This window comes from Schaalia sp. ZJ405 (genome assembly GCF_011038885.2).
In the GTDB taxonomy this organism is placed as follows: Bacteria; Actinomycetota; Actinomycetes; order Actinomycetales; family Actinomycetaceae; genus Pauljensenia.
Genome location: NZ_CP064952.1, coordinates 2,182,295 through 2,239,965 on the forward strand (window position 1 = coordinate 2,182,295; position 57,671 = coordinate 2,239,965).

The 57,671-nt window shown below is 56.8% G+C and carries 43 protein-coding genes and 2 tRNA genes (2 of these 45 running past the window's edge); 20 read left to right on the forward strand and 25 right to left on the reverse strand.

The features are described 5' to 3' along the window. The 4 genes from ptsP to G7Y41_RS09355 form a co-directional block, all read left to right on the forward strand. Window positions 1-648, forward strand: partial view of a phosphoenolpyruvate--protein phosphotransferase gene (gene ptsP, locus G7Y41_RS09340; protein ID WP_165316378.1) — the 3' portion only. It extends 1,038 nt beyond the left edge of the window; the window shows 648 of its 1,686 coding nt (coding positions 1,039-1,686); its start codon lies beyond the left edge, outside the window; the stop codon is at window positions 646-648. A 192-nt stretch (window positions 649-840) separates the two neighbouring features. Next, the gene (locus tag G7Y41_RS09345) at window positions 841-1,854 is read left to right on the forward strand and encodes an ABC transporter substrate-binding protein (protein WP_165216751.1); all 1,014 of its coding nucleotides are present in this window, start codon (window positions 841-843) and stop codon (window positions 1,852-1,854) included. A gap of 192 nt (window positions 1,855-2,046) precedes the next feature. After that, window positions 2,047-2,994: an ABC transporter permease gene (locus G7Y41_RS09350; protein ID WP_165216753.1), complete on the forward strand. Its 948-nt coding sequence runs from the start codon at window positions 2,047-2,049 to the stop codon at window positions 2,992-2,994. Next, window positions 2,994-3,794: an ABC transporter ATP-binding protein gene (locus tag G7Y41_RS09355; RefSeq protein ID WP_165316377.1), complete on the forward strand. Its 801-nt coding sequence runs from the start codon at window positions 2,994-2,996 to the stop codon at window positions 3,792-3,794. The genes G7Y41_RS09350 and G7Y41_RS09355 overlap by 1 nt, the downstream gene beginning before the upstream one ends. 162 nt (window positions 3,795-3,956) lie before the next feature. On the opposite strand, the gene recR is transcribed toward G7Y41_RS09355, so the two are convergent. Beyond that, window positions 3,957-4,550: a recombination mediator RecR gene (gene recR / locus G7Y41_RS09360; protein ID WP_165316376.1), complete on the reverse strand. Its 594-nt coding sequence runs from the start codon at window positions 4,548-4,550 to the stop codon at window positions 3,957-3,959. Between the two features lie 3 nt (window positions 4,551-4,553). Further along, window positions 4,554-7,667: a DNA polymerase III subunit gamma and tau gene (locus tag G7Y41_RS09365; protein ID WP_165316375.1), complete on the reverse strand. Its 3,114-nt coding sequence runs from the start codon at window positions 7,665-7,667 to the stop codon at window positions 4,554-4,556. Between the two features lie 155 nt (window positions 7,668-7,822). On the opposite strand from G7Y41_RS09365, the gene G7Y41_RS09370 reads away from it, so the two are divergent. The 4 genes from G7Y41_RS09370 (at window position 7,823) to G7Y41_RS09385 (ending at window position 18,534) form a co-directional block, all read left to right on the forward strand. Next, window positions 7,823-11,473 carry a helicase-related protein gene (locus G7Y41_RS09370; RefSeq protein WP_165316374.1) on the forward strand — a complete coding sequence of 1,217 codons (3,651 nt, stop codon included), beginning with the start codon at window positions 7,823-7,825 and terminating at the stop codon, window positions 11,471-11,473. Between the two features lie 80 nt (window positions 11,474-11,553). After that, entirely contained in the window at window positions 11,554-11,853 is a 300-nt protein-coding gene (locus G7Y41_RS09375) for a hypothetical protein (protein WP_165316373.1), read from the forward strand. A 341-nt stretch (window positions 11,854-12,194) separates the two neighbouring features. Next, the gene (locus G7Y41_RS09380) at window positions 12,195-14,960 is read left to right on the forward strand and encodes a DUF1156 domain-containing protein (RefSeq protein WP_165316372.1); all 2,766 of its coding nucleotides are present in this window, start codon (window positions 12,195-12,197) and stop codon (window positions 14,958-14,960) included. 142 nt (window positions 14,961-15,102) lie between these two features. Beyond that, window positions 15,103-18,534, forward strand: coding sequence for a DUF499 family protein (locus tag G7Y41_RS09385; RefSeq protein WP_165316371.1), 3,432 nt, complete (start codon window positions 15,103-15,105; stop codon window positions 18,532-18,534). 86 nt (window positions 18,535-18,620) lie between these two features. On the opposite strand, the gene G7Y41_RS09390 is transcribed toward G7Y41_RS09385, so the two are convergent. Then, window positions 18,621-19,415, reverse strand: a complete 795-nt coding sequence (locus G7Y41_RS09390) for an NYN domain-containing protein (protein WP_165316370.1) — start codon at window positions 19,413-19,415, stop codon at window positions 18,621-18,623. A 169-nt stretch (window positions 19,416-19,584) separates the two neighbouring features. Between G7Y41_RS09390 and G7Y41_RS09395 the strand changes: the two genes are divergently transcribed. From G7Y41_RS09395 to G7Y41_RS10125, 4 genes are all read left to right on the forward strand, one after another. Further along, window positions 19,585-20,184, forward strand: a complete 600-nt coding sequence (locus tag G7Y41_RS09395; RefSeq protein WP_165316369.1) for an Ig-like domain-containing protein — start codon at window positions 19,585-19,587, stop codon at window positions 20,182-20,184. A 302-nt stretch (window positions 20,185-20,486) separates the two neighbouring features. Next, window positions 20,487-20,684 (forward strand): hypothetical protein, encoded by a 198-nt coding sequence (locus tag G7Y41_RS10115; RefSeq protein ID WP_231367288.1) that lies wholly within the window; start codon window positions 20,487-20,489, stop codon window positions 20,682-20,684. Continuing rightward, window positions 20,644-21,471 (forward strand): IS1634 family transposase, encoded by an 828-nt coding sequence (locus tag G7Y41_RS10120; protein WP_231367289.1) that lies wholly within the window; start codon window positions 20,644-20,646, stop codon window positions 21,469-21,471. Before G7Y41_RS10115 ends, G7Y41_RS10120 begins: the two co-directional genes overlap by 41 nt. Next, the gene (locus tag G7Y41_RS10125; RefSeq protein WP_231367290.1) at window positions 21,426-21,938 is read left to right on the forward strand and encodes an IS1634 family transposase; all 513 of its coding nucleotides are present in this window, start codon (window positions 21,426-21,428) and stop codon (window positions 21,936-21,938) included. The genes G7Y41_RS10120 and G7Y41_RS10125 overlap by 46 nt, the downstream gene beginning before the upstream one ends. Window positions 21,939-22,404: 466 nt before the next feature. Here the strand turns inward: G7Y41_RS10125 and G7Y41_RS09405 are convergent, their stop codons facing one another. The 5 genes from G7Y41_RS09405 to G7Y41_RS09425 all read right to left on the reverse strand — a co-directional run bounded on the left by G7Y41_RS09405 (window position 22,405) and on the right by G7Y41_RS09425 (window position 26,420). Next, on the reverse strand, window positions 22,405-23,055 hold the full coding sequence (locus G7Y41_RS09405) for a DUF3800 domain-containing protein (protein WP_165316245.1): 651 nt from the start codon (window positions 23,053-23,055) through the stop codon (window positions 22,405-22,407). A 519-nt stretch (window positions 23,056-23,574) separates the two neighbouring features. Further along, the gene (locus G7Y41_RS09410) at window positions 23,575-23,982 is read right to left on the reverse strand and encodes a hypothetical protein (protein ID WP_165316246.1); all 408 of its coding nucleotides are present in this window, start codon (window positions 23,980-23,982) and stop codon (window positions 23,575-23,577) included. 545 nt (window positions 23,983-24,527) lie between these two features. Next, window positions 24,528-24,615: transfer RNA gene (locus tag G7Y41_RS09415), tRNA-Ser, on the reverse strand. A gap of 57 nt (window positions 24,616-24,672) precedes the next feature. After that, window positions 24,673-24,762 (reverse strand) — tRNA-Ser (locus tag G7Y41_RS09420). Window positions 24,763-25,079: 317 nt separating this feature from the next. Continuing rightward, window positions 25,080-26,420, reverse strand: coding sequence for an AGE family epimerase/isomerase (locus G7Y41_RS09425; RefSeq protein WP_165316247.1), 1,341 nt, complete (start codon window positions 26,418-26,420; stop codon window positions 25,080-25,082). Between the two features lie 367 nt (window positions 26,421-26,787). Between G7Y41_RS09425 and pgm the strand changes: the two genes are divergently transcribed. From pgm to G7Y41_RS09450, 5 genes are all read left to right on the forward strand, one after another. Next, entirely contained in the window at window positions 26,788-28,458 is a 1,671-nt protein-coding gene (pgm, locus tag G7Y41_RS09430) for a phosphoglucomutase (alpha-D-glucose-1,6-bisphosphate-dependent) (protein WP_165316248.1), read from the forward strand. A 207-nt stretch (window positions 28,459-28,665) separates the two neighbouring features. Then, entirely contained in the window at window positions 28,666-30,012 is a 1,347-nt protein-coding gene (locus G7Y41_RS09435; protein WP_231367291.1) for a DUF8744 domain-containing protein, read from the forward strand. A 2-nt stretch (window positions 30,013-30,014) separates the two neighbouring features. Continuing rightward, complete coding sequence (locus tag G7Y41_RS09440) at window positions 30,015-31,520, forward strand: hypothetical protein (protein WP_231367292.1); 1,506 nt, start codon at window positions 30,015-30,017, stop codon at window positions 31,518-31,520. Next, window positions 31,517-32,950 carry a multicopper oxidase domain-containing protein gene (locus G7Y41_RS09445; RefSeq protein ID WP_165316249.1) on the forward strand — a complete coding sequence of 478 codons (1,434 nt, stop codon included), beginning with the start codon at window positions 31,517-31,519 and terminating at the stop codon, window positions 32,948-32,950. Before G7Y41_RS09440 ends, G7Y41_RS09445 begins: the two co-directional genes overlap by 4 nt. Window positions 32,951-33,118: 168 nt before the next feature. Beyond that, window positions 33,119-34,333: an MFS transporter gene (locus tag G7Y41_RS09450; protein ID WP_165216771.1), complete on the forward strand. Its 1,215-nt coding sequence runs from the start codon at window positions 33,119-33,121 to the stop codon at window positions 34,331-34,333. Window positions 34,334-34,338: 5 nt separating this feature from the next. Here the strand turns inward: G7Y41_RS09450 and G7Y41_RS09455 are convergent, their stop codons facing one another. From G7Y41_RS09455 to G7Y41_RS09505, 11 genes are all read right to left on the reverse strand, one after another. Continuing rightward, window positions 34,339-35,343 (reverse strand): LacI family DNA-binding transcriptional regulator, encoded by a 1,005-nt coding sequence (locus G7Y41_RS09455; RefSeq protein WP_196819507.1) that lies wholly within the window; start codon window positions 35,341-35,343, stop codon window positions 34,339-34,341. Between the two features lie 262 nt (window positions 35,344-35,605). Further along, the gene (locus G7Y41_RS09460) at window positions 35,606-36,544 is read right to left on the reverse strand and encodes a sugar phosphate isomerase/epimerase family protein (RefSeq protein ID WP_165316251.1); all 939 of its coding nucleotides are present in this window, start codon (window positions 36,542-36,544) and stop codon (window positions 35,606-35,608) included. Between the two features lie 27 nt (window positions 36,545-36,571). Further along, a complete protein-coding gene (locus G7Y41_RS09465; protein ID WP_165316252.1) occupies window positions 36,572-37,540 on the reverse strand; it encodes a substrate-binding domain-containing protein in 969 nt (322 codons plus the stop codon). Window positions 37,541-37,629: 89 nt separating this feature from the next. After that, window positions 37,630-38,646 carry an ABC transporter permease gene (locus tag G7Y41_RS09470; RefSeq protein ID WP_165217772.1) on the reverse strand — a complete coding sequence of 339 codons (1,017 nt, stop codon included), beginning with the start codon at window positions 38,644-38,646 and terminating at the stop codon, window positions 37,630-37,632. Window positions 38,647-38,683: 37 nt separating this feature from the next. Further along, window positions 38,684-40,294 carry a sugar ABC transporter ATP-binding protein gene (locus tag G7Y41_RS09475; protein ID WP_165316253.1) on the reverse strand — a complete coding sequence of 537 codons (1,611 nt, stop codon included), beginning with the start codon at window positions 40,292-40,294 and terminating at the stop codon, window positions 38,684-38,686. Next, the gene (locus tag G7Y41_RS09480; RefSeq protein ID WP_196819508.1) at window positions 40,275-41,516 is read right to left on the reverse strand and encodes a cupin domain-containing protein; all 1,242 of its coding nucleotides are present in this window, start codon (window positions 41,514-41,516) and stop codon (window positions 40,275-40,277) included. Before G7Y41_RS09480 ends, G7Y41_RS09475 begins: the two co-directional genes overlap by 20 nt. Window positions 41,517-41,550: 34 nt before the next feature. Next, window positions 41,551-41,955 (reverse strand): RbsD/FucU family protein, encoded by a 405-nt coding sequence (locus G7Y41_RS09485; protein ID WP_165316254.1) that lies wholly within the window; start codon window positions 41,953-41,955, stop codon window positions 41,551-41,553. 455 nt (window positions 41,956-42,410) lie between these two features. Continuing rightward, window positions 42,411-43,442, reverse strand: coding sequence for a LacI family DNA-binding transcriptional regulator (locus G7Y41_RS09490; RefSeq protein WP_165316255.1), 1,032 nt, complete (start codon window positions 43,440-43,442; stop codon window positions 42,411-42,413). Between the two features lie 36 nt (window positions 43,443-43,478). Then, window positions 43,479-44,336, reverse strand: a complete 858-nt coding sequence (locus tag G7Y41_RS09495; RefSeq protein ID WP_196819509.1) for a carbohydrate ABC transporter permease — start codon at window positions 44,334-44,336, stop codon at window positions 43,479-43,481. Next, window positions 44,333-45,289 carry a carbohydrate ABC transporter permease gene (locus tag G7Y41_RS09500; RefSeq protein ID WP_196819510.1) on the reverse strand — a complete coding sequence of 319 codons (957 nt, stop codon included), beginning with the start codon at window positions 45,287-45,289 and terminating at the stop codon, window positions 44,333-44,335. The genes G7Y41_RS09495 and G7Y41_RS09500 overlap by 4 nt, the downstream gene beginning before the upstream one ends. A 53-nt stretch (window positions 45,290-45,342) precedes the next feature. Beyond that, entirely contained in the window at window positions 45,343-46,668 is a 1,326-nt protein-coding gene (locus tag G7Y41_RS09505) for an ABC transporter substrate-binding protein (RefSeq protein ID WP_165316256.1), read from the reverse strand. A gap of 322 nt (window positions 46,669-46,990) precedes the next feature. Here G7Y41_RS09505 and G7Y41_RS09510 point away from each other — a divergent pair, with 322 nt between their 5' ends. The 3 genes from G7Y41_RS09510 (at window position 46,991) to G7Y41_RS09520 (ending at window position 51,782) form a co-directional block, all read left to right on the forward strand. Continuing rightward, window positions 46,991-49,717: a family 78 glycoside hydrolase catalytic domain gene (locus G7Y41_RS09510; protein WP_165316257.1), complete on the forward strand. Its 2,727-nt coding sequence runs from the start codon at window positions 46,991-46,993 to the stop codon at window positions 49,715-49,717. 44 nt (window positions 49,718-49,761) lie between these two features. Beyond that, the gene (locus G7Y41_RS09515; protein ID WP_165316258.1) at window positions 49,762-50,571 is read left to right on the forward strand and encodes an alpha-L-rhamnosidase C-terminal domain-containing protein; all 810 of its coding nucleotides are present in this window, start codon (window positions 49,762-49,764) and stop codon (window positions 50,569-50,571) included. Between the two features lie 89 nt (window positions 50,572-50,660). After that, complete coding sequence (locus G7Y41_RS09520; RefSeq protein WP_165216792.1) at window positions 50,661-51,782, forward strand: class II aldolase/adducin family protein; 1,122 nt, start codon at window positions 50,661-50,663, stop codon at window positions 51,780-51,782. Between the two features lie 78 nt (window positions 51,783-51,860). On the opposite strand, the gene G7Y41_RS09525 is transcribed toward G7Y41_RS09520, so the two are convergent. The 6 genes from G7Y41_RS09525 to G7Y41_RS09550 all read right to left on the reverse strand — a co-directional run. Then, window positions 51,861-53,447: a rhamnulokinase gene (locus G7Y41_RS09525; protein WP_165316259.1), complete on the reverse strand. Its 1,587-nt coding sequence runs from the start codon at window positions 53,445-53,447 to the stop codon at window positions 51,861-51,863. 176 nt (window positions 53,448-53,623) lie between these two features. Then, window positions 53,624-54,802: an L-rhamnose isomerase gene (gene rhaI / locus G7Y41_RS09530; RefSeq protein WP_165316260.1), complete on the reverse strand. Its 1,179-nt coding sequence runs from the start codon at window positions 54,800-54,802 to the stop codon at window positions 53,624-53,626. Window positions 54,803-54,867: 65 nt separating this feature from the next. Then, window positions 54,868-55,233, reverse strand: coding sequence for an L-rhamnose mutarotase (locus tag G7Y41_RS09535; protein ID WP_165217777.1), 366 nt, complete (start codon window positions 55,231-55,233; stop codon window positions 54,868-54,870). A gap of 234 nt (window positions 55,234-55,467) precedes the next feature. Beyond that, window positions 55,468-56,553, reverse strand: coding sequence for a rhamnose ABC transporter substrate-binding protein (gene rhaS, locus G7Y41_RS09540; protein WP_165216799.1), 1,086 nt, complete (start codon window positions 56,551-56,553; stop codon window positions 55,468-55,470). Window positions 56,554-56,566: 13 nt separating this feature from the next. Continuing rightward, window positions 56,567-57,625, reverse strand: coding sequence for an ABC transporter permease (locus G7Y41_RS09545; protein WP_165316261.1), 1,059 nt, complete (start codon window positions 57,623-57,625; stop codon window positions 56,567-56,569). Next, window positions 57,622-57,671, reverse strand: partial view of an ABC transporter permease gene (locus tag G7Y41_RS09550; protein WP_165216803.1) — the final stretch only. It continues 994 nt past the right edge of the window; 50 of the gene's 1,044 nt are visible here — the last part of the coding sequence; its start codon lies beyond the right edge, outside the window; the stop codon is at window positions 57,622-57,624. The genes G7Y41_RS09545 and G7Y41_RS09550 overlap by 4 nt, the downstream gene beginning before the upstream one ends.

Consider the following 57,671-nt stretch of genomic DNA (forward strand, 5'->3'; position numbering starts at 1 on the left):
CCCGCTTTGGGTGTTCGGGGAATCCGCACGACCGGGCCCCACCCGAATGTTCTCCAGAATCAGCTTGACGCCATCAGTATTGCTGCGATGGCTCATCCTCAGACCGAGGTATGGATCATGGCGCCGATGGTGTCGACGATCCCCGAGGCTCGGTGGTTTGTCAGCCTGGTGCGTCAGCGCTGCGAAGAGTTCGGTGTCAATCTCAAAGCCGGAATCATGATCGAAGTTCCCGCAGCAGCTATCCTCATCGATCAGTTCGTGGACATCGTTGACTTTGTGTCGCTGGGAACGAATGACCTCACGCAGTACACGATGGCCTCGGATCGGCTTTCTCCAGATCTTGCCGAGTACGCCGATCCCTGGCAGCCGGCACCTTTGGCCCTCATTCGTCGAGTTGCCGAGGCCGGGGTTCGCCTGGGTAAGCCCGTTGGGGTATGTGGCGAGGCCGCCGCCGATCCGATGCTGGCGTGTGTGCTTGTCGGAATGGGTGTGACCTCGCTGTCGATGGCGTCAGGGGCGATTGCCGGTGTGGGCGCACAGATTGCTGAGGTGTCTGCGGATCAGTGTCGTGCCGCTGCGGATGCGGTTGTTGGGGCGGTAGATCCGGGCGAAGCGCGTCATCGTGCGCGTCTTGCCCTGGGACTGTGAGTGGGACTGTGAGGGTTTGACGGCTACGGCAGCGCTGTTCTCGAGGACGACGCCCCCACTCATCTGATCCGTCTCATAATGTGAGCGAAAAACGTCCATTTGATGTTCACGAAGTGGTCACCGTCTGTCCGCACACGATCGACCGGGCTAGCGTCACGGGAAGAAACAGACATCCATAGGTGGAGGACTCCCGTGAAACGCTTACCATTCATTGCGGCGATTGCTGCTGGCGTCGCATCGTCACTCATCCTTGCCGGCTGCTCAGGTTCAGGCTCGGCTTCCTCGCAAGCCGGAGAATCCGGGGCTTCCGCACACTCCAAGTCCGCCGAATACACCATCGGTATCAGCCAGATCACCACGCATACCGCGCTTGACGCTGCCCGCGAAGGATTCAAGAAAGCCTTTGAGGAGGCCGGAATCTCCGTGAAGTTCACGGAAGAAAACGCCCAGGGCGACCAGGCAACCGCAACGTCGATCGCCTCGAAGTTTGCCGAGGACGACCTCGACCTCGTCCTCGCCATCGCCACTCCCACCGCGCAGGCCATGTCCCAGGCGATCTCCGATACCCCGATCCTCTTCACCGCCGTGACCGACCCCGTGTCCGCGCAACTCGTTGACTCACTCGACGCTCCCGGAGCCAATATCACGGGAACAACCGACATGAACCCCGTTGCCGACCAGATCGAACTGGTGAAGAAGTTTGCCCCCGATGCCGCATCTGTCGGCATCATCTACTCCTCAGGCGAAGTCAACTCCGAAGTCCAAGTAGATCTCGCGAAGAAAGCTGCGAAGGAAAACGGCCTGACCGTCGTTGAAACAACGGTAACGAACTCCGCTGAAGTCCAGCAGGCCGCCGAGGACCTGGCGAAGAAGGTCGACGCGATCTACGTCCCCACCGACAACACCGTCGTTTCCGCCCTCGCCTCCGTTGTCCAAGCAACAGAAACCGCGAAGATCCCATTGATTTCAGGCGAAGCTGAGTCCGTGAAAGACGGAGCACTTGCCACCTACGGAATCGACTACTTCACCCTGGGTCGACAGACAGGGGAAATGGCGATCAGGATCCTCACCAAGGGCGCCGATCCGGCCTCCACTCCCGTCGAGGCACAGGAAAAGACTGAATTGACGATCAACGAAACAACCGCGCAAGCCATCGGTCTGACAATCCCAGAGGATCTGAAGGCAGCGGCAACTCTCGTCCACTAAGGCAACTACCGCTTCGCTTCCTCTTAGGCCCAACCCCGGAATAACGCGAAGCGAACAGACTGAGGTGCGGCGTCGTCCTCGTCAATAGGAGCGACGAGGGCGACGCCGCCAGAACATACGCCCAACTCACCCCACCTGACACCGAAGTACCCGACACCACGACATACTCACCTCACCGATAAAGGACTCACCGTGCTCACTGCTCTTGATCTTGGATTGATCTACGGCCTGATGGCGCTAGGGGTCTATCTGACGTTCCGAGTGCTCGACATCGCCGACTTAACGGTCGATTCGTCGTTCACCACGGGCGCCGCAATCGCAGCCGTCATGATCACGGCTGGGCAGAACCCGTTCCTGGCAACATTCTGCGGATTCCTCGGCGGATGCATCGCAGGGACAATCACCGGGGTGCTTCACGTCAACGCGGGAATCCACCCGCTTCTGGCTGGGATTCTCACGCAGATCGGCCTCTACTCCATCAACTTAAGAATCCTCGGCAAAGCAAACGTCCCTCTGCTGCGCGGAGTAGACACCACACTGTCGGGGCTTCGCGCCAATGGACTCCTGGGCTCGTGGGTGTCGATCCTCATTTTTTCCGTGCTCCTCGCGGTCGTCACAACATGCTTCAACTGGTTCCTCTCCACGCAGATCGGACTGGGAATGCGCGCCACCGGCGACAACGAAGGCATGGCTCGCGCCCAAGGCGTAGGAACCGGGACGATGAAAGTTTTCGGGCTCGCACTGTCCAACGGCCTCGTCGCACTGTCGGGAGCGCTCGTGGCCCAATATCAGGGATTCGCAGACATCTCGATGGGAATCGGACTCATCGTCGCGGGCCTGGCATCCGTCATCATCGGAACAGCCCTCATCGGGTCTCGCGGAGTTTGGGTGACCTCGCTCTTCGTTGTCCTCGGTTCCATCATTTACCGAGTGATCATTCAGCTGGCTCTCGGCATCGAATTCCTTGAAGCCAACGACATGAAACTCATCAGCGCGATCATTGTGTTCCTCGCGCTCATGCTCCCTCGCTTCGGATTCCTCGCAAAGATCCGCGAGCGCCGCCGGGCACGCACTCTGCCTCCCGAGCCCGACATCACCCACACTCCCGAGGAACGCGACAACGACAAGGTGGTGCTGTGATGCTCGACATCGAAGCGGTAACTAAGACCTTCTTCCAAGGCACCGTCAACGAACGCGTCGCATTGGCGAACGTGTCGCTTCACCTAGACCCCGGTGACTTCGTGACAATCATCGGGTCCAATGGTGCCGGCAAGTCCACTCTGCTTAACGTTGTGTCTGGTCGTTACGAGGCAAACCTCGGGCGCATCACCATCGACGGAGTTGACACGACGCACATGCCTGACTACACAACGGCACGCTACGTGTCCCGAGTGTTCCAAGATCCGATGGCTGGAACTGCTCCGCACCTGACAATCGAAGAAAATCTTGCTCTGGCATGGTCACGAGGACGACGCCGCTCCCTTGGGTTCGCGCTCACTCACAAGCGGCGTGAACATTTTCGCAAGGTCCTCGCCCCGCTTGAACAGGGGTTGGAGAATCGACTGACAGCGAAGGTCGGACTGCTTTCAGGTGGTCAGCGTCAGGCATTATCCCTGACGATGGCAACGTTCTCCGACCCGAAGGTTCTTCTGCTGGATGAACACACCGCTGCGCTTGACCCCGCACGTGCTGCACTTATTACCCGGCTCACTGAGCAGGCCGTGGAACGCCAACATCTGACGACCCTCATGGTCACGCACAACATGGAACAGGCACTGAGCATGGGCAATCGCCTGATCATGATGCACGAAGGCCGCATCATGTTTGAGCTGGCCGGCGAGGATAAGAAGAACGCGACCGTTGACTCACTGCTCGCCGAGTTCGACCACCTGCGCGGTAAATCCACAGCGGGGCTGTCCGACCGAGTGTTACTGGGGTAAAGCCGAGGTATTTGCAGGGGTCTTGCGGGGTTCGGGAGTCTTGCTGGGTTCTGGACTCTGTCGGCGCCTGCGTTTGGGGGAGCCCAGTATCAGGTTGAGCCGGACAAGAACCCGGACTCTTGCCCACGCCTAGGTCTGGGCGCATTCGAGGGCCGCGCCGAACTACAGCGACCTACGCCCCTCAAGCGCACGTCCAAGCGTCACCGAGTCCGCATACTCCAGGTCTCCACCCATCGGTAGCCCCATCGCAAGCCGAGACGTTGCAACCCCGATCGTCTGAAGCGTTCGCGCAAGGTAGGCGGCTGTTGCTTCTCCTTCAACATTCGGGTTCGTTGCGAGAATCACCTCGGTGACGTCTCCATCGTGGAGGCGACCAAGGAGCTGCCCAATGCGGAGCTGTTCGGGACCGATCCCATGAATGGGATCGATAACACCTCCGAGCACGTGATAGCGTCCCCGGAACACGCGTGCTGCCTCAATCGCCTGAATGTCCTTGGGTTCCTGGACAACACAGATCACCGATGGATCACGCCGCACATCCCGGCAAATTGAGCACTGATCTTCCTCGGTGAGGTTCCCACAGATTTCACAGTGGTGAACACGGGATCGCACGGCTCCGATAGCCTCGACCAAGCGGGAGACATCCTCAGGATCTGAATCAAGCACAAATAGTGCCATGCGTTGCGCTGATTTCGGGCCGATCCCAGGCAACCGACCGAACTCATCAATGAGGTTTTGGAGTGCACCCTCGTACATGCCTTAATTCTTTCCCTCGTCGTACACTTCCTCGACCACTTTGCCTCCGAGGATATCGAGCACCGCCGACAATCCGAAATTCGTTGACGTTTCCAGGTCTTCGTCGTCAAATGATGCGGTGTCGTCGTCAATGACCTGTGTTTCTTGTGTTTCTTGCGGTGCGTGCTGCGTCCTCTCGCGCATCTGCGCCTGAACTTCCGCGATGACGGCACGCCGGTCGGGAGTGGGTTGTTCCTCAGGGGCGCCCTGTTGTTCCGGCGCGGATTGGTGCTCTGACGTCAGCTGGTGTTCCGGAGCAGGCGGTTGTTCGGATTCTGCGCGCCCGTGAGGAGACGTGTGCTGGTTCGACACCGCGGGAGAGTCTGCTTCGTCGAAAACAACCCGCCCCTCGCCGCCGGGGATCGCAACCGCTTCCTCCCAGCTGCTCATCGCCTGTCTGGCCACGTCAGGTTCCGGTGCATATCTCATTGACGAGGACGAGGCCGGCTTCTTTTCACCCCGCGTATCCCTGGGCGTTTCGCCGGGTTCGGGGTAGTGGAAGGGTTCCGATGGGTCCTGCGAAGACTCAGCGGCTTGAGGCTCAGCGGGTAGAGATTCAACCGTGGTCGATGCAGCGGACACATCCTGAACTGGCGAAGAATACGACGCGTCGTCCTCGTCCCCCGAAGACTCCTTCGATGTGGCAGAGGGGATCGAAGTGGCAGACGCGCTCACGGAATCGGTTGCCACATGATCCGCTGCCACCTGATCTGTGTTGGCAGGCAGTTCATCTCGGGCCGAAACCTGGGCTGTATCGTGGGCCGTCAATTCCTCGGATACATCAGCATTCGCCCGCTGGAACTGTTCGTGCGGCTCGGATTCCTCAGAGTGTGCCTCCGCTGAGGCTTTCTCAAAAGGGGGCGGCTCCGAGACCCATCCCTGGTCGTCGGTGCGCGGGCCGGTGTGGAACTCGTGGCGAGGACCCGTCTTAGTCTGATCACGGGATGCGTCCGCTGTGGGAGCCGAAACCGCGGGGCCACCCGCAGCCTGTCCAACCTGGGCCGTCACCGACACGTTCAGGCCAAGGACATCCTGAATTGCGCGTTCAACGTCTTGGAAGCGACCTCGGCTCATGAACTGAGCAACAAAACCCTGACTGGGGAAGAGGATCACAACGGTTGATCCGTCAACTGCTCCGAGCTGTCCGTTACCGCTGACCTGCGTCCATGTCACACGGTTCATTGAACTCAGGCGTTCAACGACTTCGCCCCAACGATTGCGCAGCATGTCGGCGTCGCGGCCCGTGCCAGGCGTATGCCCGGCCTCGGTCTGAGAGTCTGGGGGTATTGGCCGACCTTGGCCAGTATTGGCTTCCCGCTGACTGTCCGGATGAGTGGACTGAGTGCCCGGCTGCTCCGGCTGCGGGCGCGCCGGAGTATTCTCTGCTGCCACCGACTGCGGACTCGACGCGGACGAATTCTGGATCCGCCCAGATGCGGGCTGGCTGGGTTGAGCATCGTCATGCCCATCCTGGGACCCGGGGGTTCGCGGTTGCACATCAGCCCACGCATTCGCCTCAGCAGGGGCGGACTGAACGGGCTGACGCGGCTGTTCACGTCGATTATCGGAGGGTGCCTCACCCTGGTGTGACGCGGAATTCTCACGATTGCGCAAAGCTGAATCAGCAGGTTCGGGCCCACGTGTCGGCGTGGACGCGGGTGTAAAATTCTGCGGCTGAGCGGGTGCAGGTGCCGGCGTTGACATTCCTTCCGCTACGGGCGCGCTTGACACCGTCTGAGCAGGTGCGACCTCGGATACTGCCGATTGCGGACTCGACGCAGGCCGATTCTGCCCCTGGGACTGCTGATATGCCGCAAGCGCTTCGAGACCTCGCGGACCGCGGCCCCCACTCTGGCCTCCCCCGGCGAAACGAGCCTGATCACGCTCGTTGGGGGCACCGCCACCGTGAATACCAACACCACCGGGCACACCACCCTGAGCAACACCCTGGGCATTCACGTGACCGACCTGCGCCCCGCCAAGGGGAACAAGGATTCGACCGATGAGTAGTTCAAGTTGCAGCCTGGGCGAGGTTGCTCCGGCCATTGTCCGCAGAGCCTCGTCCGTCAAGTCCGCGGCCCTCGACAGCGCACGACTTCCCCAATTCTTCGCCTGACGCTGCATACGCTCGAACTGATCAACGGGAACACCGCTGAGCACGTCTGCTGCACCGTCACCTGCAACGGAGACGATGAGTAGGTCACGTAAGCGCTGAAGGAAGTCCTCCGCAAAACGTCGGGGTTCGTGACCGGAATCCACCATGCGTTCAACGACGCGGAAGGCAGCGGCTCCGTCTCCGCCGGCGAGGGCGTCAACCGTTTCATCCAGTAGCTCGGTGTCCGTGTATCCAAGCAGTGCGATCGCTGTGTGGTAAGTCAGGTGTCCGTCGGATACGCCTGCCATCAGCTGGTCGAGGACGGACAACGTGTCACGTACTGAACCTCCGCCCGCACGCATCACCAGGTTAATCACACCCTGATCAACGGCAATCTGCTCTTTTTCGCACAGCTCCTGGAGGTAGGGAGCCAAAACGTCCGGCGGAACCAAACGGAACGGATAGTGGTGTGTCCGCGAGCGAATGGTTCCGATGACCCGGTCAGGTTCCGTTGTTGCGAAGACGAATTTCACGTGCTCTGGCGGTTCCTCAACGATTTTCAGCAGAGCATTGAAGCCCTGGTTCGTCACCATGTGCGCTTCGTCGATGATGAAAATTTTGTAGCGGTCACGAATCGGAGCGAAGGCCGCGCGCTCACGTAATTCGCGGGCATCGTCAACACCGCCGTGCGAGGCCGCGTCGATCTCGACAACATCCAGGGATCCAGGACCCCCGTTCGCCAACTCAACGCACGACTCGCACGTGCCGCACGGAGTATCCGTTGGTCCTTGAGCGCAGTTGAGACAACGGGCAAGGATGCGCGCCGACGTTGTCTTTCCACAACCACGCGGCCCTGAAAATAGGTACGCGTGAGTTACCCGGTTCGCGCTCAAGGCCGCGCGTAACGGTTGGGTGACGTGGTCTTGCCCGATCACCTGGTCGAAGGTGTCGGGGCGGTATCTGCGGTACAGGGCTGTGCTCACGATCCAACCCTACGTGCCTCCACTGGCATTTGTGGCACCGATCCGGAACTCTGTGGGTCTTTCGACTGGAGATTCCAGGCAAAGAGAGGTGAGTGGACGTCCTCATCGACAAAAACATATATCCTGACGTGTTACCCACCGCTTGAAGGAACGCCATGCCGAAGCCGCTTACCCAGCATCCACATCTTGTTCTTGGTGCCCGCATCCAGGGAATCCTCCCGAACGAAATCGCGGAAATCCTCGCTGTCAATTCCTTGGCGGAAGATGTTGTTGAGGTGACACTCAAGGACTCCACAGGGACCCCCACAACGCGAATTTTCAACCGAGACGACATCGATAACTTCAGCCTGGCACCACCGACTATAGACCACCCAGAGTTCGATGCCGATGCCGATGATTTCCGTCTCGCCGCGGAAGCTCTACGGATCAAATACGCAGCGCTATACGATCCAATGATCGCGATCAATAGCTCCCACATTGATCCCCTTCCGCATCAGATCCGTGCGGTCTATGAGGAGCTTCTTCCGCGGGTACCACTCCGTTTTCTTTTGGCAGATGATCCGGGTGCAGGTAAGACCGTGATGGCCGGTCTCTACATTAAAGAACTCATTCTTCGGGGCGATTGCGAGCGGGTGATTATTGTCGCCCCCGGAGGGCTCGTTGAACAGTGGCGCGAAGAATTGTTGGAGAAGTTCGATCTGCGTTTCGAGGTTTTTGGCCGCGAAATGCTCTCGGATTCACTGGACATGAACCCTTTCGAGCAACATCCCCGCCTAATCATCCGGATGGACCAGGTTGCCCGAAATTTTGACCTCATGGAACTTCTCGGTGCCGTTGAATGGGATGTCGCGGTCATCGACGAGGCTCACCGAATGACCGCTCATCATTCAACTCTTTTCTCTGGCATCCAGGAGACGAAGCGTTTCACTCTAGGGCGGCTGTTATCCGAATCCGCACGAAATTTCCTTCTCATGACGGCAACACCTCATTCGGGTAAGGAGGAGGATTTTCAGGTCTTCATGTCGTTACTTGATCACGACCGCTTTGAAGGCCAGTACCGCGAGCTTGATCACTCACGCAACACAAACGGTCTGATACGCCGGATGGTCAAGGAAGATCTGCTGACGTTTGAGGGTAAACCCTTGTTCCCCATGCGTAAGGCGTACACGATGCACTTTACCTTGAGTGACAACGAGCGTGACCTGTATGAACAAGTAACGAATTATGTCCGTAAAGAAATGGGACGCGCCGATCGAATCTCCCGCAATGGCGACAAGAAACGCGGGAATACTGTCGGTTTCGCGTTGACGGTTCTCCAGCGTCGTCTTGCCTCAAGCCCCGAAGCAATCCTGCGATCCTTGGAGCGTCGCCGCGATCGTCTCAGCCGTCGACTGTCCGAATTCCACACCATAGCTTCCGACATGGTGACATTGTCCGGCGATCCCTTCAGTAAACCTCATCGTTTTTCTTCGGGGGACGAGGACGAACCCGGCAATTGGGATCATCTCTTTGACCTGGTTGATTTTGACGAGCTGACAGATGAGGAACGTTCATCTCACGAAGAACGTATTGAAGATGTCGTTGATTCGGCAACGGCAGCTCAGACAATTCCAGAGTTGCAGGCGGAAATTTCCATCTTAGATGACCTCATTGACAACGCCCGCAGAGTTCGTTCTAGCGGAGAAGACACGAAGTGGGTGCAGCTTCGCGAGATTTTCGACCAGCGCATTCTCAGTCAGCGTGACGGCGAGCCCCGTAAGATCATCGTGTTCACTGAGCATCGCGACACGCTGGAATACCTCCGCGAGAAGATCTCAACATGGTTAGGCCACCCGGAGGCCGTGTTGACGATCCACGGAGGCACAAGCCGCACGGAACGCAAAGCTGTCCGTGAGGCGTTCACTCATGATCCGCGCACGGTCGTTCTTTTGGCAACGGATGCTGCGGGCGAAGGACTGAACCTTCAGCGCGCACACCTCATGGTCAATTACGACCTGCCGTGGAATCCCAACAGGATTGAGCAGCGTTTTGGACGGATCCACCGCATCGGTCAACGCGAGGTCTGTCATCTCTGGAATCTGCTTGCGGACGACACTCGCGAGAGCGATGTGTTTGGTCGACTCTTGACGAAGATCGACACTCAAGAAAAGGCGTTTCGAGGAAAGTTATTCAATGTCTTGGGCGAGCAAGGAGCGTTTCGTGATCACTCGCTTCGGGATTTGCTGGTGGAAGCGATCCGTTTTGGTGATGATCCACAGGTGAGGGACCGCTTATTTGAGGTCATTGATTCCAGCGTGAGCGAGGGATTGGACGAGCTAGTTTCTCAGCGTGCTCTACACCCGGAGCTTTTCAGTTCGTTGAATCTTGAGCAGGTTCGTGCCCGCATGGAGCGCGCCCGCGAACGCCGTCTACAACCAGGCTATATCGAGGCTTTCTTCCGCCAGGCCTTCGCACGTTTAGGTGGGCAGATTCGTTCTCGCGAGAGCGGCCGTTTTGAGCTGACTCGTGTTCCGCGTCGCCTTATACAGGCAGGTTTCCGTCTCAATCGCTTGTCGCCAATTCCGGAACGCTACGAGCGGGTGACTTTTGTTCCACATCGCGTACGCGTTGACGGCCTACCCGATGCCTCACTCATTGCTCCAGGGCATCCGTTGTTGTCTGCGCTGATTGATGTCACGATTGAGGATCTGGGGAAGACACTGCGGCGAGGCACGGTCCTGGTGGATCGTCGGCCAGCTCCCATTGATTCACCAGCATTGCTCTTTGCATTGGAGCAGTCCATTATGACGTCACAGGGTCTGACAGCGTCACGTCACTTCGACTTTGCATTTCTCTCCCATTCGGGGAACATTTCTGTGTCGCATGTTCCCCCCTATCTTGAGTTTGATCGTATTGACGAGGACGAGGCTCACCTTCTTCCTCGAGTAGTTGATTCAGAATGGCTGAGCAAAGACCATGAGAAAGACCTTCGCGGATGGGCGTATTCCGTCGGAGCACTCCCTCGTAAGCGTGAGCTGGAAGAGACACGTTCGGCAGAGTTGGATCGCACGAAGGCGGAGGTTCGTCGTCGTTTGGAAGCAGAGATCAACTTTTGGAGCTTGGAGAGCCTGCGTCTGACTGACGCGGTTCATCAGGGGAAAGTGGATCCTCACGAGGTCAAGCGTGCGAACGACCGAGCGAAGTGTTTGGAGAAGCGTTTGGAGCATCGCATGCTACAGCTGGATGCGGACCGGACGTTGTCTATCCTTCCTGCGGTCATCCGAGGCGTGGCATTGGTCATTCCAGCATCGATGCTCACCAATTCTGCCAATGGTTCCCCCAACCACAGCCCGCTGTTTGGAGTGTCTGCTGAAGCTCGTCGCCAGGTTGAACGGAGGGCGGTCGACGCAGTTCTTGCAACGGAACGCACGCTGGGCCGTGTACCAGAAGAAATGCCTGCGAATAATCCGGGGTTCGATGTTCGCTCAGTCGACTCTCAGGGTCGGGTGTTCTTCATTGAAGTTAAGGGACGGATCGAGGGGGCACCGACGTTTACAGTGACGGCAAATGAGGTGCTATTTGCTCAGACTCAGGGGATTCGTCACCGTTTGGCTCTCGTTGAGGTTTCACGATCAGGCTCCGATTCGGATCGGGTGCACTACGTGGCAGACGCTTTTGCTCGCGTCGATGTTTCGCAGTCAACGCGCTCCTTCAATGAACTGTGGGACGACTACTGGAACCGGGGTGCAGATCCACGCGAACATTCTTCAATACAGAAGATGAGAGATAGGTTCATGAGAGAGGAGATGCGCAGAATCGACCGTTGAACACCTGCCTGCCTGCGGACGGCGGGTAGGGTGAGTCAAAACTTTTTTCACCCATGTTTCCATGAAGGGGGACACCAACAATGCCAAGTGTAGACCTGAAGAAGTTCGACGCAATGCTGATCGAAACAGACAACTTGTTACACAAGTTCGGGAAGCTCATCGACCCGAAGCGCGATGTATCCGTCAGTCTTCAACGCAGCGGCGACGACGACGAAGACCTGCTATCCGTGGAAGTTCCACGCCTGACAGAAGACGGCGAAACATTAGAGTTCGTGTACGAGCTGACGCTTTCTGACTGGCGGGACATGACACCAGAACAGATCGACGACATCGGACGTCAAGTTGTCTACGAAGCGTCCAAGAAACTCCTCAACGTCTAACCGGTTTTAGACGCTCCGCGTGGCCCTGCGCCTACCCCTGTGCGGGTGGTCGTCGGGCCTCTCTTTTTATGCCCTCAGGTATAACGTAAAAAGTAACGTTTTGGGTGCCAATGTATGCTTTTCGGTGCGTCTGTGTGCGTCCCCATGCGTATTGGCTGTCAGCGTGTTTTCGTTGGAATAACGCCGTTTTTGGCGTGTTCATTAGGCTCTAGGGTTGTGCGTGAAAAGTGGGAATATCATATTCGTTTTATCTAATCGCCATACGGCACAGACATTCACTACGTCTCTCCTTCCCGCGGACAGTTTTGCGGGAACAACCTGTGATGGAGGAGACTTTACCCATGACAACCGCCTCGAAGAAGAAGCTCATCGAAGTCTCGATCCCTCTTGATGCCATTAATGAGGCGTCAGCGCGTGAGAAGTCGATTCGCCACGGACATCCATCGACACTCCACCTGTACTGGTCCCGTAAACCGTTGTCGACTTCCCGAGCCGTGCTCTTTGCTCAGCTTGTTGACGACCCATCGTCGCGTCCCGAGGAGTTTCCAACGACTGAAGATCAGGACCGGGAACGCGCCCGCCTGCACGACCTGATGAAGCGGATGGTCATCTGGGAAAACAGTAACGATCCCGTAATTCTCGCTGAGGCTCGCCGTGAGATCCTCAAGTCAACGGGCGAGACCGTACCGTCCGTCCTCGATCCCTTTACCGGAGGTGGGTCAATTCCGCTGGAAGCCCAACGTCTTGGCTTGCACGCCGAAGGCAGTGATCTCAACCCCCTCGCGGTCCTTATTTCCAAGGCATTGATAGAGCTCCCCCCCCCCCTCGCAGGTAATGCACCAGTATTCCCTGAGTCAAAACTTCAGGGTGCCAACTGGCCGAAGGCAAGCGGCCTAGCCGAAGACATCCGTCGCTATGGCCGGTGGATGCGCGATGAGGCATACCGTCGCATCGGTCATCTCTACCCTACGGTCACAGACTCCAGCGGAACTGAACGCACAGTTATCGCGTGGAAATGGGCGCGTACAGTTATCAACCCAAACCCTGCGAACCCCATCGAAGTTCCTCTGGTCAGCTCGTGGTGGCTGAGCAAGAAGAAAGGCAAAGAAGCCTGGGTTGAAGCACAGGTCGTTAACGGCCAGATCCAATACACCGTTCGCAACAACGCTGAAGGCCCCACAGGTGACGCAGAGGGCACAATCAATCGACGTGGAGCCGTCTCCATCGCCGATGGAACACCAATCCCTTTTACTTACATACGAAGTGAGGGAAAAGCTGGGCGTATGGGGGCTCACCTCATTGCGATCGTTGCTGAGGGAACTAGAGGCCGAGTGTACATTTCACCGAATAGTACTCATTTCAACACCGCAGAGATTCTCCGTCCAACAGAAATTCCAGATAGCTCGCTGGCAAGAAATCCGCGCGATTTTAAGACCCCCAACTACGGACTCACAACATTCGCTGATCTGTTCACTGATCGGCAGCTTGTTGCGTTGACAACGCTCAGTGATCTTGTGAGCGAAACCCGCGAGAAGATCTTCCATGATGCGCTAGCTGCGGGAATGTCCGCGGGTGAGCGTTTAGAGGACGGCGGTATCGGTGCTCACGCCTACGCCGACACCGTGGCCACTTACCTCGCCCTGGCGGTCAGTCGAACAACCGATTACTCATCTAACCTTTGTAGTTGGCACGCTGGCCGAGACACATTGAGAAATGTTTTTGGGCGACAGGCGATCCCTATGGTGTGGGACTTTGCCGAGACCAATCTCTTCTCCAGATCCTCTGGAAACTTCTACGGTCAGATCACATGGGTTGCAAAGGTCGTCGATAACCTCCCGGCCTCTCCTCGTGGCCTGGTCACCCAGGCGGATGCTGCAACCCGCGACTACAGCGACGTCGTTATCTCGACGGATCCGCCGTACTACGACAATATCGGATACTCGGATCTCTCCGACTTCTTCTACGTCTGGCTACGCCGCTCTTTGCGAAATATCCTGCCGTCAACGGTCTCAACAATGCTCACACCTAAGGCTGAAGAACTGGTGGCCAACCCTTATCGTCACGACGGGAAGGACGGTGCCGCCGAATTCTTCATCGACGGCTTTAACTCCGTGTTCGCCCGCATCCGCGGCCAGGCGAACCGGGAGATTCCGATGACGGTGTACTACGCATATAAGCAACAGGACACGCGAGACTCCGGTACAGCCTCAACGGGCTGGCATACCCTGCTTGATGGCCTCATCGCCGCGGGCTGGGAGGTTACCGCAACGTGGCCAATGCGTTCAGAATTGACAAACCGCATGCTTGCACGCGGAACAAACGCACTCGCCTCCTCAATCGTCCTAGCCTGCCGACCCAGAAGTCAGGACGCGCGCATCATCTCGAAGAGTCAGTTCGTCTCCCAACTCAAATCTGAACTGCCTGAAGCACTACGTACAATGCTTCAGGGCAATGTCCAGCCCGTCGACCTGGCTCAAGCAGCCATCGGTCCAGGAATCTCCGTGTTCTCACGATATTCACGGGTCCGTGACGCAGCTGGAAACACCATGAGCGTCAAAGATGCCCTGATGCTCATCAACCACACTCTCGACGAAGTCTTGGGCGAACAGGAAAGTGACTTTGACCCAGAGACTCGATTCGCCATCAAGTGGTATCGGCAAAACGGCTGGTCCTCCGACAATTCCGGGCTAGCCGACCAGCTGGCGCGTTCGAGTGACACTAGCCTGGGCGCATTGGAACGCGGTGGCATCCTCGAGGCCGCCGCCGGGAAAACCCGTCTGCTGTCCCCCACAGAACTTAATGGCATGTGGCAGATCGAACGCGACGAACACGTGAGCATCTGGGAGGCCGTCATCCGCCTCGCCGCCCTCCTCAAACATCACGGCACTGAAACTGTCGCTGAATTACTCCCCCGCGTCCGCCAGCGAGTCAGCGTAGACGCTGTGAAGGAACTGGGGTTCCTCCTGTTCCACGAAGCAGAAAAGAAGGGTGACGGAGAAGACGCCCTGCTGTTCAACTCGCTCATCAGCTCGTGGGGAGACCTCCAACGACAATCCCACAGTTACTCGGCTGAATTCCCAGAAACCCAAAGCTCCCTAGAAATCTAAACCTGCGGTCCCCCACCCCCAAGGTAGTGACGCCACCACGGGAACTGTCACCCGGGGAAAAGCGGAGTCGTCCTCGTTAATCATCCACCGTCATCCAGAAAAGCTCACACAACAGCAAAGACCTGCACGTAAGGACAACATCGTGGCACTGAACAATCGCGAACGTATCGGCAAAGCGATCGATCTGTTAGCTGAGGGACTCTATGACCTCGTTGATGAGGTCATGACCGGATACAAAGGTGAGAATTGGAACGAGGTGTGGGCGCAAGAGGATGCCTACCGCTACGGCATTGTGAAGAGCCATTCGAAGGACGATCCCCAGACCCTGCTCAAAGCCATACAGATCTTCGGAAAACAATTCAAGGACCACCTCAACCGGGTCCAGCAAGGATTTGCCACTGAACTGGTTGACGTGCGCAACAAGTGGGCGCACGGGGAACGGTTCAGCTCCGACGAAACACGCCGTGCACTGGACACCGCGAAACTCCTGCTACAGGCCGTCAATGCCACCGAGTCCGCCGAGACGGTACACAAAATGATCGAAGACCTGCAACGAACGGTCTACGAAAAGCAAACCCAGGATCAGAAGAAGCAGGCGCGATTCTCATCGGATGTAACAACTGGACTGCCCGCGTGGCGTACCCTCATCCGACCGCACGACGACGTTGCACGCGGAAACTTCACCGCCGCCGAGTTCGCCGCGAACCTCCACTCTGTCCACACCGGGGAATCTCTCTCAGCCGAGTATTCCGACCCTGTTGAATTCTTCAACCGCACCTACCTGACCGAAGGACTCAGGGACCTACTTTCGCGTGCACTCCAACGACTCAATGGATCGATGAACGCCAGTCCCGTCATCAACCTACAAACAAACTTTGGCGGCGGTAAAACTCATTCGATGCTCGCGCTCTACCACCTCTTTAGTGGGATCCCTGCCGACGATCTCCCTGAAGAGATTGGAGAACTTGTCAGTGAAAATGGAAGTCCTGACCTCTCAACGCTTGGCGTACGCCGGGTGGCGCTAGTTGGCACATACCTCAAAGCCGGTGCACCCTCAATCAAAGAGGATGGAACAGCGGTCAATACGATCTGGGGAGAACTCGCGTGGCAGCTGGGCGGACGCGAAGCCTACGACATTATTGCTTCTTCCGATAAAAGCCGCATGAGCCCCGGCGAGGACCTCAAGACACTTCTCAAGAGATACGCCCCCGCACTGATCCTCATTGACGAATGGGTTGCGTACGCGCGAGACCTTGTTGGGAACGACGACGCGTGCGGAGGCACTTTCGACACCCAGTTCACGTTCGCGCAGCTGCTGACTGAGACCGTTGCCGAAATCCCCGGAGCGATGGTTGTCATCTCAATTCCTGCTTCCGACAGCGACGGCTCCGGAGGAAGCAACGATTTAGAAGTCGGCGGAAACAACGGTCGAAAGGCTTTGGAACGATTACAGAACGTGACTCGACGCGTCGCCAATCAATGGCGCCCATCGTCCAAGGACGAATCCTTCGAGATCGTTCGGCGTCGTCTCTTCCAAACGCCAGATGCCGACGCCATGCGCACCATATCGACTATTGCACGCACCTTCGTCGACCTCTACCGCAATAACACCAGCCTCTTCCCTTCCAGCGCCGCGACCCCGAACTCGGACTATGAGGCCCGAATCAAAGCCTCGTACCCACTCCACCCCGAATTGCTTGATCGGTTCTACGAGGATTGGTCAACGTTGGAACGGTTCCAACGGACACGCGGTGTTCTCAAACTTATGTCCGCAATCGTCCATGAGCTATGGGCATCCAACGACCAGTCACCGCTGATCATGCCGGCGACTGTGCCGTTGGCCGCAACTTCAGTGAGTACCGACCTGACGCAGTACCTGGAAGACTCGTGGAAGGCCATCATCGACTCCGACGTTGACGGCCCCACGTCTACCCCATACTCCCTTGACGCAACCCGACCGCACCTAGGGCACAGATCCATTGCCAAGCGCATCGCCCGGACAATCTTCATTGGTTCAGCGCCGAGAAGCGGGTCCGCACGTAAAGGCCTAGATAAGCAGTACGTATGGTTAGGGACGGCACTTCCCGGCGACACCCTTGCCGACTTTGGTGGCGCCCTGGAATTGCTCGCCCAGAACTCCACCTATTTCTATGCCGATCAAGGCATGTACTGGTTCGACACCAAGCCATCACTCATGAAGACTGCTCGCGAACACGCTGATCGTCTCCGCGAAGACCCTGGCGTAGTGTGGAACGAAATCACTCAGCGGTTACAGAACGCTGAACGCCCGAACTCCGTTTTCGGACGTGTCCATATCGCGCCCCAAAGCTCCGCCGATGTCCCAGATACCGACGAAGTTCGTCTGGTCATTGTTCCTCCCAAATTCGGCACGTCGAAGAAGGCCGGATCCCAATCAGGTGCACAAGAATGGGTTCGTGACTTCGTCGAAAACAAAGGCAGCGCCCCGCGCACACACCGTAACTCCCTGATCTTTGTGGCATCTGGAACTAGCGAATTAGAGACCCTTGAGGGTGCAACGCGGAACTATCTTGCATGGAAGATGATTATCGAACGCGAGAAGTCCCTGAATCTGACGTCCCAGCAGCTGGAGGACGCGAAGAGTCAGCTGAAGCAGTACGGCCAGAGCATCACTGATAACATCCGCAACACCTTCATCTGGGCTCTCTATCCCACTCAACCGGATCCTCAAGATGCTTTCATCATCGACCAGATGCGGATCCCCGACTCCGGCGGACACACCATCACGGACCGTGTGAGCACAGCGATGTGCAATCAAGAAGAAATCATCACAATCCTTGGTCCCGAAATGCTGGGACAAATCCTTCATGAGCAGTTGGGTGCACTGTGGACCACTCAAGAGGAAATCAGCGTCAAATCCCTGTGGGATATCTTCACAAAGTATCCCTACATGCCCAGGTTGTCTACGAGACAGGTCCTTGATCAGGCAATTCTTGGCGCCGCAGACAGGGTATTGATGTCCGGTGAGCAGTTTGCCATCGCGGGCGGTAAAAGCCCGGACACCAAGCGATACACCTCTCTGATCATCCCACCAGACGCGAACGCACAGATTCAAGTCAGCGACAACACACTACTGGTTGACTACGTCCGCGCCCAGCAACAGCATCTCGAAGATGAAAAGCGCCTCCAGGAACAGGGCTCCCAGCAGAGCACCGTGGAAATCAGTGGTCACGCTCAATCCAGCGGAAATGAACTTACTGGGTTCTCTGCGGATGATGACTATCTCGGGCGCGCTTCGACAACACTTGGGACAGCCTCCGGCCCTATCGGTATCACCCCCATGCCTATACCGGTGGAACAGCCGAAGACACGTTTCTTTGGTACCGCATCAATCGACGGTACCCGGTTCGCGCGAAGCGCAGTTAGCATCTCTCAAGAAATCATTGACATACTGATTCGATTCGGTGACTCTGTCACCGTCAAAATTGACATCGACGCGACAAAATCCGACGGTTTTAGCCAACACGAAATGCGAACGATCAAAGAAAATGCCACGACGTTGAAGTTCGAATTCTCTGAGTTCGAGGAGGAGTGAGGGGATGTGACCGCCGCCTGGTTGGTGGCGGCACACATTGGCAACGTGAATTGCAGGCCGACCGGGACCCCAGGATCCTTCTGACGCTATTCGAGAATCCCATCCAAATCACTCAACTCATCCTCAGCGCCCAAATCACTCAACTCATCTTCAACGCCCAAATCACTCAACTCATCTTCAACGCCGTTGATCTGATTATTTATATGCAACGGATCACCGAGGTTTCGCGGTTCGGGTCTTACGCAGACTCGTATGCCATCAATATGTTCATTCAAGCTATCACTGATCGTTGCCCACATCGGATCGAGCACGAAGTCAATCCCCTCACGACGTGCATGTTTTGCGGCAGGAACAAAATCACTATCACCTGAAATCATGACAATCTGATTGACGATCCGATTCTTCGCGAGCGAAGCGATATCCAATCCAATACGCATATCAACCCCTTTTTGAGTGATATCCAGCGTAAAATCACTCTCAGTAAGATCATCAACTCCAATAGTCTTACTGCAAAGCTTCTTCAAGGCAGAGGAAGATAATTGATATCCCTGCTGAGTTTCCAGTTCCTCACCTCGCCTAAGCGCAACCTTCCTCTTCTTTGTTAAAGCCCTTAAAAATTCAGTCATCCAGCTAAATTCGGGAGTCTTTGCCAGATTTATTTGCTTTTGCAGGAGAGGATGAAAGATAACTTTCTGAGAGGGTTCACAGTCGTAATAGAAGATTCGATACAAGCGTGAACTCGATCTCTTAATGTGCCTCCTACAATATTCCAGAAGTTCATCTGCGCGATCATGAGGAGATTTTTTACCAAACAATCGCTTCGCTCGACGACGATAAAAACCACCGTCAACAATAATTGCAGTTACCGTATCGTGCATCATTGCATTCCTTGAGAAGAACGCCCCTGTCATCGGCACTCTCCTGATCAGCGGAGGGTCAACGGCAGGGGCTGTTTACCTCATATTATCGAGGGAAACGATGAGAGTCAACCGATACGCAGACAGAGTTTCCAGCCGATTCGGCACGTGTAAACCACAGCACCAGGTCACGGTGAAGATTCCCGCACTCGCTCAGGGCAAGAGCACGACAGTTTCCCTGGCTGGACTGACCTCAGCTCATGAGGGGACTTTCCCTCTCGGCGATCTCAAGCTGACCTATGACACCGCTACCGCCAACAATGGTGGATACGTCAATGGCAGCGACTCTGGCAACATCGTTCAGACGTACGAGGCCGCGCTTGCATTTGTTGAAAGCCCACGCTGGGACGACTCGTCCTCGACACCAGATAAATCCGTCACCATCCCGAACACAGGTGGGACTGTCAAAGACGGCACAACCATCGAGGTCGAAGGCCCAGGCACAGCCACGCTCAACGAGGACGGCTCCATCACCGTCACACCAAAGGACAACGCCAAACCCGGCGACACGATTGTCGTGACAGTGAAAGACGGAAATGGCGAGGTGCTTGACACCTTGACTGTGACCGTCGACCAGCCTGAGAAAGTTTCCGCTGGAAAACCTGAGAAGTCTTCCTCTGGAAAGAAGGGCAAGCTCGCAAAGACTGGTGCTGCTGTGGGAGGCATAGCTGTCATCGCTATGGCTTCGATGGCGGCAGGAACAGCGATCATGCGTCGTCGTCATGACGCCTGACATGGGCGCATGACTCGGTAGGCGCATCTACGGCGTTCGGTGGCACCCCGAATGGGTGTCCCCGAACGCCATCTTGTTTAACCCGATGATCCTGAAACCCGACTTACGACATGGGTGTGTGATCGGGTTAACTTTTGATGTGTTGGTCTGGGGTTTTGGGTTTTGGGTGGTGGGTTTTTCCGCACTAAGGGGGGGTGGGTTGTAGTGTGATGTTTGTGAGTCCGTATATCCGTACTGTTACTACCGCTTCGGGTGCTACTGCTGTGCAGGTGGTGTTGGAGGAACACGCGGGTAGAAAGACGATGAAGCATATTGGTTCTGCTCATGACGATAGTGAGTTGGCACTGCTTAAAGCTCAGGCTCAGCGTTTTATTGATGGCGATCAGCTTGTGCTCGATTTAGGTCTGGGTGGAGAGTGGGAAGCTTCAGGTATTGGCTCGAAAGGATCATCCGCTGCCGGTGAGTTCGCAGAAGGCTGGGGTACTGCTGGAGTGTATTGATACCTGCTACCAGCGACTGGGTTTGGATGTTGTTACTGGAGGTGACCGGGTCTTTGCGGATTTGGTGCGTGCTCGTATCATTGCGCCGGGCTCGAAGTTGGACTCGATTGAAACGCTGGCTGAGGTTGGTGTGTCCTGTGTAAGTTATCGCACTATCCAGCGTCACTTGCCTCACTTTGCTACCGAGGCTTTTCGTGAGGTGTTAAGCCAGGCGTTGGCTTCTCATGCCAGCATTGGTGCGGGTAGTTTCATTTTGTACGACGTTACTACACTGTACTTTGAGACTGATACGCCCGATGAGTTGCGTAAGTCAGGGTTTTCTAAAGAACGTCGGGTTGAACCCCAAATCCTTGTTGGTCTGCTCACCGATGCCACTGGTTTTCCGCTGCATATTGGGGCTTACGAAGGAAATCAAGCTGAAACGCGTACGATGCTGCCGATGATCCGGGCTTTTCAGGCTGCCTACAACATCGATCAGATCACTGTTGTTGCTGACGCGGGAATGTTTTCGGCTGAGAATAAAACTGCACTCGTTGAGGCTGGGTTGGACTACATACTCTCAACGAAGGTCTCCCGCATGCCTGAGGTTATTGCACAGTGGAAACGTGATCACCCCGGTACCGACTATCCCCACGGGCAAATATGGTCACAGTCTGCTATATTGACGGGCGTCAAGCCCTATCAGGTAAGCCGAACTCCATTATCCACTTTCACTACTCCTACGACCGGGCCCGGCGAACGTTGCGCGGTATCGATGAGCAACTCGCCAAGGCTGCCCGTGCGGTAGAAGGCAAAGTAGCGATCAAACGTAATCGCTACGTCGATCTGAAAGCCCCAAGCAAGAAGATCAACTACGAATTGGCCGCTAAACATAGGGCTTTAGCTGGGATTAAAGGTTACGAAACAACACTGACATCGATGCCAGCACCGCAAGTGCTCGCTGCCTACCGGCATCTGCTCAACATTGAAAAGTCGTTCAGAATGTCCAAATCTGATCTTAAAGCCCGCCCGATCTACGCCCGCACCCAAGATTCAATCAACGCTCACCTCAACATCGTCATGGCCGCCCTAGCAATCAGCCAGATGATAGAAACAGCCACAGGTAAAAGCATTAAACGCGTCGTACGAACCCTCAAAAAGTACCGAACCTTCGAACTAACACTCAACACCACCACCATCCACGCCGCCACACCACTACCCCCAGACGTCCAACAACTCGTCAACACCATCACCAACCCCAAAATTCCGCACTAAAATGTCGTAACTCGGGAAGACTGGTGCTGCTGTGGGAGGCATAGCTGTCATCGCTATGGCTTCGATGGCGGCAGGAACAGCGATCATGCGTCGTCGTCATGATGCCTGACATGGGCGCGTGACCCGGTAGTCGCATCTACGGCGTTCGGTGGCACCCCGAATGGGTGTCCCCGAACGCCATCTTGTTTAACCCGATGATCCTGAAACTCAACCGCCCCGTCTCCCTGACATTCACGTGCAGGGAGACGGGGTGGGCAACATCGACATTATCGTCGGATGATCAAGCAGCACGGGCTCTAGACTCCGCATACTTGAAGCATGAATCATTGCTGCGAACTCAACACATAGTCTTCAACGCATGGCGAGCATCACTTGCTTGGGCGGGCGCTCATCGCTAGACTTAGGGGACGAGGTAGCCCGAACAGTTTCCGTATGGTGGCGTTCCATGACAAGCTCATGGATAGGGCTACCTCCTGTTATCAAACTTCCACCAGGTCCCAGTCGGCCGACGTGCACGATTTCTTACCTGTGCAGCCCTATTACTCGAGTGAATACTTATTTTTCCTTGGAAGCACGACATTACGGTGCCAGCCACCATGTCAGCCAGCTGAAGGCCGATGTCGACTTTTGAATCCCGACACACAATTTCTTTGGCAACATTCTCTCCGTTGCGATTCACACGTTCCATCAGATATTTCGTCGTCCTGATTCCGTGGAAAGCCCGTAAATCAGCCCCATCAATAACAATGGTTGCATCCTTTATAGTGCCCCAGGTATGTGTCAAAAGTTGTTTAATAAAGTAAGCCTTCATGGTTGACCCATTGGACTTCAGGAAGTCACTTGTCAAAATGCGCTTGTCAACGATGATGACGCGGACGGAAAATTTATTCTCTGAGACGAGTCTGAAGAACTCTTCGCGGTGTGCTTCTTTCATTTTTGAGTGCTTGAACTCACCATTTTTTCTTTTCAGGTAGTCTGGAGCATTCTCAAGCACCCCTTTAAGCGCCAAATAATCAGCTTCTGTAGGAAAGATGCACGAAGCCAGGACGAGGTATTCTGAGGACCCGCGGTTAAATTTGACCCCAGCATCACCTGAGTCGTCAATAAATACGAGCACTAATTTCCACTTCTTTCACCAAACCAAATTTCTATTCACTTCTTCTACTAGACGACTACTCATCCCATTCTTCAGGGAGAATTTGGGGTTCCTCACCCCACCGTTATCGTAGCCGAGGGCACGACCGACACGGCCCGCTTGAGTAGCTTAGTCGGTAACGTTGGAAAGTTCATGTCAATAGCGTTCGACAGTGACTCTGACCACCTGACGAGATTACGCGGAAAATTCGGTTCTCAACCGTTTGGACCTATGTCGGCCCTCATTCGCGCCATCCCAAGCAACACGCGCCTCATTCACGCGGACACGCTCGACCCGTACCGATATTTTGACCTATAACCCTCATGACGCCTGACATGGGCGCGTGACTCGGTAATCGCATCTATGGCGTTCGGTGGCACCCCGAATGGGTGTCCCCGAACGCCGTCTTGTTTAACCCGATGATCCTAAAACTCAACCGCCCCGCTCCCTGACATTCACGTGCAGGGAGACGGGGCGGTTAAAAGTATCGAAATCCAGCTCCTAGACAGTCACATCTTCTTTCAGCTTCGCGATCGTCGGACGATGCTGAGGACCTGCGAGCATGAGCAAGGTGCCTTCTGGATGCTGATCTAGATAGTCAAGAAACATGTCCACTGTGGAATCAGCGTCGTACGGCATAGACAACTCAGTCTCCCCGCCTCGAGAAAATGCACCCTCTTGACGAGTGAATGGGAGGAGAACCGTCTTACCTCTGGTGAGAACGAAAACGTTGGCATACCCGCCGGCCGCTTTCACTCGGTCAAAAAGTACCTTCATGGGTTCTTCACCGAGCGCCGTCACGACGAACTGCCTACCCAGATCATTCACGACGGGAAAATTTCTCGGATGCTCTGCCAACGATTTGAGGATGGTCTTAGTGAATTCTTTCCGACGGTCATCAACTGTCATCGCCGTTACCCTTCCTCTCTTCGCATCAGACTATCAGCATAGTCAATAAGCGCATCAATGGATCGATCGTAGTTGCGGCTCACGTCTTCTATCTGTCGTAGCGGCTGAAAGGGCTCGAATTGCCCATGCTTCGGATACCGAATCTCATCATGCAAGTGGATGCACCCATGATTGAGGCAGTCAGCGGAAGCTATCTTCTTGATCCGACGTCCCTGGTCCCAATCTTCTTGATCCGACGTCCCTGGTCCCAATCTTCCTGACGAATTTCCATGTAGAAATCTGCAAGTTGACCACCCAGGTACCACCTACGGATCTCCAAGATCACTGTCGGATCGCAATCAATCGGCTGGAGAAAGACCGGCTCAGCTTTAACAAGTGAGGACCGCGGAGGCGGAGTCCAGGCAAGTTGCGCTTCCGCCTCGGCGCGACTTCGCTTTGCCTCACGTCGGAGCCGATGTTTCTCCTGCATTCATCCCTCACCAGATTCGGGCTTATACGACCAAACAGAAAACCCCGCGATCTCAACGATCACGGGGTTCCGCACGCGGAGACGAGGGGATTCGAACCCCTGAATCGCGCAACGCGATTAACTCCTTAGCAGGGAGCCCCCTTCGGCCACTCGGGCACGTCTCCTCAACCGGCGACGAAGTCGCAGCTCAGACATTCCGTTTTCCGCGAAATTCAGCCAGTTGGCGGAGGGCGAGGGATTCGAACCCCCGGTGCCATCGCTGACACAACGGTTTTCAAGACCGTCACCTTCGGCCGCTCGGTCAGCCCTCCGGACTACCTGATCGTACCCGAAAGTCTGGCGTTTCGTTGAATTCATTGACGAGGACGACCACCCAAGTTCATCACACATCTGCTCTTCACCGCGGGAAAACCGCGGAAACGGAAGCCGGGTGGCGAGGTCGCCAGCCTCGCGTTGACCGACAACCTCAAGCCCTTCCTAGCAAGCCCTTCCCAGACAGCAGAGGCAGGACAAGGAAACTCTCCGACAGGAAAACCCTCGGAGCCCAGTTCACCCCCCCCCGCGAAAACAGCCAAAGAGCCCTAAAGCAGCCAAAGAGACGACTCCCCGACAGTAAGCCAGAGTCCGCTCAGGCCCGACTACCGAAGAAGTTCCAGGATTTCTTGTCTTTGGGTGCTTCCTCCGGTTTATCCAGCAGACCACGCGAAAGTGCGGGCGCGATCGGCGGCCACAGCGGCACGCGAACAGCAAGGGTTGCTTGAACGGCGTGGTAGACATCCCATCGCGAGGCTTTCGCCCGGTCGAGCGGCTGGTTGTGAGCATCGAGACGTCGTGCCCATCGCCCGGGTTGGGTAATGAGGTAGTCATTAATGAAGTCAAGAAATGAGCGGTAGCAGTGCTCGTAGTGTTCGACCTCGCCAGCGGAGGCGCCGTCGTCAAGCATTGCTCGCCGCACGGCCGCCGCGGCGTACACGCCTTCGCAGACAACCCACTGTTGGTGTTCGTCCTCGCCGTCGAGGGGTTCACCATCGGCATCGATTCCGGTGGCAAATCCGGGGTTACCGTCGGTACGACGCCAGCCGTCAACGCGGGTGCGCTCGAAGAGTTCCTGTGCCATTTCCATGAGGTACGCGGGCTGGGAACGTCCCAGGGATCGCAGGCCGGCGCGGATCTGCAAAGCGATGTGAACCCATTGGAGTGCGTGTCCGGTGACCGTGCCGTGGTAAATGCGACGCTGGTCAATCATCCCGGTCGGCGGCTCGCTCAGCGGCTCCCAGGTTTCGTCGTAGTACTCGGGCAGACGCCAGTTGCGTTCCGAACCGATCTGATACGCATAGGACGCCATGATTTCAGCGCGTTCAAGCCACACGGGGTCAGTTGTTGCTTCGGCCGCCGCCAAGTAAGCCTCGGCGGTGTGCAGGAGCGTCCCCAGGCTGCGCACGGGCAGTGCCTCAGTGAAGGCTTCGTCGTATTGGTCGCGCACGAGGCCGGTTCCTTCGAGCCAGTGGCGTTCCTGGTCGTGCAGGACAGCAGCGAGAAGTTCATAGGCTCCGGGGCGGTCGGCAACGACAGCAGCAGCCAGGCCGAGGATGACGTAGGCGTTGTGGTACTGGGATTTACCGCGCCCATCTTGATCCCACGGTTGACCGTGTCCATCATCGGTGGGTTCGGGTGTAATGGAAGTCCACATGCCACCGTTGACGGGATCGGTGAAGTAGTTGCGCAGCGCTTTGACGGCGTGGTCGGCATAGCGACGTGACCCGGGCAGTCCCATGAGGACACCCAGTGAGAAGACGTAGAGCATACGCGCGGTGACAGCCAGGTCAATGCTGCGCGCAGGATCCGGCTCACCCTGGTCGTTGAGATGCGCGAAACCCGTAGGAACAATTGCGCCTTCGGCCTCTCTGATCAGGGCCTGCATCTGTGCAGACAGCCAGCGATTGTGCTCAACGGAGTCAAACCAGCCCACGAAAGTTCTCCTGACAATGAGTGATGAATACTTGACTGCACGATCGACGGTGATCAGCAGTGATCTATGCTACATAGCGTAGCTGGTCTCAGCGCATTTGTGGGAGTCGGTGGTCCCACAACACGGACGTCCCCATCCACGATCACCTTCCTCGCATATGCGCACGTCATCTTGCCTTCCAAGGGATCCCGCATCCACGCCCTTCCTCGTACATGTTGCCGCGTTCCGGTGGTTCTCATTGACGAGGACGAGGCCGGCTTCCCATCACTCGCCACATCACGCGCACCCGCGATCACCAGTACAGATGTTCCCGTCCAACGGTCGGGAACACCCCAAGAAGTGTGCACATACGTGCGACACTGGATACATGCATGAAAGAGCTGGCACCGTTGCCTTACCTGAAGACCTCATTGACATTGACGACGTTATTTCGGCCTATTACGACGTAGAACCGGATCCAACAAACGTGGACCAACGCGTCGCTTTCGGTACCTCCGGTCACCGCGGCTCATCGTTAGATGGAAAATTCAACGAAGCCCACATTGTTGCGATCACCGCGGCAATCATTGAGTACCGTAAGAGCCAGGGCATTGACGGCCCGTTGTTCATCGGTCGCGACACGCACGCTCTGTCAGAACCCGCGTGGCGGACAGCACTCGAAGTATTAGCTGCCGCCGGGGTTGATACGCGCATCGATTCGCGTGGCTCCTACACTCCGACGCCCGCGGTGTCCGTGGCGATTCTTGGGGCGAACGGCGCTCCCGGTGCGCTTCGCACACAAGGCCCCGGACTGGCAGACGGCATCGTGGTCACGCCCTCGCATAATCCTCCCCGCGATGGCGGTTTCAAGTACAACCCTCCTCACGGCGGCCCCGCTGATTCTGATGCAACCGGGTGGATTGCTGCGCGAGCAAATGAAATCCTTGAGGAAGGCTGGCATCGTGTCCCACGAATCATCGGGTCCTCACTGCTGGACAGCCCAAGCATCCAAGAATTCAACTACCTGAAGTATTACGTTGATCAGTTGGACACCGTCATCGACATGGAAGCGATCCGCAACGCCGGTGTCCGCATTGGCGCCGACCCCCTGGGGGGCGCGTCCGTTGACTACTGGGCGGCGATTGCCGAACGCTACGGCTTGGATTTGACGGTCGTCAACCCGGTTGTGGACCCGGCATGGCCGTTCATGACGCTGGACTGGGATGGGAAGATCCGCATGGATTGCTCCTCGCCGTATGCGATGGCGTCGCTGCGTGAGGCGATGACTCCGGACGCGGACGGCAACACCCCGTATGACATTGCCACGGGCAACGACGCGGATTCGGATCGCCACGGCATCGTCACGCCGGATGGGTTGATGAATCCGAATCATTTCCTCGCCGTTGCCATTGAATATCTGTTCACGCATCGCCCCCAGTGGAGCGACCAGGCAGCGGTCGGTAAGACGCTGGTGTCGTCTGCCCTCATCGACCGGGTTGTCGGGGCGATGGGCCGCACCCTTGTTGAGGTGCCTGTCGGCTTTAAGTTCTTCGTTCCGGGTCTCCTCGACGGCAGTGTCGGTTTCGGTGGCGAGGAATCCGCGGGAGCGTCTTTCCTGCGTAAAGACGGGACCGTGTGGTCAACCGACAAGGACGGCATCATTCTTGCGTTGCTCGCTTCGGAAATCCTCGCGGTCACTGGGAAAACCCCCTCGCAGCTCCACAGGGAGCAGGTTGACCGTTTCGGAGCGTCCGCATATGCCCGTATTGACGCGCCGGCGAATCGCGAGCAGAAGGCGAAGCTCGCGGCCCTGTCCCCTGAGGATGTGTCTGCCACTGAGCTCGCTGGAGATCCGATTATTGCCAAGCTCGTCCGCGCTCCGGGTAATGATGCGCCGATCGGCGGTCTGAAGGTGACCACGGAGTTCGCGTGGTTCGCTGCCCGCCCGTCGGGCACCGAGGACGTGTACAAGATTTACGGCGAGTCCTTTAAGGGCGGCGATCATCTCGCAGAAGTCCAGGAGGCAGCAAAGGCTTTGGTGTCCGACGCTCTGAGCTAGTCGGCCCCACCGCACGTCTCACAGTTCGCGCTCGTCCTCGTTCATTATTTTTATTGACGAGGGCGAGCGCGGCCTCGTCTTCACGCACGTTCTCCCGCGCCAGAACCGGAAGGCTCACATTTTCTCGCAAAGTCTTGGATTTTCCTCAGTCACCGACTAGCTTAATTCGCGTCCTGCTGCCACCTGCGTGAAAGGGAAATCCGACCGATGCCGGGCCCCGCCGACCGATCCGTGAACGCTCCACAGTTGCCAGGTGGACAACCCCACGGCCCATCCTCTTCACATCGAACCGGCGCGACCCCTCGTTTACCGCTGGGGCGTCTCCTTTTACTCCTCTTCGCAGGTATTTCGCTTCTTGCTGGCCTGGACGCGGCGCTCGTCCGACTCGGCGGTGTGGCCCCCGTTTCTTCCGTGACATTGGGTTCGGTTCACGGGATCCTCATGATCTACGGATTCCTTGGCACGGCGATCTGTCTGGAACGCGCTGTCGCGATTGGACGGGACGCTGGTACCGGAGCTTCGCGCAATTCTCAGCACCAGTTAGGACGGGGTCGGCTGTGGGCGTATGCGGCTCCGCTGCTCAGCGGGCTTGCCGGTGCTGTCACGATCGTCCTCGCTTCCTTCCCCGCAGTTGAGCGCGTCCTCGTTCAGCTTCCGATCCCTCGCTACCTGACTGCTCACCTCGGTGGTTTTCAGGCAGCACGCTTGCTCCCCGGTCTGCTGTGGACCGGCGCGTTGGCGATGCTCGTTGCGATCTACGTTCACGTGTGGAGGAAACGTCAGAAATCCTCTGCCGTCCTCATCCAAGGTCTGGGTGCCGTCATCGGACTTGTTGGGGTTCTCCTGTGGGGTAGGGGCCTGGAGATTCCGGCGATTATGCCGTGGTGGCTGATGTTTCTCGTGGTGACGATCATCGGGGAGAGACTGGAACTGGCTCGTCTCGGCTTTCTTTCGGGCTCCACAGAGCAACGCATCACCACGGAAGTATGCCTCCTCATTTTTGCGCTCATCCTCTCGCTGGTTGTTCCCATCTATGGATATCCCATGCTCGGCATCACTTTGGGTGTCCTCGCGGCTGATGTCGCCTGGCACGATGTCGCTCGCAAAACGATCCGCATCCCAGGGGTTCCACGTTTCGCCGCAGCAGCAATGCTCATGGGCTACGCATGGGCGATGGTTCCAACGATTCTCTGGGTGATCCATCCCCCGATTTTCGATGGGTACGCTTACGACGCGATCGTCCACGCGGTGACAATCGGTTTCATCCTGTCAATGGTCATGGCTCATGCCCCGGTGATTATTCCCGCGGTGGCTCGCCGCGACGTTCCCTACCACCCGATGATGTGGATTCCCCTGGTATTCCTCGAGGTCGGTCTCCTGCTGCGTCTTCTTGCCGGAGCACGCGAAGCAGATGGACTGTGGCGCCTGGGTGGGAGCCTCTCGGTTGTTGCCGTCCTCGTCTTTGTTGCCTCAACGCTGACTCTGACGATTCTCGGCGCGCGCCGCAACAAGGCTGAGAAGACGCGAAGCGCGACAACTGGGGTGACTCCGTGAACATGCGCGCCCCTGAAATGCGCACCCCGCAGCGCGGGGGCGGGCGCACCCGTCTTCCGCGCACCGACCGGCTCACTAGCGTGTGGCTGTGCGGGGCTCTCCTCGCCGCGGTTGTCACCATCATCGGTAAAGGACTCCTCCCTCAGCCCCTGTGGACAACAATTCATCTGGTGACCCTCGGTGTGCTGACGAACGGAATTTTCCAATGGTCCTGGTACTTCACGCGGACCCTTCTGCATCTGCCCCCGGGCGAGCGTCATTCGGGTCGCGACAACACTGTTCGGATCGTGTCCTTCAACGTCGCATTAGTCGCGTTGATCGCGTGCATGTGGGTGGGTTTCTGGCCGGGAGTTGTCGCGGGAGCCACCGTGGTTGCGTTGGTTGCCAGTTGGCATGGTTTGGCTCTCATCCTCAGTGGACGAGGACGACTTCGCTCACGTTTCGCCGTCATCTTGCGGTTCTACATCGCCGCGAGTGCTTTCCTTGTGTGCGCGGCCTGCCTTGCGGGTTTCGTTGCCGTTGCGATGCTTGACCCGAATGCGCCCGATTGGTTGGTCGGAGTTAGAGATTCCCTCACGGTCGCTCACGCCCTCTCCGGTGTTGTTGGCTGGGTGGGTCTGACGATCGGGGGCACGTTGGTCACTTTGGGCCCCACGGCTTTGCGGACCCGTATTGATTCCCAGGCAGTTCCTTTGTCCACGCAGGCACTGCCCGCGTGGGTCGCGGGGCTGCTCATCGCAATCGTCGGAGCTCTCCTAGGCCAGACGGCGGTCATTGGCTGGGGCCTTGTCATTGTTGCACTGGCTGCCGGTGTTGGCGTGGCTTTCCCGCTGGCTCGCAGCGCCGCGCGCAAAGGTCCGTCAGAATATGCGTCTCACGCGATATGTGCCGGTGTTATGTGGCTGCTGGTAGGGCTGATTGCGGTTGCCGTTGGCGCCCTGGTTCATCCCGATACCACAGCGCTGCGGACCTTGACGATCACATGGCTTCCCCTCATCGGTGCCGGCGGCGCAGGCCAGGTATTCATCGGAGCTCTGAGCTATCTCATGCCCGTCGTGATCGGGGGTGGACCCAGCGTGGTCCGAACGGGGATTGCGTGCATCGAGGTCCTTTCTCCGTGGCGTTTGGCCACGCGTCAAAGCGCCCTCGCGCTTCTGGCTTTCGTTGCGGCCCTCCCCCAGACACCAGCAGTGACGACAGCCCAGGGGCATCCGGGCTCGGTGATCACCGGGTGGGGATTTTCGGCGCTCGTCCTCGTCATGTGGCTGGTGGTCCTTGGAGCCTATCTGGCAGATGTCGTTCTTCTTGCGCGTGCCGGTATTGCTCAGATACGAGCAAAAGCATCGTTGGTGACTCCGGCTTTCCCCGCACCTCCACCGGAAATTCACCGCACGTCACACGCCCTCACCCTGTCCCCATCGGACCCGCAATCCCCTCCAGGCACGACTCGTGACACCGCGACATCTGACACGACATCGTCCCAGGACCGAAAGGAACGCACGCCATGAAGTCCCCCGCTTCCGATACGCACTCACCGCTGTCCCGGACCGCCGTCGCCGTCATGGGACTGGTCACCGTCCTCGCGTTAGTTGTCGCCGTGATCCTCTCAAACCCGGGAGCACCGGGGGCGGCCTCGTCCTCGTCAATGAATCAGACCCACGAGGCGACTGCTTCCGCACACGTGACTCCGACGGGAGAAACCACGAGAGTCACGGTCGGTGTCGACGGCATGTCCTTCACTCCTTCACGCATTGAGGTTCCTGCGGGGAACTCCCTGATCATCACCTTCACGAACACGGGGGATCAACGTCACGACCTGGTCTTGGAAAACGCCGTGGAATCGGGGTCGCTGGCACCGGGGGAATCAACAACGCTTGACGTCGGCATTGTGTCCTCACATATTGAGGGCTGGTGTTCTCTGCCCGGGCACCGACAGATGGGGATGGTTCTGAACATCATCGCAACCGGCATCGAGGGCGACAACGCAAATGGCGAAGCGAAAACCTCGGATTCTGCCGGGCACACCGGTCATTTGGGGCACGCGGCCTCGTCCTCGTCAGTCAACACTCACGACCTACTCACCCACGCGAAGACCCGTGAGCCGCGCGACCCGACGCTTTCTCCCATCCCCAATGGTGACGTCCATAAATACACCTTCACCATCACTGAGCACACAGACAAGATCACGGACACGCTGACGCAGGAGACATGGACGTTTAACGAAACAAGTCCTGGCCCTACGCTTCACGGGAAAATCGGTGACACATTCCGTATCACCCTGGTGAATAAGGGAACGATGAGTCACTCCATCGACTTCCACGCCGGACTTGTCTCCCCCGACGCCAATATGCGCTCCATTGAACCCGGTGAAACCCTGACCTATGAATTCGTTGCACACAACGCCGGGATCTGGCTGTATCACTGTGGCACTCCCCCGATGTCCATGCACATTGCGAACGGAATGTACGGCGCCGTTGTTATTGACCCCTCCGACTTGGACCCCGTTGACCACGAATACGTGATGATCGCGGCTGAAACATATCTCGGGGCCAACGGAGAAACGGCGGACGCTAACAAACTCGCCGCGATGATCCCCGACGCGACGGCATTTAATGGCATCCCCTTCCAGTACTCCGCGCATCCCATCAACGTGAAAGTCGGCGACAGGATCCGCGTGTGGGTGCTTGACGCCGGACCGAATCTGCCGATCTCCTTCCACGTTGTTGGGACCCAGTTCGACACTGTGTGGCGCGAAGGTGACTACCTGATCCAGGAACGTGGACGAGGAGGCGGCGCGGCGCAGGTCCTCTCACTCCAAGCCGCTGAGGGTGGTTTCGTTGAATTCACCCCGCTGGAAGCTGGGCACTACCCGTTTGTTAACCATGCGATGAGCCTGGCTGAGAAAGGGCTGCGCGGGGTCTTTAACGTCACCGAATAGGATGCCTGCGCTGAGTCGATTTGTCCTCGCCTTCCACCCGTGCGCGAATGTGTCTTCGGACCCTGCGCGGCGGCGCTGTCTGGCCAACTACCCGCCCAGAAGAGAAAGCGACCGGGATCTCCTCCCCACCTCGTGCTTCCTCAGGCCCGCAATTGATACGATTCCCGGGTGCTGTCGACCTACGCTGAGATTCTCCGCTTGAAAAGGGCCTGGCGGTTTTCTCTGGCCGGCCTCATCCTTCGACTCCCCATGTCAATGATGGGGATTTCGATCATTCTTCTCGTGCGCGTGGAATACGGGAACTACACCCTGGCAGGCGCCGTCTCAGCCGTCAACATTATCGCTCTCGCGTGCGTTGCCCCCACCCTGGCGAGGCTTGTTGATCGACACGGCCAGCTCAAAGTCATGGGACCGGCGTTAACGATCTCGACGCTTTCAACAGCCGGGTTGCTTACGTGCGCGGTTCTTCATGCTCCCGAATGGATGCTTTTCGTCCTCGCCGCCCTTGCCGGGGCAACCTGGGGGTCACCCGGAGCGCTCGTGCGATCACGCTGGGCCACAGTCGTTGACGAACCCAAGCAGTTGACAACCGCCTATGCCTTCGAGGCGGCAATGGATGAACTCGTCTACATCCTGGGTCCCGTCCTGTCGACGGTACTGGGAACAACGATCCACCCGGGAACAGGTATCGCCCTGTCTATTGCTTTCTTAACTATCGGGAGCATCGGGTTCTTTGCACAGCGCAGTTCCGAACCCACGCCCGTTCCTCACGATCCCGACGTGGCCCACGCGTCCGTTATTCGCCGACCTGCGGTGATTGTCCTCGCACTGACGTACATCGGTGCGGGCACAATGTTCGGAGCCAATGACGTCTCCGCAGTTGCCTTCGCCGAGCAGCTGGGGGCTCCCGCGATGTCCGGTGTTCTTCTGGCGGTCTTTTCCATTGGGTCGCTGACGTCCGCCCTCATTTATGGTGCCCGGACATGGGTTCAGCCACTGTGGAAGCTCTTCGGCTTCGGTGTTTTCGCTATGGCCGTTGGTGTCACCACGTATCTTCTGGCCCACAGCATCCTCGCTATGGCGATCGCTATGGTCGTCACCGGTATTGCCTGTGCCCCCACGATGACGAACGTCAACATGATTATCGCGAAGGTCGTGCCTGCATCTCAGCTGACCGAGGGTCTCACGTGGATGTCAACGTCCCTCAATCTGGGGATTTCCGTGGGCTCCGCTTTGGCCGGTCCCGCCATCGATGCCACCGACGCTCACGGCGGCTACGTTGTCATGGTTGGAGCCGCGTGGGTCATGGTGCTTCTCATGCTTATTGGCCTGCGCACACTCAAGCGATCCACGGAGGAAGCACCCCTGCCTTCCCTCGACTAACTCTGCTACGCGGTGCGCCGAACAACGAGCTGCGTCGGCAAAACAACCGAGGTACTGGATTCGCCGTGAATCAGGTCGATGAGCAGCCGCACAGCCTCGCGACCGAGTTCTGCAAAAGGTTGACGAACCGTGGTGATCGGCGGATTGTAATGATCAACCCCTGGAACATCATCGAAACCACAGATCGCGATGTCCTCTGGAATGCGTAAACCGCGGCTGACGCACGCCCAAATCGCACCCATTGCCATGTAGTCATTGCACGCAAAAACCGAGTCGACACCCTCGTCGAGGAGAGAGAGCATTGCGTCGAATCCCGAGCGGGAACTCCAGTCGCCCGCACGTAGCAGTCGCGTATTTGGCAGCGGAGCATTTTCCTTCCACACCTGGAGACGGGAATCTGAATCCACCCAACCTGATGGTCCGGTGATCATCGCCATGCGTTGACCGTAACGACGGAGGTGATCAATAACATCTGCTGCACCTTGACGCTGGTTTGCCGACACCGTCGAGATCCCTGTGACGGCGGGTTCATCGTTGGCCACGAGGACCGTTGGGATCGTTGCAGAAACACGCAGTGCCTCACGCACGTGAAGGGTTGTGTTACATAGAACAATGAGCCCTTCGATCATTTCATCTCGAAGCAGCTGAAATGCCGCAGTGAAATCCGGGATCGTGCCTTCGCCCGTGACAACTACTCGGGGAGAAAGATCGGCCGATCGAGCTGCACTTTCAATTGATGACACAAGAAGAAGCTGACCGAGCACCTCGGATCCCGTATCAATGACGCCGATAGCACCGGAACGATTCGTTGCGAGCATTCGCGCAGCCTGGCTCGGCCTGTAGCCCAGTGTTTCAATGCTTCGCTGTACGGCATCCGCGGTTGATTTCTTCACCATTTCCGGGTTGTTCAACACCCGTGAAACAGTTTGCGGCGACACCTGTGCAAGCCGCGCGACATCACGAATTGTTGGAGCGCCCAGTTTTCGGCCCACACCCACGTCTTTCCCCACGTTTCTCTATTCAGAATGCCCATCACAAGTTTCCATCAAACTCCATAATCGCTGATGAGCATGAAACAGGTACCGTTCTCTTGCATTGTAATGTTTCTACCCCGACAAAAGGGCGTTGGGGTGTCTGGTAGACCGGGACACCCCAACGCTTCCTTCTATTGATCCAGCAAAATTCCCCCAGCGGCAGATGCGTGGCGCGCCGGTGAGAAAATTGCTGGGCCTGACGTGTTTCTCCTCGATGTTTTCCTACGTGGATGTTTTCCTACGCGAGGAGGGCCTCCTCCCTGTGACGGAAGTATTCAATCGAATCACACACCAGTGCGTCCAAGATCACCGGATCGGTTTTTCCATTGCGAGCGGCATACGGACTGGAACCTGCACCCAAAGGCTCAGGTGTGACGTATCGTCCTGGAGCATTGTGTCCAATGAGATACAAGGCCATGATGATGGCATCAATGTCCATTGATCCCGAACCCAACGCCAGTCGATTCGAGTCAGCCATGTGGATATTCACCAAACGATCACCTGCGCTCAGGATCGCTTCAGCAATGTTCCATTCGCTTGATTGCATGTGGTAGACATCGCCGTTGATGTGCTGAACACCTGGGCTTCCGACAGCCTCGATGTAGCGTTCGGCATCCTTGACCGTATGTACAAGAGTTGTCTCATCGGCGCGAATCGGCTCAATCGCTCCTTTGACTCCATGAGGCTCAAACTCATCTGCAACGCTTCTAAGCGCCGCAACTGATCTCTCAAACTCGTAGGCGTCATACTCCGTGGCCCTACCGACAGCTGCGGGAACAATGAGCAAATACGAGCCGCCCATTGCCTGACAAAATTCAAGTTCCCGACGAATGTAGTCAAGCGCCCGCTGTTGAGCGATCGGGGCATTTGATGCCAGGTCGTTGTCCTCTGAGAACATTCCGCAGACTCCGGCGGTCGTTAAGCCGTGGTCAGCAAGAATCTTCTGAGTTTCTGCAACGTCATACCCCAAGGAGTCACCGTAGTGGTTCCCATGAAGTTCGATGAAGGACAATCCAGCTTTCTGAAGTCGTGACGCTGTTTGCTCAAGTGTCTCTAAACCAAATCCCCAGTTGGACCACGACAGATTCAGACGATTCTTAAACTTCTCTGGCGTTTCTCGCTTAGCTGTTTCGAAGCGTTCAACGAGCCGTGCCCGGCTTTCTTCGTAGTTTTGCATGTTCTTTCTCCTCGTCTTCACTCGGTCTCAGAGGTAGTCTTTACAGTTCGACGAATCGATGACGACAACATCGACGGGCTGAAGTTTCTCAATTTTCTCGCCTTTTGCGACCTTGACTGCCTGCTCAATGGACTGTGAGCCCATGACCTTCGACTGCTGAGCAACCGTGGCAACAAGCGAACCGTCACACACTGCCTTCACGGCATCAGCTCCACCATCGATACCGATGGTCTTGACCTTTCCTGCCTTACCTGCTGCGTTAATCGCTTCAACAGCCCCCAGTGCCATTTCATCGTTCATCGAGAGGAAGCCAACAAGGTCAGGATTTGCTTGAAGGATGTTCTGGGCAACAGTCAGTCCCTCCGAACGCTGATAATTTGCTGTCTGTTTCGCGACGATACTGATATCGGGGAAATCAGCGAGGACGTTGTCGAAACCTGTTCCACGATCGATTGCCGATGACGCACCGGGAACTCCTTCAAGAATTGCGACCTTGCCTTTTCCTCCAAGCGCCTCAAAAAAGGCTTTCGCCGTTACTTCACCGGCGGTGACGTTATCAGTTCCGATATGAGCAACAATCTCGCCGCCCTCGGACGTTCGGTCGACTGTGATCACGGGAATTCCTGCCTTGTTCAGCGCCTCAACTGAAGATGCAATAGCCTCCCCATCCGTCGCGTTCAGCACGGCAACATCAACGCCTTCGGTGATGAAGTTCAGAACGTCATTTGACTGAGTGTTCGCATCGTCCGAAGCATCAGCAAACTTCAGATTGATCCCCAGTTTTTTCGCCGCTTCGTCAACGCCTTCCTTCATTGAGACAAAGAACGGATTCTGTAGGGTGGATATGGCGAAGCCGATCGTGATCTCCTTGGAGTCGTGATCTCCGTCTGATCCTGAGTCACTGCCGCCCGTGATCGGCTCTCCCGATCCACATCCGGCAAGTACGAGAGCTGCTACTCCAGCCAATGCAACGAGTGCATGTTTCAACGATTTCATGATGATCCTCCTTGATCATGATGTAAAGAGTTGGGTTTTCTGTGATGAACGTTCGAGATTTCGTATGGACGACACCTCGCGCTGCGCGTTTACGACTTCGTTCGCGCTTTTGCTTCCTGGCTTTGACGTGCGTTTTCCACGAGAACAGCGAGCGCAATGACCGCGCCAATGACAACCTGCTGCCAGAAGGACGACACATTAAGTAGGTTGAGCCCGTTACGTAGGACACCGATGATCAAGACGCCAACCGCGGTTCCGGCGATGGACCCATAACCGCCTGTGAGGCTCGCACCTCCGATGACGACGGCAGCAATCACATCGAGTTCAATCCCGGTTCCTGCTGTGGGCTGGGCAGATCCCAACCTCGATGTCATCATGATTCCCCCGATGGCTGCAAGAACTCCCGCACATGCGTAGACCGCAACGGTGAGTCGTTTGACGGGAACGCCTGACAATCGTGAGACCTCGTAGCCTGCACCTACAGCAAATAACGACCGTCCTGAAGGCATGAATGCGAAATACAAACCTCCGAGGATCATCAAGACAACAGCGATGATGACCGATGTTGGTAGCCACCCACCGATGTAGAAGGTTGTGAGGTTCCTGAATCCTTTGGGATACCCAGAGAGCGGGCGTCCTTCAAGAACGACGAGCGCAAGGCCTCTGGCCACGGACATCATGGCAAGAGTGGCGATGAATGGGGGGAGTTTCCCCCAGACAATCAGTCCCCCGTTGACCACGCCGCAGAGAAGTCCAACGACAATGGCGCTCAGAGCCGCAACCCAGACACTGATCCCCATGTTGATGTGGAGAACCCCAACAAAAGCCCCGGACAAGGCAAGAACAGACCCCACGGAGAGGTCGATCCCTCCGAGGATAATTACCGCTGTTCCACCGATTGCAAGAACACCGAGGATTGCGACTTGTTGACCAATGTTGAAAATGTTGCTGATCGTCAAGAAATTCGGTGATAAGAACGAAAGAAAGACCATCAGGAGGACGAGGGCGACGAGCGGTCCAAAAAATGTCGGTAGTGATCGTTTGACTCGGGGTTTCTTTACTGAGTCGTGCTCCGCTGCGAGGCTCAGCTCATTGCGGGTTTCCATCACCTGTTACCCCTTTCTGACTGTGAAGTAGTGGTGTTCATGGCTGCGCCTCCAAAATTTGTTCACTCACGGCAAGGCGCATGATTGCTTGCTCAGAGAACTCATCACGCTGAAGCTCACCTGCGAATTTCCCATTCGACAACACGATGACGCGATGAGAAATCCCCATGATTTCAGGGAGTTCAGAGCTCACGACAACGACTCCAGCCCCTTGCTCAGCGAGCTGGTGGATGAGTGTGTATATCGCGGAACGTGCTCCAACATCAATTCCCCGAGTTGGTTCATCAAAGAGAAATACTCGTGGTGCAAGGGGAAGCCACTTGCCGATGACTCCTTTTTGTTGATTCCCTCCCGAGAGGGTTTCCGCAAGCTGATTGAGTTGACCTCGAAGATCAACGTCATCTTTCACGTTCTTCGCTGTTGTGCGGAGCTTTCCTACAGGTGTGATTCCTCTGAGGAATGCACGCGTCGGCAACGTGATGTTGTCTTCGATTGTCAGTCTTTGAGCAAGTCCCTGCCCCTTACGGTCTTCAGGGACGAGGACGATCTTGCGTCTAATGGCATCACGGGGTGATCGAAGGTCGAGAGTTTGCCCATCAAGGATGATGTCCCCACTCTCGGCTTTGCGTGCACCCGCAATCGTTTCGAGTAACTCAGTTCTACCCGCTCCAACAAGACCTGCGATTCCAAGAATTTCGCCTTGGTGTAGTTCGAGAGAGATGTTGTCAAACTCTCCCGAGCGACTCAGTTGACGAATTTCGAGGAGCACCTCCGATTTCGGTGTGACCGGTTCGGGGTAGATATGTGTTAAATCGCGACCAACCATTGATGCGACCATGCTCTCCAGGTCGACTTTTCCCGTGTCCCACGATTTCACACGCGAGCCATCTCTTAACGTCACCACTGTGTCGGCAACAGAGTGCGTCTCGATGAGTCGATGCGTAATCCACACGATTCCCACACCGTCACGTTTCAAGTCTTCAACGATGGTGTAGAGCACATCGACTTCGTCTTGCCCAAGCGATGCAGAGGGCTCATCGAAAACGATGATCTTCGGATTCTGAGAGAGCGCTTTGGCGATTTCGACGAGCTGCTGCACCGCAACGGAGCATCTGCCCGTGAGAGTTGTTGGCGCGAGCTCTGCCAATCCAACTCTCGCCAATAGTGCAGCTGCGTCCGAGTTCATCTTGTCGCGATGAACAAGTCCTGCGCGCTGAGGAAAACGTCCGAGGAAGATGTTTTCTGCAACTGTGAGGTTGGGAAGCAGCGAAAGTTCCTGGTGAACAAGTACCACTCCGCAGGCCGTCGCATGTGCGGGACCGCTGGGTGCGTATGGCTGTCCATCAAGGAACATTTCTCCCGCATTGGGCGAATGCACTCCGGAGAGTACTTTCATCAGCGTGGATTTCCCAGCACCGTTTTCCCCAATAAGTGCGACAGCTTCACCGTAATGGACATCGAAGTCCACCTCGTTGAGTGCCTTAACTCCGGGAAACGCTTTGACGATTCCACGCAGAGAAAGGCCGTCGTTGATCGGCGGTTCGTTCCACTTTCCCGAAGCGATACTCGGCGTACCTACTCTTTGTGTGGGGGCACTAGCCTGAGCCTCCCCCAGCATCCCATTCTTTTCAGAGTCCAAGTTCGACATTTCCAGGTCCGTAGTGCTTGAGCATGACCAGCGGTTCAGAATCAGATTCATTCGTGATGACGACGCCTCGTCGCGCTGCCGCCGATGTCACGAAGTATTCGTCTCGTGTGAGTTCGTTGATACGCACCATCGTGATCGCCGAGAGTTCGTGACCGTCGATGGTTCCGTGGCCCTGCACGGCGATCAGACCGTAGGCGTCCTCTTCTTCAATGAGTGCGCTCTGTCCGGGGAACACCGTGAGTTCTTTGGCGCTAAAGGCCGTTGACTTGTAGACAATCCACTTCTCAACAAAGCGTCCTCGTCCGTGTTCTTTCGAGAATTCAGTTTCGTAGGGGGTTGTTGCGCGGTTAAGGTGGAATTGCGGATCGACGTTCGCCTCCCAGTCCAGCATGTCAACGAGCTTTGAGTAGTCGCCCCAATGCTCCTGTGGAACGTCTTTCCACAGCAGCTCAGCTGAAACTTCCATGTTGTTCGACCATGACTCAAACATCGAGAGCACATCCGATGCTCGCTGGGGTTCGTAGGTGCAGATCGATGCGGGTGCATGGAGGATTCCTGCCGGAACATCCCAGCCTTTGCCGAGCTGTGGACGATATCCCTGAGACAGGTCGGTGATTCGGTTGTCTCCGCCACGTTCATGACGACGCAGATGGTCCTCAAGTTGTTCGCGCGTGGTTTCCGGGTGAAGGCCGATGTACATGATCGACTGCTCACCGAGGTAGTTATTCATTTGAGGCGAGAAGTAGTAGGCTTCCGGCTTGCCTCGCTTCCCAATTGGCAGCATGTCGCGGTCCATTGGATGCATGTGGAAGGGAAGCGGGAGCAGGTTGTCGTAGAACTTTGAGTAGGCATCCCAACGCCCATATTCGTTCCAGCTGCGTGCGCCAATCGCATCTGCCGTAAACGAGTCAATGATGTCATCAAGCGGAACGAGGACGCCGTTCGCTGACACAGCAAGACTCAGCCCCTCGTAAGGCCCGGTTCCTGGGCCGTTGTCAGCCCGCGTTGTCGATCCAAGCCATCGCTCATCGATTCCACCTCTTCCCTTCTCAAAGGGGAAGTAGTCATCGGGGTGGAGCCGGAGTCGACGTCCCGGAGTGCAGAAAGCACGGGGCACCCATGCCGGCGCAAGCCGCAGAACACCTTGCCCTTCGTTGAAGACAGAATCAACTGCTGATGCAGTGGCATCGACAGGAAGATCGAAGGTTGTTTCTTTTGCCATTGTGGTCCTCCTTGACCGGTATTTGTCGTGCGCTCTACGGCTGCACGAGGCCCTTTGACAGAATGACGTTCGCCCACGTACGGGTTTCTCCCGTCGCGATAACGACAGATGCTTGCGATACCAGGGGGTAGTAGTCCCAGCGACCAACCATCACGTGGGGCGCTTCTCCGAGTGTCTGAAGAATGTCCTTTTCAGCGGGAGGGAGCGATTCTTCTGCCGAATCCATGAGAATCGGCGGATGGTCCTCATCGAGGGGCAAGACTGAGAGCACTGCCTTAAGCACCGGGATGACCCCGATACCGGGAATGCGAATCACCTTCGAGTTCGTACGCTCGGCCGGAAAGTTGCCATCAACGATCGCAACCGTGTCGGAATGCCCCATCTCGTCAAGCGATTTGAGGATGTCACCCGTAAGTAGCGGATCAATGCCTGTGAGCATGTTGTTCACCTTCTGTGCTGAACACTTCTGTGTCGCAGGAGCATCGTTACTCTCACGACTGTCTTAGACCCAGATGTTACCGGTCTCATTGTAAATTGTCTAGCGATTCATTGATGTTACAAAGTTGTTATATATGCCCTGATTTACTGCTAAAACGGCATCACTAGCGGTATTCAGCATGAGAGTTTCGGTGTAGTGTTACCGGTCTCATTAGTCGATCTGTACTCGGTGATCATCCAGCCAGTATGAGCGTTCACTGACATTGACCATTCACGGCTCACGCCATCACCCGCGCGCTTTCAGACTTGGAGTAGATGATTCGTTCGCGCCAACAGCGAAGGAGATTCACTCGACCCAAGGGACGAGGACGAGGCCGGTTTTCAGGGCACGCTGGTATGCCCCAACTCTGATGGGGCACGTATCAATACGGACTCGAAACGAGAGCCTCAATGCCCTTAGCTGCGTACAGTCGATCCCCGGATAACAAGTTGAGGAGTCAGCACAACCTTCTGATGGACGTGAGGGACGGCCGTATCTAGCTCATCAATGAGCAGCCTGACCGCAGCCTCTCCCATCTCATGTCCCTGCATGGTGACACTCGTCAGTGGAACGCGACAGTCAGCAACCGAAGAGTTTCGATCACATCCCATCACCGCGATGTCTTCGGGGATCGAAATACCCGCATCGCAGAGGCCTTCAATAAGTCCCGCAGCAAGTGAATCTGACACGCAGATAATTCCATCAGGGCGCGATTCGGGGCTTCGTCCCACGATCCTCGCTGCACTCTCGTGGCCATCGATTTCTTTGACCCCCGAAACGATGATCTCCTCAAATCTCGCGCGTCCGGCACACTCTTTCATTCCCCGACGCACGCCTCGTCGCCGGAGTCGAACAGGCTGGTATTCCTCATCTGCTCCGGCGATGAAAGCGATTCTCTTGCACCCGATGTCCAGCATGTGTTGAACCGCGAGGTAGCCAACTTGTTCATTGTCGACGCCGACTGTGCACAGGTCATGATCTTCCTGGTCGTAGTTGATCAGCACGACAGGAACATCGCGCGCTTTCAGACGCCTCACGTGAGCGGATGAGTCCCGCACTGGAGCCAGGAGAAGCCCGGACACTCGGGCTTCGTTGAAGGAGTCAACGTTGTCGCTTTGCGCATCGAAGTCATCTGAGCTGTCCGCCAGCAGAAGGTTATGTCCCGCCTTTCGAGCAGCCTCCTGAGCGCCCCGAGCAACGTCAACGAACATGGAATTTGCCAGGCTGATGACAACAAGCCCGATGTAGCTCGAACGTCCAGATGCTAGTGAACTAGCATTGGCGTTGCGAACGAATCCCAGCTCGTCAATCGCAGCCTTTACTCGATCGATCGTTGATTGAGAGACTCGTTCCGGATGGTTCAGCACGTTAGAGGCGGTACCCAGAGACACTCCAGCTCGGTCAGCGACATCCCGCAAACGCGGCGACCCACTTGCGTGCGTGAGCACCTTCGCGTCTCCTTTTCGATTCCGGTTCCAACACCGTCAGCCTTTGACCGCTCCTGCCGTCATTCCTTCCTGAATCTTACCGTTAAAGAAGACGAACATGATCAGCGGTGGGATTGTTATCAGGAGAACGTCCATAAAGAGCAAGTTCCATTGATTCAGCCCTTGTGATTGGTAGTTGTAGAGCGTCAGCTGAACGGTTTCGTTACCTTGGCCAGGCAGGAAGTAGAGCGCGTAGGTGAAGTCGTTGAACACAGTGACGGCCTGCACAACAATCACCGTGACAATTGTTGAACGGAGCAACGGAAAAATCACCCTGAAGAAGAGCTTCAATGGACCTGCGCCATCGATAATTGCGGCCTCGTCAAGCTCACGTGGGATTGTTTCGACAAACGCTCTGAAGAGCAAGATACAGAACGACAGGCCGAAGGCCACGTGAATAGCGATGAGTCCCGCGAGAGTCTTGTAGAGTCCGATCCCTTCAAGCACCCAGATGGTGGGAACAACAGCGGGAGGAATGATCAACCCCATCATGACGAAGATGTTGATGATGCCGTTCCACTTCGACTGACGTCGCTGAAGGACGTATCCGACCATCGCACCTAGAACGACCTGGATCGCAACGGCGATCACTGTGACGATGAATGAATTGATAAAGGCACGGATGAGGACGTAGTCCTGCGTTGCGATGACAGTCTTAAAGTTCTCAATAAAATGCCATTCAGTCGGGAGAGAAAACTCCAGGAGTGAGGCTTCCTTTTGCGGCTTCGAGGCAGTCAGCAGGATGAAGACAAACGGAACGATGAAGATGACGATGCTGAAAAGGATGGCGATGATCCCCGGAATAACGCCCCTGCGAGACCTGTTATTCATACGGGCGGTCAGGGAGGTACTCATGATCGCTGACCTTTTCTGTTGAGCCACATGTTCAGCGGGATAACGATCAACGCGATGACGAGGAACAGCACAACGTTCCCTGCGGTTGAGAGTCCGTAGAACCCTGCTTGATACTGCTTGTAGATGACGGAAGCGATGACGTCTGACGAGAATCCAGGGCCTCCGCGAGTCATTGCCCAAATGAGGTCGAAGGAACGCAGGCCGCCAATGAGAGACAAGATGATGACGGTGACCGTTGCGGGACGACACAGCGGAAGCGTGATGTTTCTAAAAATTTCCCACGAACCCGCGCCGTCCATCTTGGCTGCCTCAACGTATTCACTTGGGATTGCAACGATCCCGGAGATGTAGATGACCGTCGCCAGACCGACACCTTTCCACACGTCAACGCCGGCAACTGAAAAGAGAGCGAGGTGGGGATCAGTTAACCACCCCGGTCCACGGATACCAACAACCTCAAGCGCTCGGTTGACGAGACCGTCCTGAGGATCCAGAAGAACTTTCCATGTGACGCCAACTCCGATCGTCGACACAAGGACGGGGAAAAACACGACAGAACGAAGGTAGTTTCGTCCCAACACCTGCGAGGTGAGCAGCACTGCGAGAGCCAGCCCAAGAATCACCTTTGTTCCAGAGGTGACGAAGGCGTAGATGAAGGTATTGACGAAGCCTGTGATGAGCGCGGGTTCCTTGAAAAATTGGACAAAGTTGTCTAGGCCGATGAACTCCATGTCGAACAGGGTCCAGCGCGTCAACGAGAAGTAGAACGAGGCGACTGTGGGTATCAAGAAAAGGACAACGAAGAATACGCCAGCCGGGATATGGAAGTAGAGGGGGTAGTAGCGATCGAGTCCCCGTTTTTTCTTTTTCACGGACCCAGCGGTCACGTCGAGCTGCCCTGTTGTCTGCGCACTCTGTGTTGCAGTAGCCATCATTGCTTTCTCCCGTTTCATCGTTGGGGTGACTTCCTCATGGAGAGCCACCCCAACGATGACGTCACATCATGTCACCAGCCCTTGAGCCCAAGCTGTTGAGCTTGCTTCTCAACGTCTTGGTCGTAAAGAGCTGCTCCTTCGGCCGCACTGGAAATGCCAGATCCCACCTGAACCGTGATCTGTTCAAGAGATGGGCCTTTGATGGGGGACAGGAACTCAAGGGCAAGACCGGTCTTTCCCTCATCGAAGTACGGAGTCATGTCTGAAATGAGCGAGGCCGCACCTTCAGGCACATCGCAGCCGTCGATGACAAATGGCCCGCCAACGGGGATTGCGCTCCCTATTGCCTCACACGCTTGGGGAGTTGCCAGCCAATTCAGCACTTCGATGGCAGCTTTGAGCTTGTCACCTTTCGTTGACTTGGGGATAGACATTCCTTTTGGAGTACCAATAGTCAGACCATTGATTTCAGGGCTGTCTGAGGGAATCGGAAACACACCGATCTTTGAGTCAGCATCCGGATAGTTTTGGCCAATCGCCGCGGCAGCGTTCGACGTCAGCATCGGGTAGTGAGCTCCTGTGCCTTCGGCAAGCATTTTCATGCCATCGTTGTAGGTGGCCGAGGCGAAGTCATCGTTCATGTATCCCCGATCAAAGACATCCTGCATATGCTGGAATCCTTGGATTGCGGGTTCGTCGACATATTTCGCCTTGTTCGCGGTGTACTTATCGGCCCAATCGGGATCAGCGGCCATCACGTTGTAGGCATCGCCAAGCACGGGAATCTGAGAAGACCAGGTGTCGGAGTAGGTCTGAACGACAGGAGTGATTCCAGCGGCCTTGATTTTTTCGTTGTTGGCCATGAACTCATCCCAGGATCGGGGAATTTTTAGGCCGAGGTTCTTGTAGATGTCCTTGTTGTAGATCATCCCGAAAGCGAACGAAGTTCCAACCGGCAGTTCATACAGACCAGAGTCCGTTGACACTGCTTGCTTCCAGTTGTCGTTCACCTTGTCTGTCCACTCCTGATCCGACAGATCCACCAATGTCTCATCGGGACGAAGCGCCTTGAGAAGTGAGCCCGAGTTGTACCATAAGAGGTCATTCATATCACCCGTCGCAAGACGTGTCTTGACCAAGTTATCTCCCTCCGAACCTCCTGGGTGAGTTTCGTAGGAGATCTGAATCTTGTCGTGAGACGAGTTGAATTTCTCGACCAACGAGTCCCACAGCGCAATGGATGTTAAGGGGTCGGAGTCGATATAGATGGAGAGTGTGATGACGCCGTCGGCAGATGCTCCGCTTTCCGACGAGCCACCGGTGCCGCACGCGGAAAGCCCCAGCGCGCTCACGAGCGCAACTGCGGTGACCGTGGCAATGGACTGACGAGTTCTCATGCTGTTGTCCTCCGTGAGGTGATAGCCCAATCACTCCCCCATTGGAGTGACTCAAGGCATGAAATTGAGTTGAATCGTTTCAACACTGGGTATACTACGAACTATCAATGAGGCCGTCAACCCATTCGGGGGTAACAGTTTGGATACGATCCGCATAATTCCAGTATTTATGAGGATTTAGTCCATGAAACCTCTCTGCTTCATCTGATCTCTCCTCGAAAGTTTCACGGTCACTGTCCACTCACCTTGCAACTTTTGGAGTGAAACGATTTAATAAGAGTGTTTGACCCCTCAGCCTCTCGCGCTGGTCACTGTCGGTGCAATGAAGCACAAGATCAGATTAGGTGCCCTGATGTTTACCCTTCCCAACGAAAACACCCCCGATCCCATGACAACCGTCTCCTCCCTACGTACACGCTTCAATCCCTCTCTCCTTGGAGTACCGCTTGAACAGCCACGACTCCAGTGGACGCTTAAGTCAGAAGAGGCCACTTCACGCCAGGTCGGCTACCAGATCCGTTATCGACGTGCTCATCGTGCCGAGTGGACGATTGCTCAGCCCATAGCATCCACAGTTTCCATCGCTATCGAGGCTCCCGGCGGCCAGCTGAAAGCACGAGAAGTCCGTGAATATGCTGTCCGCATTGCCACCGACGCGGGCTGGACACCCTGGTCGGAACCGTTCATCGTCGAGGGGGGACTTGATCCAGACTCCCTCACCGCACAAGTCATCGGTATTCCTACCGAGGTTGAGGGGCCCGCGGCCTCGCTTCGCCGTGAATTTTCCCTGGACTTCGAGCCAATGAGGGCACGACTCTACGTGTCCGCGCTCGGCCTCGTACACCCGAGGCTCAACGGCCACGCTGCTTCCGACACGTACCTCACCCCCGGATGGACGGAGTACCGCGAGCGCGTACTCGTCGATACCTACGATGTGACGAAGCTGCTGAAAAGAGGAGAGAACGCGATCAGCCTTCTCGTAGGCGACGGCTGGTATCGAGGTCGCATGGGCTTTGCGGGGCGAACTGAAATCTATGGGAGCCAATCGGGGGCAATCGCTCAGCTCGAGATCGAAGGTGCCAATGGTGAGGCACTGACACTCATCACGGACCAGACGTGGCACGGTGGTTTTGGTGCGATCCAAAGCGCATCTATCTACGACGGCACGATGATCGATTTACGCAAAGACACCGGCGACCCGTCACTTCCAGGTTTCAACGAAACCGAGTGGGCCCCCGTTTGTGTCATCGACTGTGATCGAAGGATCTTCGAACCGCGTCCTGTGCCCGGCGTGCACGAGATCGCGACATTCCCCATGAGCATTGTGTCCGGAGATGTATCCGACGCAACTCTTCCGGTGATCCTCGATGCGCAGCAGAATGTTTCCGGTTGGGTGCGTCTGAAAGTCAGCGGGCAGCCCGGGGCGCGGATCACGGTGCGTCACGCAGAGATTCTGGAAGCTGACGGCTCACTCCACACAGCATCTTTACGAACAGCGAAAGCAACAGATACGTACATTCTTGGCGAATCGGGCACAGTTGAACTTGAACCGATATTGACTTTCCACGGATTCCGTTACGCAGAAGTCACCGGCCCCGTCTCTATCGCAGAGGCCACGGCTGTCGCAATTTCCACGCATCTCCAACGACGCGGCACACTGACCACCTCTCATCAAACTCTCAATCGTTTCCATGAAAACGTTGTGTGGTCCCAGGTCGACAACTTCGTGTCGGTGCCAACAGATTGCCCTCAGCGCGATGAGCGCCTGGGGTGGACAGGGGACGCTCAGGCCTTCGCGGCAACGGCAAATACTCTGTTCCACACGGAAGCGTTCTGGATGTCGTGGCTGCGCGACCTCGAACTGGATCAGCCCGAAGACGGATCGGTTGCCTCTGTTGTTCCGAACATCATCTCGGGTGACGCCTCAATGGGAAACAACGAGATTAACGATATGGGCAGAGCCGGCTGGGCCGATGCCGCAACAATCGTTCCCTGGGCAACATATATCTCAACGGGGTCGCCCCTTGTCCTGATATCCCAGCTCGACTCGATGCGCCGATGGGTGGATCATCTTCGCACTCGCGCGGATGCTCACACACTTCTTCCGGAGGAACCCTTCCAGTACGGTGATTGGCTCGATCCGGATGCTCCCGCTGCCCAGCCGTGGAACGCGAAGACTGATCCGCTGTTCGTCGCGAATTCTTTCTATGTTCATTCCGCGCGGATTCTGGCTGAAACAGAGGCACTCGTTGGAGATCAACGCAAAGCACAAGAGTACGCGGACCTCGCAGATCGGGTGGCGTTTGAGACGTGGAAACGCTGGAGACATGAGGCGCACGAAACCCAGACGGGTGCCGCAATGTGCCTGGAGTTCCGCATTGTCCCAGACGATGAGCGAGCCGAACTCGCCGATTCGCTTGCCACCAATGTTCGCGCCGAACACGGCAGGATCGCCACCGGATTCCTTGGAACACCCTTAATTCTTTTTGCACTGAGCCACGCCAACAAGTGGGAGGAGGCATACATGATGCTCCTGAGGCGTGACCCTCCCTCGTGGCTCTATCAGGTCGATCGCGGCGCAACAACGGTGTGGGAACGCTGGGATGCCATTAAAGCGGATGGGTCGATTCATGCCGGCGACATGGAGGGCGACGGCAACGGGATGATTTCCTTCAACCACTATGCCTACGGCGCGATGATCGATTGGGTGTATCGCAACGTCGCCGGTATGGAACCGATCGAGGCCGGCTACGCGCGCACACGAATCGGACCTCGCCCTTCCTCAGCTGTGACACGTGCGTCGGCCTCGATCGAGACCCACTTCGGTATGTTGTCGATCAATTGGCATCTGGTTGACGATTCCCTTGAGGTTTCCCTCGACGTTCCCTTTGGTGTGACCGCGCAGCTTGATCTGCCTCTAACGGAGGATTCTCAGTTGACGATTAACGGCGCAGCCGCGTCAACATCGTCAACAACACTCAGGCACGGGCACTATACGATCACCGCTTCACGGGTATCAGTGATCCACGTTGATGCAGCCGCATCATGACTCATTCACTTCCACCAGATTGCACACCGGATTCAATTCGATCATTGAGCCCCCTCCCCCTATTCGAGTTAACGCGGGGAGTCCGAGCTCAATCCCGAACGCCTGATGATGACCAACGGATCCGTTGGTTCTACCCACACGGACAGTTCGCTCGCGGCGCCTACCGCGCGCTGTTGGCGCGAAGCCAGCAGACAGTTCGTCACGTGTCGTATCCGGATAACGCGATGTTCCCTGTATCCAGCGCGCTTTTCCGTTTTCGGGGTACCGGCACGGTTTCGCTCGTCGCCTCGTGCGGTCAGGTACTTGACGAGGACGAGGCAGCATCCTTTCGTCATGAGTCCGTCACCACTCCCACGTTGTCCCTAGGGGAAAGGGTCCGTCTTCCCTGTACGCTGAGGGTTGTTTCCGACCGTGGTGAGCCACCCGCGCTCCGTTCGCTCATCGAACGGGGCGACGCGCGTGATGCTTTGCAGATTCTGCGTAAATTGTGGGGAGGGATGCTTGAGGCAGGGGCTCAGACGTTCTGGGAGGAATTCCCTGTCGAGGGCGAGCCTCACGAACAGATGTATGGACGTCCTTTCGGTAAGAGTCTCTGCCACGGTTGGGCGTCAGGTCCGGCCGAGCTTCTCCCGTTAACCCTTCTGGGAACACGACCGCTTGTGCCCGGGTGGGCAGAATTCACCGTGAGTCCTGACCTTGGGGACCTGGACTGGGCTGCGGCTGTCATTCCCGCACCGGCGGGCGACATCGCGGTTGTGGCTGAAAAGACGGTGACGACGGTTGCCGTTCCTCGGGGAACGACTCTCGTGGTTCAGGAGAAACGAATCAACGGCCCAGCTCTCCATCGTTGGTGATGGACAGATCGGACATTGACACCGAATGCGACTTCTCATAACCTCATATTGAAACGATTCACCGACTTCGACGACGAAGGAAAGTATCCATGTCCGACCTCACCCAACAGCTCATTCGTCTGGCCAATGACATCGGCGGGGACACCGAGTTTTCACGTGCCGGCGGCGGCAACGCCTCCGTGAAGCGCGACGGCATCCTCCATATCAAACCCAGCGGTGTTCCTCTGGCAACGCTTCGCCAGGAGGAGCTGGTTCCCCTACGTATTGACGTTCTTTTGGATGCTCTGCATTCCGACGACGAAGTTGACGGCGACCCCGTGCGCGTTGCCGCGCAGAAAGCGCAGGTCGGAGATGCCGGTGGCCGACGCCCCTCCGTTGAAATTCTTTTCCACGCGCTGATTGATGATCCGCTTGTTCTTCACCTCCATCCGCTCACCGCCAATGCCGTGACCTGCAACGAGCGCGGCGAGGAGCTGGCCCGTGAGATCCTCGGCGACGATGCCGTGTGGGTGGATTACACGGATCCGGGTGTCCCGTTGGCTCGCGCCGTTGAGGATGCTCGCAACGCCCACGCCGCGCGCACCGGTAAGCCTGTTCCCGGCGTTGTTCTGCTGGGCAACCACGGAATCATTGTTTCTGGTGCCTCGTACGACGACGTCGCCCAGCGAGTCCATTCCCTCACCGATCGGATTCAACGGGCGATCGACCAAGCGCCTCAACCCGAGGAGATTGCTCATCCTCAGCTGAGTGCCACACAAAAAAAGGCCATTGTTGAATCGTTCCACCTCGTGACGGGCGCGTCGGCCAGCGCGTCCTCGGACTCAGGTTTAGCGCGTGATTACACCGGACCCCTAGCTGGCCCCGTTTCCGAGGGTCCCCTCATTCCCGACCAGATCGTCTACGCCGGTTCACTTCCCCTCGTTCTTCAAGGGGACGAGGACGAGGCCGCACTTTCCCACAAGGTCGAGCAGTTCCAGGCGACTCACGAACGTCTGCCGATCATCGCAGTCGTTCCCGGTGCCCTCGTCGTTGCGATCGGAGATTCACCCTCGGGCGCGGATAATGCCCTCGCAACGTACCTCGATGCTGTGCGAGTAGCAGCCGATGCAGACCGCATCGGAAAGGTCCGGGTGATGAACCAGGCCGAGCGTCACTTCATTGAGCATTGGGAGGCCGAAGCCTACCGGCGCTCAGTGGCAAAGGAACAGTAGTTCGCCTTATTTCGCAGGCCAACCACCGTCACCGCCGCCTCGTGGGATCGTCAAGAATCCGACTCTGCGAGGCGGCGTTTAACGATCCCCGAAAACCCGGCGTTCCGCCGCCTCCCAGGTTTCATATTCAGTCGGCCTCGGCTCGTAGCGCACGAGGTCGGTGGAGTTAACAACCACGCGACGCAAGGCGTCAAGTCCACCGCTGATGGCTCCCACGGCGCGTAGCTGAACAACCATATTGCCCACGGCGGTTCCCTCAACGGGACCCGCTATCACGCGGCGACCTGTGGCATCAGCCGTCGACTGACACAGGAGCACATTCTTTGATCCACCACCCACAATGTGAATCACGTCGAGCGACCGTCCCGACAGGGATTCGGCCTCGCGCAGAGCCCGGCGATACGCAACAACAAGAGATTCCGTAATCGACCGGAGAACCTGCGCGCGCGTCTGAGGCACTGGCTCCCCGTGTTCTTCACACCACCGACTGATACGGCCACACATGTCACCCGGAGTCAAGAACGAGGAGTCGTTGATATCAAAGAGGGTACGCATCGGGTCCGACGCTTCGGTTTCCGCATCAAGAACGGGCCACGACATCTGAGCCATTCCCTGCGAACGCCACTGGCGCAGACATTCTTGCTGCACCCACATCCCCATGATGTTCTTCAGGTAGCGAACGGTCCCATCGACGCCCAGCTCATTCGTGAAATTTGCCGAACGCGATGCCTGTGAGAGAACCGGCTCATCCAGTTCCATACCCACAAGCGACCACGTGCCCGAGGAAATGAAACCAAACGTGGGCTGCGCTGGCGCGGAGTGATCAGCCGAAGCCGCTGGGGAACCGGGATCTGAGAGCTTCACTGTGAGATCAGCAGCTGAGTCGTCCTCGACTGCGGGAACCGCAACGACCGCGGACGCCGTGTCGTGGGAACCCACCGCAACAAGCGGCGTGGGGTTCCCCTCCCGGGTGCGCAGGTCAATGTCCTCAACGCGGACCGGCCCGATGATTGTTCCAGGTTCAACGAGCTCAGGAAGAAGAGAGGCCGTATCAACGCCGAAGTTCGAGCGAAGAACATCACCAACACCGGTGGACCACGTGCGTGTTCTCGGATCCACCATCCCGGTGGTCGACGCATTCGTCACCTCGCAGACGTGACGATTCGTTAGCCAATATCCCAATAAATCGGGGATCATCAGCATCCGTGTGCCCCGCGACGAACGCCCCTGGTCCCTATCGGCAATGAGCTGGAACATCGTGTTGAAAGGTTGAAATTGCAACCCGTTGAGTCGATATAACTCATCCGCATCCATCGACTCGAATACGCGATTCACGGCGTTAGCTGTGCGTTTAGACCGATAGGACGCAGGGTTACCCACGAGACGACCCTCATCGTCCACGAGCCCGTAGTCAACCGCCCAGGAGTCGATCCCGATCGCGTCAACCGGTCCGCGTCGCGCCGCCTCAGTCAGGCCCTCGCGAATTCCTCGCCACAAAGCAAGAATGTCCCATTCGTAATCGCCCACCCCATTTACGGGGACGAGGACGGGGCCGTTGTGGAAACGCGAGCATTCTTCAACGACGAGGCATCCGTCCGTGAAAACTCCACGGAGCACACGCCCAGATGAGGCTCCCAGATCAATGGCAACAACGGTAAATGACACGGGGTTTCCTCCGGTAAAAGTACGTGCGGTCAGTCAAGGCCCCGACCCGGGGTGGTCGGCAATTGATGCCGGCCACCCCGGGTCCGTCCTCGTTAATGAACCCCACGAAAGAACGGGAACGATGATGCTGAGGCGAAACCCGGGAAAGGACAACGCTTCCCCGGGCGAGGGCGGACTCAGGCGCCCCAGCCGGCCTGCTGACCACCCACGCGCTCAGCTTCGATCTTCGCCAGGTAGCCGGAGCGAGCAAATGCCGCCAAAGGATCGGGGTCGAGGCCCTTGTCTTCGCGAAGCTCACGAAGGAGCGGACGCACGTCGGTGGAGAAAGCATCCATGAGAACCTGGTTCGCCCCAATGACGTCGTGGTCTTCCTGCGCTTTCTTCAGGGCATCGCGATCCACGAGAAGGGCTTTCGCTGTGGCCTCTTGGACGTTGAGCGCGGAGAGAATCTCACCGGGGATCTTCGCTTCAAGGTTGTGGCACTGGTCAAGCATGAAGTTGACACCCGAGTTCTTGTCCAGAGCACCAAAGCCAACGATCTCATGCATGATGCGGAACAGTTGGAACGGGTCGGCAGCGCCAACAATGAGGTCGTCGTCGGCGTAGAAACGGGAGTTGAAGTCGAAAGCTCCCAGGCGACCGGCGCGCAGCAGTTGAACAACGATGAATTCAATGTTCGTACCCGGTGCGTGGTGACCGGTGTCGAGGCAGACAACCGCGCGCTCACCCAGGGCGAGGACGTGGCTGAGGGCCGTCCCCCAGTCGGGAACATCGGTGTGATAGAAAGCCGGCTCGAAGAACTTGTATTCGAGGAGGAGCTTGTGGTCATCGTCAAGCTCGGCATAGATTGTGTGCAGGGAATCCGCCAGGCGTTCCTGACGAGCGGCAATGGAATCCTGACCCGGGTAGTTCGTGCCATCTCCCAGCCAGATCTTCACAACTTTCGATCCGGTTGCGCGCATGACATCGATGCAGTGCAGGTGAGCGTCGATAGCTTTGCGGCGCTTAACCTCATCAGAGTTCGTCAGTGACCCGAACTTGTAGTCGTCATCCTGGAAGACATTGGAGTTGACGGTACCAACCTCCACGCCCAGGCCCTCGGCGTGTGCCTTGAGTTCCTCAAAGGAATCGACCTCGTCCCAGGGGATGTGGATCGATACGCGCGGGGTCATTCCGGTGAACTGGTGGACCTGCGCGGCGTCCTCGAATTTCTCGAAGGCGTTGCGCGGGGTGCCCGGGGTGGCGTAGACCTTGAAGCGGGTCCCGGAGTTACCGAACGCCCACGAGGGTAGCTCAATGGTTTGTTCGCTGAGCAGACGACGCTGCTCGGCGGTGAGGTCGTTGAGGGTGACCATAGTGTTCTCCTAGTTTTTACAGGTGTGAAAAGTGTGGCGACTGCGAGGCGGCGGCGCTGGGCGCGTCACTCAAGGTAGAAGTACTGAGGAAGGATCTGAGCGTGGCCACCTCCACCCGGCTGGAAGTATTGGGCCATCGCTGCCTGCCATCGAGTGTTGACCTCGGTTCGTGCCATAGCTTCCTGGGCAGCATGGACATCATCGGACTCGAAGTACCCCACAACCATTCCCGTGTCTTCCTCAAGGAAAAGGGAGTAGTTGCGCCAGCCACTTGCCGACAGTGCCTCGCGCATCTCCTCCCATACGCGCTGGTGGACATCCGCGTACTCGGCAAGTTTTTCCGGGCGAACGCGCAACAGGAAGCACTGACGGGTCGGTGAGGCTTGCTCGGTGCCGTCAAGGGTTTCACGCAAGCTCGGGGTTTGGGTCATCATTCCTCCTTCGTCATTGAATGGGAACGGCGTACATATCACTATAGAATGAATCGTTTCACAGATCAAGTGATCCATTCCACGAGATGAGTTGCGGTGGCCGAAGAAACGCCCTCGACCACCGCAACTGAGAGACTTTCACCAATCGAACGAGTTCACGACCACAGCAGTGCTTCGCGCTCTAACGGCAGTGCTGCACGCTGCACCAGATGCCTGTGAACCCATCCGAATGGCTTAGAAGTCGTAGTTGTTGATGTTGTCTTTGTTGAAGCGAACCGGATCGCCAACAACGACGATGCCGCCCTCTTCGACGGTACGTTCGCCCAGTTCACCGGCAGTGAATGTGTCACCCACAGCACCCGTGATTGCACCAGACTGCAACGCAGCACCCGCGTACGCGGCCACGTATCCCAGCTGAGCCGGATCCCACAGGGCGAACTCCTTGACGGTGCCATCCTCAACAAAGGAACGCATCTCGTTGGGCAGACCCAGACCCGTCAGCATGACCTTGCCCTTGTATTCAGAGGTCGACAGGTAGCGTGCGGTCGCGGCAATGCCGACCGTCGTCGGAGAGACGATGGCATCGAGGTCGGGGTTGGACTGAAGCAGACCCTGGGCCTCCTGGAAGGACTTCGTGTCATCGTCGTCGCCGTACACCTTGGCAACGATCGTGATGTCCTTGTACTTGTCGTTGGAAGCAATTTCTTCTTCCATGTACTTGATCCACGTGTTCTGGTTCGTCGCATTCGCCGTGGCCGAAAGAATCGCGACGTTCCCCTTACCGCCGATCTGTTCCGACACCATTTCCAGCATCGTCAGGGCAACCTGCTTGGACTCCACCTGGTTGATGAAGACATCGCGGCACTCCTTGGCGGCATCAGAGTCAAAGGTGACGACCTTCGCCCCAGCATCACGCGCCTCCTTGAGTGCGGGGCACACGGCATCGGGGTCGTTAGCTGCGATGGCAATAACATTTGTTCCGGCCTGAACTTCGGCGTTAATGAAAGACACCTGCGACGAGGAGGACGCTTCAAGGGGGCCAACGGTCTGGTGATCCGAGAATCCCAACTCTTTGGCAGCTTTCGTTCCGCCACTGAGCGTCACGTCAGAGAACGGATTGTTCAACTGCTTGGGAATGAAAGTGATCGTCGCGTCGGAAACGTCGTAGGAACCATCGGATGAGGCTGCCGGAGCCTTTGAGTCTCCAGAATCCGATCCTGGAGCTGACTGATCGCCGCCCGAACACGCGGTGAGCGACATGGAGGCCATGAGGAACATGGCACCGAATGCAGCTGCGAGGCTGCGTCGTGACTGAGACATCTTTGTCTTCCTTTCAGGCGCGTGCCGCGCCAACTGTGGGGTTTTGTGTCGGTTTCACGGGGGTTGACTGGCGTTTTGACCGCCATTCTTTCCAGGCGGTGGCCACCGACGGAGCCACTACCGACGCAATGAGGAGCAGACCGGTAATCATCACGAGGACGACCTCCGGGATGCGGTTGAGACGGAGCGCGTAGTTGAGGACACCAACGGTGAAGACACCGCAGACGCTGCCCCAGATCGACCCCTTTCCACCGAAGACCGAAACGCCACCGAAAACAACGGCTGCGATGACGGTGAGTTCGAGTCCTTCAACGTTGTCCGACTTCGCTGCGGAGTAGCGCAGCGTATAGAAGATGCCGGCAACGGCTGCCATGAATCCGGACAGCACCAGGGCGATCATCCGTGAACGCCGCGTGTCGATGCCAACGAATCGGGCAGCTTCCTTGGAGTGTCCAAGCGCAATGAGTCCACGTCCGAATGGAGTCTTATGCAGGAGGATCCAGAAGATCACAATGAAGAGGATCAGCGGAATGGACACGTAGGGAATACCTGTTTTACCAAAGGATCCGGTGGCGAAAGCTGTTGCCCATTCGGGGAATGCGGAGATCGACGTGTCACCGATGACCACCAGGGCTAGCCCTCGATAAAGCGCGAGTGTACCGATCGTCACCGCCAGCGCGGGGATGCCGACGTACGCGGTGAGGAATCCGTTGAACGCGCCGCAGATAATGCCGATGATCAGGCAGATGACAACGACTCCCCCGAAAGGCATTCCCCCGTGAATGAGCATGCCCATTGAGGCGGATACGAGGCCGGCTGTTGACGCGACCGACAGGTCGATATCGGCGTTGATCATCACCAGGGTCATGGGCAGCGCCATCAGCAGGGTTGTGGTCACGTCCAGGGTGAGGTACGTCAGGGTTCGGGGTTGGCCGAATCGGGGAACGAGGACGAGCGCGGCAATGACGATTGCCACGAGGATCAGCGTCATCTTCGTATCACGAGATGCCCACACGCGTTTGAGGAATTTATTGCGTTTCTTCCGTGCTGCCGTTGTATCGGGGGTGCTCATTTGCCTGCCCCTCCCTTCTTACGTAGCGCATCCTGGCGACGGATCG

Bases quoted from the DNA above. Each gene is read 5' to 3' on its own strand.
- G7Y41_RS09535 (WP_165217777.1), bottom strand. From the start codon at position 55,233: ATGACCCAAACCCCGAGCTTGCGTGAAACCCTTGACGGCACCGAGCAA.
- G7Y41_RS09355 (WP_165316377.1), top strand. From the start codon at position 2,994: ATGCTCGACATCGAAGCGGTAACTAAGACCTTCTTCCAAGGCACCGTC.
- G7Y41_RS09505 (WP_165316256.1), bottom strand. From the start codon at position 46,668: ATGAGAACTCGTCAGTCCATTGCCACGGTCACCGCAGTTGCGCTCGTG.
- rhaS (WP_165216799.1), bottom strand. From the start codon at position 56,553: ATGTCTCAGTCACGACGCAGCCTCGCAGCTGCATTCGGTGCCATGTTC.
- G7Y41_RS09500 (WP_196819510.1), bottom strand. From the start codon at position 45,289: ATGAAACGGGAGAAAGCAATGATGGCTACTGCAACACAGAGTGCGCAG.
- G7Y41_RS09460 (WP_165316251.1), bottom strand. From the start codon at position 36,544: ATGCAAAACTACGAAGAAAGCCGGGCACGGCTCGTTGAACGCTTCGAA.
- G7Y41_RS09435 (WP_231367291.1), top strand. From the start codon at position 28,666: ATGCCGGGCCCCGCCGACCGATCCGTGAACGCTCCACAGTTGCCAGGT.
- G7Y41_RS09475 (WP_165316253.1), bottom strand. From the start codon at position 40,294: ATGTCGAACTTGGACTCTGAAAAGAATGGGATGCTGGGGGAGGCTCAG.
- G7Y41_RS09390 (WP_165316370.1), bottom strand. From the start codon at position 19,415: ATGATGCACGATACGGTAACTGCAATTATTGTTGACGGTGGTTTTTAT.
- recR (WP_165316376.1), bottom strand. From the start codon at position 4,550: ATGTACGAGGGTGCACTCCAAAACCTCATTGATGAGTTCGGTCGGTTG.
- G7Y41_RS09445 (WP_165316249.1), top strand. From the start codon at position 31,517: ATGAAGTCCCCCGCTTCCGATACGCACTCACCGCTGTCCCGGACCGCC.
- G7Y41_RS09380 (WP_165316372.1), top strand. From the start codon at position 12,195: ATGACAACCGCCTCGAAGAAGAAGCTCATCGAAGTCTCGATCCCTCTT.
- G7Y41_RS09495 (WP_196819509.1), bottom strand. From the start codon at position 44,336: ATGAGTACCTCCCTGACCGCCCGTATGAATAACAGGTCTCGCAGGGGC.
- G7Y41_RS09480 (WP_196819508.1), bottom strand. From the start codon at position 41,516: ATGGCAAAAGAAACAACCTTCGATCTTCCTGTCGATGCCACTGCATCA.
- G7Y41_RS09440 (WP_231367292.1), top strand. From the start codon at position 30,015: ATGCGCGCCCCTGAAATGCGCACCCCGCAGCGCGGGGGCGGGCGCACC.
- G7Y41_RS09465 (WP_165316252.1), bottom strand. From the start codon at position 37,540: ATGAAATCGTTGAAACATGCACTCGTTGCATTGGCTGGAGTAGCAGCT.
- G7Y41_RS09520 (WP_165216792.1), top strand. From the start codon at position 50,661: ATGTCCGACCTCACCCAACAGCTCATTCGTCTGGCCAATGACATCGGC.
- pgm (WP_165316248.1), top strand. From the start codon at position 26,788: ATGCATGAAAGAGCTGGCACCGTTGCCTTACCTGAAGACCTCATTGAC.
- G7Y41_RS09510 (WP_165316257.1), top strand. From the start codon at position 46,991: ATGAAGCACAAGATCAGATTAGGTGCCCTGATGTTTACCCTTCCCAAC.
- G7Y41_RS10115 (WP_231367288.1), top strand. From the start codon at position 20,487: ATGAAGCATATTGGTTCTGCTCATGACGATAGTGAGTTGGCACTGCTT.
- G7Y41_RS09470 (WP_165217772.1), bottom strand. From the start codon at position 38,646: ATGGAAACCCGCAATGAGCTGAGCCTCGCAGCGGAGCACGACTCAGTA.
- rhaI (WP_165316260.1), bottom strand. From the start codon at position 54,802: ATGGTCACCCTCAACGACCTCACCGCCGAGCAGCGTCGTCTGCTCAGC.
- G7Y41_RS09410 (WP_165316246.1), bottom strand. From the start codon at position 23,982: ATGACAGTTGATGACCGTCGGAAAGAATTCACTAAGACCATCCTCAAA.
- G7Y41_RS09375 (WP_165316373.1), top strand. From the start codon at position 11,554: ATGCCAAGTGTAGACCTGAAGAAGTTCGACGCAATGCTGATCGAAACA.
- G7Y41_RS09485 (WP_165316254.1), bottom strand. From the start codon at position 41,955: ATGCTCACAGGCATTGATCCGCTACTTACGGGTGACATCCTCAAATCG.
- G7Y41_RS09370 (WP_165316374.1), top strand. From the start codon at position 7,823: ATGCCGAAGCCGCTTACCCAGCATCCACATCTTGTTCTTGGTGCCCGC.
- G7Y41_RS09545 (WP_165316261.1), bottom strand. From the start codon at position 57,625: ATGAGCACCCCCGATACAACGGCAGCACGGAAGAAACGCAATAAATTC.